This is a genomic window from Dolichospermum sp. UHCC 0259, assembly GCF_009711935.1.
Taxonomy (GTDB): domain Bacteria; phylum Cyanobacteriota; class Cyanobacteriia; order Cyanobacteriales; family Nostocaceae; genus Dolichospermum.
Map to the genome: position 1 here is coordinate 1 of NZ_VIKX01000181.1, position 47,626 is coordinate 47,626.

Annotated in this window: 41 protein-coding genes, 1 tRNA gene and 2 pseudogenes; 12 read left to right on the forward strand and 32 right to left on the reverse strand. The window is 38.3% G+C overall.

Annotated features, from left to right (window positions below; all coding sequences use genetic code 11):
• Positions 1-57: 57 nt before the first annotated feature.
• The 6 genes and pseudogenes from FJR05_RS27980 to ald form a co-directional block, all read right to left on the reverse strand.
• Positions 58-216, reverse strand: a pseudogene (locus tag FJR05_RS27980) (arsenical-resistance protein); the annotation flags it as partial.
• Between the two features lie 253 nt (positions 217-469).
• Positions 470-871, reverse strand: a complete 402-nt coding sequence (gene arsC / locus FJR05_RS13980; RefSeq protein ID WP_174783704.1) for an arsenate reductase, glutathione/glutaredoxin type — start codon at positions 869-871, stop codon at positions 470-472.
• Between the two features lie 62 nt (positions 872-933).
• Complete coding sequence (gene arsH / locus FJR05_RS13985) at positions 934-1,551, reverse strand: arsenical resistance protein ArsH (RefSeq protein WP_168644664.1); 618 nt, start codon at positions 1,549-1,551, stop codon at positions 934-936.
• A gap of 10 nt (positions 1,552-1,561) precedes the next feature.
• Positions 1,562-2,257, reverse strand: coding sequence for an MIP/aquaporin family protein (locus FJR05_RS13990; RefSeq protein WP_168644665.1), 696 nt, complete (start codon positions 2,255-2,257; stop codon positions 1,562-1,564).
• A 4-nt stretch (positions 2,258-2,261) separates the two neighbouring features.
• Positions 2,262-3,320 (reverse strand): PstS family phosphate ABC transporter substrate-binding protein, encoded by a 1,059-nt coding sequence (locus FJR05_RS13995; RefSeq protein WP_168644666.1) that lies wholly within the window; start codon positions 3,318-3,320, stop codon positions 2,262-2,264.
• 365 nt (positions 3,321-3,685) lie between these two features.
• On the reverse strand, positions 3,686-4,777 hold the full coding sequence (ald, locus tag FJR05_RS14000; RefSeq protein ID WP_168644667.1) for an alanine dehydrogenase: 1,092 nt from the start codon (positions 4,775-4,777) through the stop codon (positions 3,686-3,688).
• A gap of 250 nt (positions 4,778-5,027) precedes the next feature.
• Here ald and FJR05_RS14005 point away from each other — a divergent pair, with 250 nt between their 5' ends.
• Positions 5,028-5,198 (forward strand): chlorophyll a/b-binding protein, encoded by a 171-nt coding sequence (locus tag FJR05_RS14005; RefSeq protein ID WP_027402036.1) that lies wholly within the window; start codon positions 5,028-5,030, stop codon positions 5,196-5,198.
• 649 nt (positions 5,199-5,847) lie between these two features.
• Here FJR05_RS14005 and FJR05_RS14010 read toward each other — a convergent pair.
• The 16 genes and pseudogenes from FJR05_RS14010 to pstS all read right to left on the reverse strand — a co-directional run bounded on the left by FJR05_RS14010 (position 5,848) and on the right by pstS (position 20,948).
• On the reverse strand, positions 5,848-6,681 hold the full coding sequence (locus tag FJR05_RS14010) for a formylglycine-generating enzyme family protein (protein WP_168644668.1): 834 nt from the start codon (positions 6,679-6,681) through the stop codon (positions 5,848-5,850).
• A gap of 80 nt (positions 6,682-6,761) precedes the next feature.
• Complete coding sequence (locus FJR05_RS14015; protein WP_168644669.1) at positions 6,762-7,055, reverse strand: hypothetical protein; 294 nt, start codon at positions 7,053-7,055, stop codon at positions 6,762-6,764.
• Positions 7,045-7,335, reverse strand: a complete 291-nt coding sequence (locus FJR05_RS14020) for a BrnT family toxin (protein WP_168644670.1) — start codon at positions 7,333-7,335, stop codon at positions 7,045-7,047. The genes FJR05_RS14015 and FJR05_RS14020 overlap by 11 nt, the downstream gene beginning before the upstream one ends.
• 403 nt (positions 7,336-7,738) lie before the next feature.
• Positions 7,739-7,981: pseudogene (locus FJR05_RS27985) on the reverse strand (hypothetical protein); the annotation flags it as partial.
• Between the two features lie 21 nt (positions 7,982-8,002).
• Positions 8,003-9,079 carry an RNA-directed DNA polymerase gene (locus tag FJR05_RS14025; RefSeq protein WP_168644671.1) on the reverse strand — a complete coding sequence of 359 codons (1,077 nt, stop codon included), beginning with the start codon at positions 9,077-9,079 and terminating at the stop codon, positions 8,003-8,005.
• A 2-nt stretch (positions 9,080-9,081) separates the two neighbouring features.
• The gene (avd, locus tag FJR05_RS14030; RefSeq protein WP_168644672.1) at positions 9,082-9,426 is read right to left on the reverse strand and encodes a diversity-generating retroelement protein Avd; all 345 of its coding nucleotides are present in this window, start codon (positions 9,424-9,426) and stop codon (positions 9,082-9,084) included.
• Positions 9,427-9,609: 183 nt separating this feature from the next.
• Entirely contained in the window at positions 9,610-12,282 is a 2,673-nt protein-coding gene (locus FJR05_RS27335) for a formylglycine-generating enzyme family protein (RefSeq protein WP_168644673.1), read from the reverse strand.
• 343 nt (positions 12,283-12,625) lie between these two features.
• The gene (locus FJR05_RS14040) at positions 12,626-13,594 is read right to left on the reverse strand and encodes a MoxR family ATPase (RefSeq protein WP_168633796.1); all 969 of its coding nucleotides are present in this window, start codon (positions 13,592-13,594) and stop codon (positions 12,626-12,628) included.
• A gap of 8 nt (positions 13,595-13,602) precedes the next feature.
• The gene (locus FJR05_RS14045; protein ID WP_168633795.1) at positions 13,603-15,387 is read right to left on the reverse strand and encodes a trypsin-like peptidase domain-containing protein; all 1,785 of its coding nucleotides are present in this window, start codon (positions 15,385-15,387) and stop codon (positions 13,603-13,605) included.
• Positions 15,388-15,392: 5 nt separating this feature from the next.
• Complete coding sequence (locus tag FJR05_RS14050; RefSeq protein ID WP_168633794.1) at positions 15,393-15,758, reverse strand: CU044_2847 family protein; 366 nt, start codon at positions 15,756-15,758, stop codon at positions 15,393-15,395.
• Positions 15,759-16,035: 277 nt separating this feature from the next.
• Positions 16,036-16,107: transfer RNA gene (locus FJR05_RS14055), tRNA-Cys, on the reverse strand.
• A 121-nt stretch (positions 16,108-16,228) separates the two neighbouring features.
• Complete coding sequence (locus FJR05_RS14060; RefSeq protein ID WP_168644674.1) at positions 16,229-16,825, reverse strand: chromophore lyase CpcT/CpeT; 597 nt, start codon at positions 16,823-16,825, stop codon at positions 16,229-16,231.
• Positions 16,826-16,903: 78 nt separating this feature from the next.
• The gene (gene pstB / locus FJR05_RS14065; protein ID WP_168644675.1) at positions 16,904-17,683 is read right to left on the reverse strand and encodes a phosphate ABC transporter ATP-binding protein PstB; all 780 of its coding nucleotides are present in this window, start codon (positions 17,681-17,683) and stop codon (positions 16,904-16,906) included.
• Positions 17,684-17,721: 38 nt separating this feature from the next.
• Complete coding sequence (gene pstA, locus FJR05_RS14070) at positions 17,722-18,594, reverse strand: phosphate ABC transporter permease PstA (RefSeq protein ID WP_168644676.1); 873 nt, start codon at positions 18,592-18,594, stop codon at positions 17,722-17,724.
• Between the two features lie 162 nt (positions 18,595-18,756).
• Positions 18,757-19,746 carry a phosphate ABC transporter permease subunit PstC gene (gene pstC, locus FJR05_RS14075; protein WP_168644677.1) on the reverse strand — a complete coding sequence of 330 codons (990 nt, stop codon included), beginning with the start codon at positions 19,744-19,746 and terminating at the stop codon, positions 18,757-18,759.
• A gap of 161 nt (positions 19,747-19,907) precedes the next feature.
• Positions 19,908-20,948, reverse strand: a complete 1,041-nt coding sequence (pstS, locus tag FJR05_RS14080) for a phosphate ABC transporter substrate-binding protein PstS (RefSeq protein WP_168644678.1) — start codon at positions 20,946-20,948, stop codon at positions 19,908-19,910.
• 548 nt (positions 20,949-21,496) lie between these two features.
• On the opposite strand from pstS, the gene FJR05_RS14085 reads away from it, so the two are divergent.
• Together FJR05_RS14085 and FJR05_RS14090 are read left to right on the forward strand one after the other, a co-directional pair.
• Entirely contained in the window at positions 21,497-23,296 is a 1,800-nt protein-coding gene (locus tag FJR05_RS14085) for an aspartate kinase (protein WP_168644679.1), read from the forward strand.
• The gene (locus FJR05_RS14090; protein WP_371416892.1) at positions 23,293-23,622 is read left to right on the forward strand and encodes a YnfA family protein; all 330 of its coding nucleotides are present in this window, start codon (positions 23,293-23,295) and stop codon (positions 23,620-23,622) included. Before FJR05_RS14085 ends, FJR05_RS14090 begins: the two co-directional genes overlap by 4 nt.
• A gap of 86 nt (positions 23,623-23,708) precedes the next feature.
• On the opposite strand, the gene FJR05_RS14095 is transcribed toward FJR05_RS14090, so the two are convergent.
• Positions 23,709-24,107: a nuclear transport factor 2 family protein gene (locus FJR05_RS14095; RefSeq protein WP_168644680.1), complete on the reverse strand. Its 399-nt coding sequence runs from the start codon at positions 24,105-24,107 to the stop codon at positions 23,709-23,711.
• Between the two features lie 164 nt (positions 24,108-24,271).
• Here FJR05_RS14095 and FJR05_RS14100 point away from each other — a divergent pair, with 164 nt between their 5' ends.
• The gene (locus tag FJR05_RS14100; RefSeq protein ID WP_168644681.1) at positions 24,272-25,150 is read left to right on the forward strand and encodes an AAA family ATPase; all 879 of its coding nucleotides are present in this window, start codon (positions 24,272-24,274) and stop codon (positions 25,148-25,150) included.
• A 159-nt stretch (positions 25,151-25,309) separates the two neighbouring features.
• Here the strand turns inward: FJR05_RS14100 and hisS are convergent, their stop codons facing one another.
• The 3 genes from hisS to FJR05_RS14115 form a co-directional block, all read right to left on the reverse strand.
• Complete coding sequence (gene hisS / locus FJR05_RS14105) at positions 25,310-26,698, reverse strand: histidine--tRNA ligase (RefSeq protein ID WP_168644682.1); 1,389 nt, start codon at positions 26,696-26,698, stop codon at positions 25,310-25,312.
• A 39-nt stretch (positions 26,699-26,737) separates the two neighbouring features.
• The gene (locus tag FJR05_RS14110) at positions 26,738-27,184 is read right to left on the reverse strand and encodes a DUF3598 family protein (protein WP_168644683.1); all 447 of its coding nucleotides are present in this window, start codon (positions 27,182-27,184) and stop codon (positions 26,738-26,740) included.
• An 82-nt stretch (positions 27,185-27,266) separates the two neighbouring features.
• On the reverse strand, positions 27,267-28,688 hold the full coding sequence (locus FJR05_RS14115; RefSeq protein WP_168644684.1) for an aldehyde dehydrogenase family protein: 1,422 nt from the start codon (positions 28,686-28,688) through the stop codon (positions 27,267-27,269).
• Positions 28,689-28,856: 168 nt separating this feature from the next.
• On the opposite strand from FJR05_RS14115, the gene FJR05_RS14120 reads away from it, so the two are divergent.
• The 3 genes from FJR05_RS14120 (at position 28,857) to FJR05_RS14130 (ending at position 32,826) form a co-directional block, all read left to right on the forward strand.
• Positions 28,857-29,720, forward strand: a complete 864-nt coding sequence (locus tag FJR05_RS14120; RefSeq protein WP_168644685.1) for an oxaloacetate decarboxylase — start codon at positions 28,857-28,859, stop codon at positions 29,718-29,720.
• Between the two features lie 86 nt (positions 29,721-29,806).
• Positions 29,807-30,232 (forward strand): HEPN domain-containing protein, encoded by a 426-nt coding sequence (locus FJR05_RS14125; protein WP_168644686.1) that lies wholly within the window; start codon positions 29,807-29,809, stop codon positions 30,230-30,232.
• The gene (locus FJR05_RS14130) at positions 30,229-32,826 is read left to right on the forward strand and encodes a P-loop ATPase, Sll1717 family (protein WP_168644687.1); all 2,598 of its coding nucleotides are present in this window, start codon (positions 30,229-30,231) and stop codon (positions 32,824-32,826) included. The genes FJR05_RS14125 and FJR05_RS14130 overlap by 4 nt, the downstream gene beginning before the upstream one ends.
• 70 nt (positions 32,827-32,896) lie before the next feature.
• Here FJR05_RS14130 and FJR05_RS14135 read toward each other — a convergent pair whose 3' ends face one another.
• The 5 genes from FJR05_RS14135 to FJR05_RS14155 form a co-directional block, all read right to left on the reverse strand.
• The gene (locus FJR05_RS14135; protein WP_168644688.1) at positions 32,897-33,811 is read right to left on the reverse strand and encodes a methylenetetrahydrofolate reductase; all 915 of its coding nucleotides are present in this window, start codon (positions 33,809-33,811) and stop codon (positions 32,897-32,899) included.
• A gap of 60 nt (positions 33,812-33,871) precedes the next feature.
• A complete protein-coding gene (gene trpS / locus FJR05_RS14140) occupies positions 33,872-34,879 on the reverse strand; it encodes a tryptophan--tRNA ligase (RefSeq protein WP_168644689.1) in 1,008 nt (335 codons plus the stop codon).
• Positions 34,880-35,180: 301 nt separating this feature from the next.
• Complete coding sequence (locus FJR05_RS14145; RefSeq protein WP_168644690.1) at positions 35,181-35,654, reverse strand: plasmid segregation centromere-binding protein ParR; 474 nt, start codon at positions 35,652-35,654, stop codon at positions 35,181-35,183.
• 5 nt (positions 35,655-35,659) lie between these two features.
• The gene (locus tag FJR05_RS14150; protein WP_168644691.1) at positions 35,660-36,820 is read right to left on the reverse strand and encodes a ParM/StbA family protein; all 1,161 of its coding nucleotides are present in this window, start codon (positions 36,818-36,820) and stop codon (positions 35,660-35,662) included.
• Positions 36,821-37,109: 289 nt separating this feature from the next.
• Complete coding sequence (locus tag FJR05_RS14155; protein ID WP_096668248.1) at positions 37,110-38,192, reverse strand: Gfo/Idh/MocA family protein; 1,083 nt, start codon at positions 38,190-38,192, stop codon at positions 37,110-37,112.
• 668 nt (positions 38,193-38,860) lie between these two features.
• On the opposite strand from FJR05_RS14155, the gene queC reads away from it, so the two are divergent.
• The 3 genes from queC (at position 38,861) to patX (ending at position 41,836) form a co-directional block, all read left to right on the forward strand.
• Complete coding sequence (gene queC, locus FJR05_RS14160) at positions 38,861-39,556, forward strand: 7-cyano-7-deazaguanine synthase QueC (protein ID WP_168644692.1); 696 nt, start codon at positions 38,861-38,863, stop codon at positions 39,554-39,556.
• 148 nt (positions 39,557-39,704) lie between these two features.
• Complete coding sequence (locus FJR05_RS14165; protein WP_305791111.1) at positions 39,705-41,492, forward strand: FAD-dependent oxidoreductase; 1,788 nt, start codon at positions 39,705-39,707, stop codon at positions 41,490-41,492.
• Between the two features lie 107 nt (positions 41,493-41,599).
• A complete protein-coding gene (patX, locus tag FJR05_RS14170; protein WP_027401389.1) occupies positions 41,600-41,836 on the forward strand; it encodes a heterocyst-inhibiting protein PatX in 237 nt (78 codons plus the stop codon).
• Positions 41,837-42,352: 516 nt separating this feature from the next.
• On the opposite strand, the gene FJR05_RS14175 is transcribed toward patX, so the two are convergent.
• A complete protein-coding gene (locus FJR05_RS14175) occupies positions 42,353-43,414 on the reverse strand; it encodes a class I SAM-dependent methyltransferase (protein ID WP_168644693.1) in 1,062 nt (353 codons plus the stop codon).
• A 129-nt stretch (positions 43,415-43,543) separates the two neighbouring features.
• Between FJR05_RS14175 and FJR05_RS14180 the strand changes: the two genes are divergently transcribed.
• On the forward strand, positions 43,544-44,800 hold the full coding sequence (locus tag FJR05_RS14180) for an inorganic phosphate transporter (protein ID WP_168644694.1): 1,257 nt from the start codon (positions 43,544-43,546) through the stop codon (positions 44,798-44,800).
• A gap of 311 nt (positions 44,801-45,111) precedes the next feature.
• Positions 45,112-47,544 (forward strand): DMT family transporter, encoded by a 2,433-nt coding sequence (locus FJR05_RS14185; RefSeq protein WP_168644695.1) that lies wholly within the window; start codon positions 45,112-45,114, stop codon positions 47,542-47,544.
• Positions 47,545-47,626 lie beyond the last annotated feature (82 nt).

Genomic DNA, 47,626 nt, shown 5'->3' on the forward strand with positions numbered 1-47,626 from the left:
CTCCTATCCCTGTTACTTCCTAATTCCTTTTTAGTGGGGGAGTGTGAACAGTTACAATACATCTCCTAATTCTTCATATTTTACCTTTGCTAAAGCTGGGTACATCATCAGAATTAAACCAATAGCAATAGGGATGTTGGTAGTTCCTATTTGGAAATGATTAATAAAAACTTCTACTGTGGGGAAAAAATATCCTAAACCGACTCCGGTTGCCATTGCGATAAATATCCACAGTGTCAAAAAGCGATCAAGAAAAGAAAGGCGTTTGATAATCAGTTTTTGAGTTATAGATTTCACTTAATTCATCTCAATTTAGATCAGATCCCCGACTTCTTGAAGAAGTCGGGGATCTTGTGATTCATTTAAACTCAAATAGATGTTGGAGTCATCCCACTAAGGTAGGATACACCTGTTTATATAGCATCTCTTTAGGCAGAGGAATATTAATCTCTCCTTTTCCAAGCTATAGCTATGAAATGGTTAAATCTTCTATCAATTGAATCACTCTTTCCTTAACTTCATCACGAACACGGAGAAAAGTATCAATACCATGACCTTCAGGATCATCAAGTTGCCAATCTGCAAAGACTTCTCTTGATATCCATGCTTCTGGTAAATTGACTCCACAACCACACAGAGATATGACAGCATCAAAATCTTCAGGATTAAAATCACTTAAAGCTTTAGAAGTTTGATTACTAATATCAATGCCAATTTCCGCCATAACTTCAACAGTAATAGGATCGATATGACTTGATGCTAAACCAGAACTAGCTACGGCAATTTTACCTTCTCCTAAAGTTTTTGCAAAACCCTCTGCCATTTGAGAACGACGGGAATTTTTTTTGCAAACAAACATTACTTTTTTCATGATTTTTTTAGTTGTTAAATAAAGGTTTTTCAGATCCTCGACTTCTTAAAGAAGTCAAGGATCTAGTTTTTAGCAGCTTTTTCTTTACGCTCACTGTGGCGGTCTGTGAGATAATCAACCTGATCACGTAACAGCAACGTAAACTTATATAATTCCTCCATGACATCAATTACTCGGTCACGATAAGAGGAATCTTTCATTGTTCCATTTTCATGAAATTCTTGATAAGCTTTGGCTACAGATGATTGATTAGGAATGGTAAACATTCGCATCCAACGCCCTAAAATTCGCATGGTATTAACAGCGTTGAAAGATTGAGAACCGCCACTTACTTGCAGGACTGCTAAAGTCCTGCCTTGAGTTGGTCTAACTGCACCAATACTCAAAGGAATCCAATCAATTTGGTTTTTCAAAATTCCGGTAATGTTACCGTGCATTTCTGGAGAAGACCAAACTTGACCCTCTGACCAGGTACTCAATTCTCGCAGTTCTTGAACTTTGGGATGAGTATCACTAACACTACCATAAATTGGTAATTCACGAGGATCAAAAAACCGAACTTCTGCACCAAATTCTTGGATAATTCTTGCAGCTTCTTCTGCTAACAAACGACTGTAAGAACGTTCACGCAAAGAACCATATAAAAATAATATTCTGGGGGGATGATCGAAATTTGTCATTGTTATGCCTTTATTCATTAAAATCTCGAAAACCATGAGAAATCATGCCATAAACTATGACGGCAAACTGTGAACCTAAAATTGGTGCTACCCAATAAACCCAATGATGTTGCCAAATTCCTCCTACTAAAGCTGGCCCCAAAGAACGAGCAGGATTCATACTTGCACCAGTAATCGGACCCATAAAAGCTGCTTCTAATGCCACTGTTAAACCAATAGCTAAACCTGCAAAACCTATGTGGGCGCGACGATCTAAGCCAGATCCAAAAATCACAAACATTAAAATGAAAGTGAGAACTATTTCTAATATAAAAGATTGCCACCAATTGCCATTTAAAGGTAACGTTGCCCCTAAATTAGCCACATTTCCCAAACTAATTAATAGTAAACTAGAGGCTAATATAGATCCTAATAATTGGGCAAAAATATATGGCAATACTTGCTTTTTTGGAAAAAATCCGCTCGTCCAAAATGCTAGAGTTACGGCGGGGTTAAAATGTGCGCCACTAATATGTCCTAAACTATAAATTAATGCAGTGACTACAGCCCCAAATACAAAACTGATGCCGATATGGGTGATAGCACCTTGACTGATGTTATTAACCATTACAGCACCAGTACCAGCAAATACTAAGATAAAAGTCCCAATTGTTTCTGCTAAAACTTCTGTCCTGAATTGATAAATTTCTTGGAAAAATGACTTCATCAAATTAAAATTGCTTTTGTTTGCGTAATAATTGTCCAAGAGTTAGGTTAAACTCTGATTTACCACCAAATACTGTTCCGGCTTTGCCTTTATACAAGTGGACAGAATTAAGTTTGTAAGCTTCCTCTGATAAGGGAACATAGCCAACAGAACTGACTATTTTTGCCGCATTTTTAATGTAGAAATCCGCAAAGTTATACAGCAAAGTTCTGTTTTTACTAGACCGAAGATTGACATATATGAATAGAGGTCGAGAAAGTGGTTGATATTTGGCTTTTTCTACTGTTTCTGGTGATGGTAAAACAGCACCTTTACCACTATTAATTGCTACAAGTTTTAACTTATCTTTGTTTTTTTGGTAGTAAGCATAACCAAAGTAACCTAAAGCATCAGGATCTTTACTAATACCTGCAACTAAAACTTCATCATTTTCACTGGCTGTGTAATCTTTGCGGCTGGCTTTGGCTTTACCGACAATTGCTTCGGTAAAATAATCAAATGTTCCAGACTTACCACCAGCGCCGTATAATTTAATGGGGCGGTCTGGCCAAGAAGCGCGGACTTGATTCCATTTTGTAATTTTTTTTTCAGCCGCAGGTTCCCAGATTTTTTTCAATTCGGCTACTGTAATATCTTTTACCCAAGTGTTTTGAGGGTGAACAGCAATGGTTAGGGCATCAAAAGCTACGGGTAATTCCATATAACTTACGCCATTTTTTTTGCAAGCTACCATTTCTGACCGATTAATGGGCCGAGAAGCATTATTGATATCTATTTTACCAGTACAAAATTTTTCAAAGCCACCGCTAGTACCGGAAATATTTACTTGTACTCGACTATTATTTTTTAGGTTGGCTTGGTATGCTCTGGTTATAGCCTGGGTAATGGGATATACGGTACTAGAACCATCTACTTTGATAAGTGCGTCAGTGGCAGAGTTAGTAACTTTTGTCGCTTCATTTGGTTTTTGAATATTTTGGGCAAGACCAAGGGTATTTGTAAAACTGCTTGTCAATGCTAATATTCCGAAGGTTAAGACTATTTTGGTTGCTGTTTTATTCACTGATTTCACCTGTATAATTAGTGAGTAGACTTTTGATCCTATGTACTTATTATTTCAAAAAAAGTCTATATGTCAACATTTACTTTACCATTCAGATATAAAAACTAATCAAAAAAAATTGATGTATTGTTTATATAGTGCTTTTAGCTGCTTACTTTGCTCCAGCCTCAATCTGAGTAAGTAGTCAGACAAAATTAAATTTACTTGTTGAGAGAGGGAACAGGGAACAGAAAAATCAATTATGTAATTAATTTTGTCTCATTCCTTAGCAGGTTTTGGACTGAAGAAGTAGTTAGGAGGTAGGGGCGCAGGGTCTGCGCCCGGTAGTCATAAGGAAAAGGAATAAAAATTCCCTGTTTCATCAATTACCCAACTAAATCGGGAAACATTTCTTGCACAGCAGGATGTACAAGACGGTGATTTTGGACGTTTAAACCTTTTGCTAGGGCTGGGTTAATGTCTAAGGCTTTTAGTCCCAAATTTGCTAACTGGACAGTATAGGGTAAGGTGCAGTTGTTTAGGGCTTGTGTGGATGTCCAAGGAACTGCTCCTGGCATATTAGGAACGCCATAATGCACTACTCCTTCATCAATATACACTGGTTTGGTGTGAGATGTAGGGTATAATGTTTCAACGCAGCCACCTTGATCAACGGCGACATCTACAATCACTGAACCGGGTCGCATTTGTTTAACTAGTTCACGAGATACGAGAATGGGGGCTTTTTTGCCGGGAATTAAGACTGCACCAATGAGTAAATCGGCATCTTTGACGGCGGCTTCAATATGGGCGGAGTTGCTGTAAAGTAGTTCTACTCTCGAACCAAAGAGGGTTTCTAGGTAGGATAGACGTTCGACGTTAACATCTAAGATTTGCACCAATGCACCCATACCGACGGCGATTTTAGCGGCCTCTGTACCAACTACACCACCACCTAAAATTACGACTTTACCAGCTTTGACTCCGGGGATACCGCCTAAAAGTACGCCTCTGCCTCCTTGTTGACGTTCTAGGAATCTTGCGCCAAATTGGACGGCTAACCGACCAGCAACAATACTCATGGGGGTGAGTAAGGGGAGTTTATTTGCTCCTGGTTGTTCTACGGTTTCATAAGCGATCGCACAAGTGCCACAATCAATTAAATATTCTGTTAATTGGCGATTCGCCGCTAAATGTAAATAAGTAAATAACAATTGCTCCTTTTGCAAGAACTTATACTCGCTCACTAAAGGTTCTTTTACCTTAATAACTAACTCCCGATTCCAAGCAGCATCGGCAGTATTGACAATTTCTGCACCAGCAGTGCGGTAGTCTTCATCAGTAAATCCCGCGCCAGTACCAGCTTCACTTTCTACAAAAATATTATTACCGTTTTCTCGTAATACCCGAACACTGGAAGGACTTAAACCTACTCGAAATTCTTGATCTTTAGTTTCCTTGGGTACACCAATTTCCATTGATAGCCTCTTATATTTTATTGTTTCACTTTAGCGTGCCAGTACCTAGCTGATTATTTCCGTATTCAGTAATTCAAAATGCAAAATTTTTATTCTCCCTCACCCTACACCTTGACTAATCCGCCAGTCTTCTTACAATAGATAAAGAATAATTAAAAATTGTTAAGTACCGACGACCATCTTCAGCAATTTACTTGAAAAATCTCTGTAAATTTTTGTTTGCCAATTATCAAGAAAGGAATCACTGATTATGACACAACAACAACCAACCATTACCCCCAAATTAGAAGAACCTAAATTTGGTTTCAATGAATATGCTGAACGTTTAAATGGCAGAGCGGCAATGATTGGCTTTATTTTAATGGTGGTAATTGAATACGTTACCAATCAAGGCGTACTTGCGTGGCTTGGTTTAAAGTAGACTTCTAATTTGGCGTTACTGATAGCTGGCGTGCCATAGTCTAATAAAGTATGAATTGAGTGTAGAGGCGTTCTCTGGAATGTCTCTACATTTGTTTTTGGTGGATTTTTGTCCTCACAGTCTGTCTTCCCTAGTAGTCTGCCAATCCAAAAATGACGGGTAAAGGCAAGTAGGGGGAGAAGAGGGGGTAGGGGGAGTAGGGGAGGGAAAACAGAAGTTTTTTCCCATCATTACCCGTCAAAATAAATTTGACGAACTACTAGCTGCGAAATGTAGAACTAGCAGAGGATAAGCTACAATAAAAACACAGATAAACTGACATTTATTCCTATTTTATCACCTGCATTAAATAAGCATTCAAATTTTCAGAGTTTTCAGCATAGCCATTAAATTATCTGCTGTAATTTCGGGTGCATTTGGAAACTTATGGGAAGGCAAGAGGCAAAAGTGAAGAAGCTTTGGGCGATTTTACTTTTCTTTACACACTTTGGTTTTATTCTGTTCACCTACTTAATTTCTAAGAGGATATTTGAAAAGTTTGCGGCGAATGTAATTCCCTACTAAAAAATTTAAAGATCGCTCCGTTTCACTACGCTTACAAGGGTAAAGGAAAGAAGGAAAAAGGGCAAAAGAGCAAGAGTATAAAGGGCTACAGAGTCCACGCAGCACCACACACAACACGAAAACCGCTATTGTCGTCGTCGAAGCCCGCATCATCATAGTAACGATAAGCCGAACGGCAATCCTCAGGATCGTAGATCCAAGAACCGCCGCGCAGCACCTTGTCACTTTTAGCTTTATTAACTATCCATGCGTTTCCATCTATAGGCGCATCTTCATAACTATTATGCCAATCGTCTTGACACCACTCCCGCACATTGCCGTGCATATCATATAATCCAAATTCATTCGCTATTTTCAAACTTCCTACTTCTGTTGTTTCTCTTCTATAAACTCCTTTAACTCCATCACCATAAGTATAGTTACCATTATAATTAGCTAAATCTGTGGTAATTGTCTCCCCAAAATGAAATGGTGTAGTAGTCCCGGCACGACAGGCATATTCCCATTCCGCTTCACTGGGCAACCTATAGGGTCTTTGACTATGATTTGATAATCTGGCACAAAACTCCACCGCATCATGCCAAGAAACCGATTCTACAGGACGATGGTTGGTGAGCGAAGTCGAACCATCACCTTTAAACTCAGATGGGTCTAATTTTAGTTCTTTGTTGACTTGAGGTAAAGCCGCTACTGCTTGCCATTGTGCTTGGGTAACAGAATATTTACCAAAGCAAAAAGGTTTAATGGTAACTTCATGTTGAGGTCTTTCATTACTTCTACTTTTTAGTTCCTCCTCTGGTGAACCCATGATAAAACTGCCACCAGGAATTAATACCATTTCTAATTCAATGCCATTTCCCAAATCTTCGGTAAAATATTGAGCCGTTTTTTTATAACGTTTAATAATAGTTTTGGGCATGATTTTTTGTCTGAATCAGGATCTACGATTACTGAGCGAAGTCGAAGTACAGGATTAAAGGATTAACAGGGTAATTTACTTTATTTAATCGTTTCCGCTTTAATTTCTTGCATAATTTGAGAAACAGCTTCTTCTGATTGCAAATGACGTGATAAAACCTGTGCAGTTGTATTTAATAATCTTTCATTAAATAACTTGGCTATGTCTTCTCGTAAACCTTGCCCAATATAAAATTTTAACAAGGCTTCTATAGACATATCTTTATCAGCAGCTACTTCTTCCAAAGAAGCTAAGGTATCCGTAGGTATTTTGATAGACACCACTTCTGTAGCACGGGGACGCAGTTGTAATTTCAGTTCTTCATTATTGTTCATATAATCTCCTTTCGCTTTTTGTTGCTAAACGAGCAGAAATGATTCTGTTTCTACTTTGTCGTTCTACATAAACAACTAATAATAAACGTTGTGATAATGAATAACCCAAAATAAAATCTCTTTCTTCATTATTGTCACTGGCATCTCCCTTTTGATAAAAAGGATCAAGAAACACTTCTACTGCTTCTTCAAATCTAACACCATGTTTAATAAAATTGCTCTCAGCTTTATTGATATCCCATTCAAACTCAATTCCCTGAGTTTGGTAAACAAAATTCATTATTTACTTAATTTCCTTTATTCATTAACTAACTACTCATCAAAAAATATGTTTACCACCCCTGCCATTTACCCTCCTCAAGCTAAAATATCTACGGTTATATATTAGTACCATCTGTATTTGTTACTTGTGTCTGAATCAGGATCTACGATTACTGAGCGAAGTCGAAGTACAGGATTAAAGGATTAACAGGATATTTTATTTTATATTTTTAGTCATAGCTCAATAAAACAATCAATAACAATCAGTATCAGAAAACCTATAACCAAAACGGACAAACCATCCTGTAAATCCCCAAATCCTGTACTTCGACTTCGCTCAGTAATCGTAGATCCTGATTCAGACAATCACAAAGATTAACTTTTTTGTATCGGTGAAGCAACCTTTCCGCAAGCTTACTAAGCTACCTCACCGAGTTTGATTTTTGGATGCCGTTACCGACATCACTGGAACAGGTCTGGACTCTTTTTATACGCGCCCGACGAATTCCCATCCGCCAGTTCTGGAACAAAAGAGCGCACGCAGCACCACACACAACACGAAAACCGTTATTGTTGTTGTCGAAGCCCGCATCATTATAGTTACGATAAGCCGAACGGCAATTTTCAGGATTGTTGATCCAAGAACCGCCGCGCAGCATTCGGGGTTGCCTGTCCCATCTACAATGCTAACAGAATTGATGATAAACACTCTCTGGTAAAACCAAACTAGCTAATATCTGTTGTCGTAACTGCCAAGTATCACCATGTTCTAAATGAGCAAACCAACTTTGAATTGATTGTATTATTTCCTTGTCTCCTATTTTACCTTGAGTATAATCTTGCTGCATTTGTCGAAGTCGTCTTTTAGCACGTCTTAAATTTTCTGTGCGGACTCGAATCCTGTCAGGTAAAACCCGAAACCCTAAAAAATTCGCTCCCTTGCAAGTTGCAAATAATTGACTTTTAACAGGATGAATTTTTAATCTTAATTTAGATAAATAATTTTCTATTGCTTCTCTTGCATCAGCTAAAAATTCTTTATCATCCGCAAATAAAGCAAAATCATCTACATAGCGAACATATTTTTTAGCTTGTAAATCTTCTTTAATAAAATGATCAAAACCATTCAAATAAATATTAGCAAAGAATTGGCTGGTAAGATTACCAATTGGTAAACCCTGTCTTCTTTGTAATGGGGTAAATAAATCATCACCAGGAAAATGATTTAAAATAGCTTCTTGTGCATTGCTATTATCAATAATCATATCAGCTAACCATAAAGTTTCTTGACATTTCAATTTTCGACGCAACAGAGATTTCAGAATTTCGTGATCAATGCTGGGAAAATATTTACAAATATCACATTGTAGAACATAACGACTAGACCGAGCAAATTTTGTAAATCTGCGTAAGGCGCGATGAGTACCAAAACCTACCCGATTAGCATAGGAATCATAAATAAATGTTTTTTCAAAAATTGGAGTTATAATATTACATAAAGCATGATGAACCACTCTATCTCGATAAGGTGCAGCAGAAATCATCCGTTTTTTGGGTTCTACAATATGAAAGGTGTGATAATCGCCTGGTTGATAAGTTTTAGTTTCTAATTCATATTTAATTTGTGTTAATTCTGATTCTAAGTGATAATTAAACTCTAAAACATTCTCTCGAAATCGCTTGCCTTTTTGAGCTTGTCTGGCTGCTATTAATAAATTCTCAAATTCAGTTATCTGTAACCAGAGATTACCATATCGTTTCATGACTATGTTTGCCGTTTACGTTGTTGTTTAATCCATGCTCCTAAATCTGTGCCAATATCATTGATTAATTGTGTCACATATTCATATCGTTGTACTTTTATCAGTTCAAAGTCTAATAACAAACGGGTTTGATGACGTAAAATATCAATTTTACTATTTAAAGATTGTAATTGCTCTAGTTTATCAGCAGCATATTTAGCCACAATTAAGGCATCTAATAAATCGTAAAGTCCAGTAATTATCCTGTTACCTAACATAAATTTATGATTCTGTGGCAAACGGTTAAGAATTGGCACATACCACTTAATTAAATCATAAGTTTTTTGAATTATTGGTAATTCGTTCATTTATAAAAGCCTATACTCCCAACTACTAAATCATCCTGTAAATCCTTAAATCCTGTACTTCGACTTCGCTCAGTAATCGTAGATCCTGGTTCAGACAAAAAATTTTAAGATCGCTCCGTTTCACTACGCTTGTAAGGGTAAAGGAAAGAAGGGAAAAGGGCAAAAGAGCAAGAGTAAAAAGGGCTACAGAGTCCACGCAGCACCACACACAACACGAAAACCGTAAAGGTTGTTGACGAAGCCCGCATCATCATAGAGACGAAAAGCCGAACGGCAAACTTCAGGATAGAAGATCCAAGAACCGCCGCGCAGCATTCTGTCATTACTCGTTTCATCGCTTATCCACGCGCTACTATCTGTAGGCGCATCTTTATAATTATTATGCCAATCGTCTTGACACCATTCCCAGACATTTCCGTGCATATCATATAATCCAAATTCATTAGCTATTTTAAAACTACCTACCTCTGTTGTTTCTTCTCGATAAACTCCTTTGGGTCCATCACCATAAGAACCCGACCATTTATATTCTTTATCATCTGTACCTCTATAATTAGCTAAATCTGTGGTAATGGTCTTGCCAAAATGAAACGGTGTGGTTGTTCCCGCTCGACAAGCATATTCCCATTCCGCTTCACTAGGCAGTCTATAGGGTCTTTGACTATGATTTGATAATCTAGCACAAAACTCCACTGCATCATGCCAAGAAACCGATTCTACAGGGCGATTTGCTCCTTTAAAATATGATGGGTCTAATTTTAGTTCTTGGTTGACTTGAGGTAAAGCCGCTACTGCTTGCCATTGTGCTTGGGTAATAGGATATTTACCCAATAAAAACGGTGACACTGTAACTTGATGCTGGGGACTTTCCGATTCGATGCGTTTTGGTTCATTTTTTGGTGAACCCATCATAAAAATTCCACCAGGAATGGCTACCATTTCTAATTGAATGCCATTACCTAAGTCTTCTATAAATTGGTGTACTTGTTTTTGTTGCTTGTTAATACTCAGTTTTTTTGTTTGTCTCAAAAAGCCTGATTTTTTAAACTTAATCTTGGCAAATGTAAAATCAAAAGGTACTAAGTTAATAGATGTATCATCTTCTGTGATAATAGCAAATTCAAATTCAAAGGTTTTTATTTCTGGTAAACCTGTAATTTCAACAAATGTAGGAGATTCAGGAACCGGAACTACATTTTTTTCAGATTCTTGTAATAACTGTTCTGCTAACCTAGCATAATCTCCCCCTAACTGACGCAATACTTTTTGATTAATCTCAGCAAAGGGGAAAATTTCTGCCTTTGTTTTTTCATCCAAACCAGAATTAGGAAATAGCAATGCAGGAAAACTTCTAATTGATATACCAGCTTTCTGACATATATATTCAGAAACAGCTTTGAACATGGCTTCAATTTCTGTTAATCTTACAGAACGCCATAAAACTTCTCGCACTCCCTCAACAAAATCATATTGCCACTTTTCTGGTTGATTGTCTGTACTAATTAACTTAGGTTCTAACAAACCACTCATAAAAATTTCCGCCAAAATAATTGGCTTTCTTGGTGGTGGCAACATTTTTTCTTGAATCAGATGAATTACAGGTATACTTACAGGTGCAGAAGACATCAAATTTGCTAATCTTCTCGCTAAAGGTGAAGCACTATGATAAAATTTATTAACTAATGATTCTGGATCTTTTGTTGTTTGTGAACTGGATAATTTATCTGTGGGTTTTAAATCTTGCCAATTAGGCATAAATAAAATACCCACTGTGTCAATATTACCTGTACCTGCAATCACTTTTGCCCAATATTCTAAAGATTCAGGTTCTAAAATCACAATAGGTAACTTTAACGCTTGATTGGGTTTTTCTTCTAACCAGAAAGGGAAATCATGAATAGTCAATTGAGAATTGAGTAAACCTGGTTCAATCGCACTTAAAGAAACGGAAATACCCAAATCTAAAACAGTGCGTTCCCATAATTGTTCCGGTAATAATTGCAGAATTGTTACCGAGACTTGTTTAGACCATAATTCTAATAAATTATGTATTTCTCCTTCCCACCATAAAGAGGAAATACAATCACTAATTAATAATATTAAACGTCTACCATTAGGTTCTAATAGTTCTTTGGGACTGCGGGAACGTTGTTTTTTTGTGGCTTTTCTCTGCTGGTGAAAAAATTGCGGTTTACCATCATTTGTGCATAAATTCCAAGTATAAACATTTCTAAAAGCTCCATGTCTTTCCATTAATTTGCGAAACTCATTGATAGTTTCTTCCCAAACTACAGTCGCGCGATTTTCTTCAACAACTATCACCAAATCTAACCAACGTTCTCGCGCAGGTTTTAAAACTGGTATCCAAACATCATTTTCCGCTATTTGTTGGGCTGTATTTTCTTCATCTAAAACAAATTTTATCCGAGATGGAACTTTCCGCATCAATGGACGGAGTGACCTACCAATTTCTAAAGCATTAGGTAAAGCAGCAACAGCAGGAGATTTAAAAGGTACTCCTGATGATGCAGGTTTTGATTTTTCAGAGGTTGATTTTTCAGTATAATTAGATTGAGAAATAGAATCTACACCATTTTTTGTATAAGCTTTAGCTGTAGTTTCTTGAGTGTTTTCTACTGTAGAATCATCCGAAGCATCTAAATTTTGATAACTTTCTCGTTGAGGTAATTTAGAAATCTCAGTTTGAGAAATTTGATTTGGTTGAGTAACTTCATCAACAGATGTAATTGCTAATGGTAATTTGATCTGGTTTGCTAACCAAATAGCATCAGCAATTTCTTCTGCACTCATGTCCAGTTCTAGGTGTTGTAGAAGTTTAATCAACCTGTTCATCATGAATCCTCGGAACTATCTAAATACTTTAATATTTTCTCAATCAAATCATCTGTAGGTTGGGTTGTTCGCGTCAGCGTTGCGAAGCAATGGAACGAAACCCAACACCAAACTTCACTATCTCCCCTTAGAGGATGTTTTAAAAGTTTTTAATGTGTAAACAGACCCCTCTCCAAACCTCTCCCCTGCAAGGGGAGAGGCTTTAAAACCCCCATTCCCTTGCAGGGAAGGGGGGTAGGGGGGTTAGGTTTTTGGAGATTATGGGTTTCATATAATACTTTTCAAACAACCTCTTAATGTTGGGTTTCACTTCGTTTAACCCAACCTACAATTATTTACTTCTTAATCATGAATCCTCGGAACTATCTAAATACTTTAATATTTTCTCAATCAAATCATCTTTAGTTGTCCCTGTTGGTGAATTTTCTCTAGTAACTAAGTAAACAGCGTTAAGAAGTTGATCTGTTGCTAATTCCCCATTTTGACGTTTTTTGAGAAATTGCTCAATTAAATTATCCGCTTTTTCAGATAGTTCATCATCTAACTGTAGATGTGCTTTAACTATTCGTTCTAATTCTGTTTTATCTGGTTCTTGAATATTTAATCTGATACAACGTCTTAAAAAGGGAGGAGGAAAATCTCGTTCACCATTACTGGTTAAAATCACAAAAGGAAAGGATGTACAGCGAATTCTACCTTTTTCAATAGTGGCTTTTTGATCTTTATATGCTGTCTGTACTTCTACCCGATCTAGTTTATCAGCTATGCGCCTTAGTTCTGGTATTTCAAATTCTCCCTCTTCAAAAATATGTAGTAAATCATTAGGTAAATCAATGTCACTTTTATCAATTTCATCAATTAATAAAACTCTGGGTTTGTCAGATGGTAGTAAAGCTGTTCCCAGTGAACTTAAATTAATATATTTACCAATTTCTGCTAAGTTGTCTTTGTCTTTATCTTTATCTTTAGCATCTTGTAAACGTCCTATGGCATCATAATTATAAAGTCCATCTTTTAGCGTGGTGCGGGTGGTAATTGGCCAATGTAATACTTCTCCTAATCCTAGTTCATAAGCTACAGCATAGGCTAAAGAAGTTTTACCTGTTCCTGGTTTACCTGTTACTAATAAAGGTCGTCGTAAATATAAAGCCGCATTTACTAAGTCTATTTCTTCTGAACGTGCTTGAAATGTTTCTGCGCGTCTTTTTTTGGGGTCGCTTTCACTATTATTAAAATCTCGCCAACTGGGAGGTTCTGGAAGAGTCCAGTTTGTATCTTGTGTATTGTTACCTTTAAATATTTTCCAGTCTGTCATAAGAATACCTAGTTAATAATGATTGCTTCAGCTTTAAATGGTAAAATGTGAGGGTTTTCGTAAATGATAAAAACATTATTTACGAATAGATATTGATTGTCGTTGTCATTAAGCAAGAATTTTTCATATTGTTCCAGAACATGATTAGGTAATGTATGAATATAGCAATTTAACTCATTATTTGCTCTGATTTCATATTCTTGTTGCTCTAAAGTAATTTTATCTCTGTGACAGATAGCGATAGGAACAACATTACTCTTCAATGAACTAAAAATCTTAATAATTTTATCAGCATCATTTTTTTTATTCTCATCAAAAATATTTAGTATAACACCAATTGCTTGCTTCATTAATACAGAAAATCTTGTTTCATTATATTCATGTAGCTTTTGAAAATCATTGCAGGTAATATTTTCTAATTGCTGCCATTTATCAATCCAATTGCTTTGTTTAACATTTAGATAGTTTGTGTTTAAGCGTGTAACGTCACGAACCATCACCGGATATCTCTGACGTACAGGAATTCTATCTCCAAAATCATCAATTTCCCATGTTTCAACAGGATGATTAAGGTATTGTGGGGGTAGAAAAAATACAAATTTTTTATCCTTTTCTAACTTACAAGGAATTTTTTGGAATAATGAAAGAAAAAGGTTTTTTTCAATTTCTTTGAGTGTAAAGCTATCATCAGGAGAATCAGAAAATTTAATTGACTCAAACCCTGTTTGGTGTTTTATATAATTTTGAATATTAGGAATAACACCACCACTAATTTTAAATTTTGGGATTTTTGATCTTGATTTTGTTGTCAATGGTTCTATTTTAATTAATATGTATGATTCCTGTTTAGTATCAGTATTTTGATATTGTTGGTTAACATTTTTAATCAGGTTATCAAAATTGTCTATATTATCACTTCCCCATTTTTTTAAATCTTCTAACTTTGTTTGACGAATCTGAGAATTAGTAATTAAATATTTGATAAATTGTGCTGTATTGTCGTTATGATTAAATTGTTTTATTTTACCATCTAAATTTTTATCCAGATCATACAAATTTTTAACAATATCTGCTACTGTGATTGGTAGATTTCCCCATGAATAACAGGCTTTATAAGCTGTTTGAATAGTAGCTGTATCCAGATTAGCATTTAAAATATTAATCAGATTTAAAAAACTCCAAGATTCAAGCAGCAGAGTTGTAGGAGTCATAAATACTGCTTTAGCATCTTCTCTATTATCTTTACTGACTACCATTCCGACTACTGCTTGTAAGGATGTATCCCACACCCCAGAACCACTATATCCTGGTTGAACTAAAAAACCATTTTGCGTGTGCATTTGTACTAAGCCAAGAGTATTTTCTTTGGTTATCTGACCAAATGACCAACGACCATCTTTTTCGTAATCATCAGGAAAGCCAAAAATTTCAAAATTATGGTTTTGCAAATCTAATGTAGAAATTAGTTGAACGGGATTTGCGGAATTTGGTGGAGTATCTTGTAATTCAAGTCCAGCAATATCTTCTCCTTTTTTACCTGTTAAACCACGCCAAAATACAACCTTAGCTTTTATTATTGTTCCAGGAGCAATAAAAGGAAAGTCAAGTTCGATAACTTCATTTAGTAATTCTTTTTCTTCCTTAATACCTAAAGCATCCATAACTACATGAGCGCAGGTCAGAAGATGCTGCTGAGTTACCAAAAAACCAGCACCAATAACTTGTTCGGTATCTTTATAGTAAATGCGAGCGATCGCACTTTCAAACCTCTTATCTTGACTTTCCTGTAACATAGAACCTATGAACTCTGTTGTTTTGAACTCTGTTCCTTACTCCACTTCACAGTAATTTCAAAGTTTACTTCTCCACCTACAGAAGTTAAAATCACTCCTGCTTGAGTAGACAATTTCACACCAAACTTTACTTCCATTTCTTTAGTATCCAAATCTTTGAATTGATCTGCAATAGTCGTAACTACTGGTTTAATCTGCTGGATAGCTTCTGCAAAAGTTTGTTTTGCTTCTGTAACTTTGTCAGAAACGATTTCAGAATGATTCTTTGAAACCCTCTCTCGTCCTCCTTCTTTTGGTTTTTCTGGTGCTTCAACTTCCACTAAAATAGTTCCACCATCTAAGGTGAAGGGAACTAATACTTTTTCTGCCATATTATTGAAATTAGTGTTAATTAGGCTATGCAATATCAAATATACGACATTACCAGCATATTTGAAAAGTAAAGAACTGCACTAGCAATAGTTTGTAAATTAGTGTATTGTAAGTTACATATCAGTTTTTTTAGGGATAACTCCAGGATAATTACACTTTGCAGTTATCCCAAACTAGCCGAATTTACCCCAAAAGTATCCCAAAAAAATTAGGGACGAGTATTAAACCCGTCCCTTATCTGACTATCTAAAATATTAGTTTTAGCTGTTTTCTCAAAGGCGACACCCGGATTTGAACCGGGGGATGGAGGTTTTGCAGACCTCTGCCTTACCACTTGGCTATGTCGCCGCGCCCACAATTACTAATAGTAGCACCATTTTTCCCAATTTGCACCATCTAGGAGAAATTTTTTTGAAGATTCATGTTTTTACTTAACTGGACAGACAAAAAGCCTGTCCTCCAATGGATCTTAGGGATTTAACTTCACTTCTTCAGCAAAATTCGCCCAGCGCGCAAAGTAAAATGGACCAGCAACAGACCCCCAGATATGCTCATCGGTGTCAGGATTTCGCCCTCTGTCGCGGCTGATGAACTGTTGACCATCAAGTTCAAAATCACTATCTAAATAGGTTCTTTGCCCGTCACGGATGACAATGCAGCCTTTTCCTGGTTCGACTGTGCCTTGGAATTTGTTCCCAGTCCACTCTACAATCATGTTACAACCACAGAGTCTTTCCAAGCGATCGCTCGTTAAAGTCTGCAATCGAACTAAATCACGGGAAGCACCGTAAAAATCTTTTTCATCTTTGACAGTATAGTTTTCAATATGGATTCTATCCCCCACCGTCGTCAGATGTAATACCCGGACGCGATAGGGTTTATTCAGCATATAGTCATAAGCTTGTTCCACAAACAAACTTACCCCTGACAACACCCCCCAATGGAGGGGACGCATACATACACGAATATGGGCAAAAAAAGCCGGATTCTCAAAAACCTGGGCTTGATTGCTAAAATCAGCCGCCATCCAACGAGCTAAGGTGGCAATATCTGTAGAATGAGTCATACTAATTCGGATTTGGGAATAGGAATGCTATTAATTTTAAATCCTGATGACTCTCAAACTACGCGTTAGGTGTTGTGGTTAACCAAATCGTCCAGATACATAGTCATGGGTGCGAGTATCTAAAGGATTCCGAAAGATTTGACCTGTTTCCCCAAATTCCACCATTTGACCAATGCGGCTTTCGTCGGTGCTAAAAAAGGCAGTAAAATCAGAAACACGAGTTGCCTGCTGCATATTATGGGTAACAATCACAATTGTAAATTCTTTTCGCAATTGGTGAATTAATTCTTCGACTTTCATTGTCGCAAGTGGATCAAGGGCTGAACAGGGTTCATCCATTAGTAGTACCTTGGGTTTAACAGCTAAAGCCCTAGCAATACAGAGACGTTGTTGTTGTCCACCGGAAAGACCTATAGCAGACCGATGAAGTTTATCTTTGACTTCATCCCACAAAGCTGCACCTTTAAGTGCAGATTCGACAATTTCATCTAATACTACTTTTGGAGATTTACCAGCAATTCTCACACCATAAGCCACATTTTCATAAATGCTCATGGGGAAAGGATTGGGTTTTTGGAATACCATGCCAATTTCTCGACGCAGACGATTAATATTAATCTTTGGATCGTAGATATTTTGACCAAAAAACTCTATCCGACCTTCAACTTTGACTTTTCCTTCCAATTCACTAATCCGATTAATGGTTTTAATGAATGTAGATTTACCGCAACCGCTAGGGCCAATTAATGCAGTAACTTGATTTTTATAGATATCTAATGATATTCCTTCAATAGCTTTATAGTTTCCGTAGTAAAAGCTAAGATTCTTGACTTGGATGGCAGTAGTTAAGTTACTCATGATTGACTAAAGTAGGAAAGAAAATTTTTTAGTTGACCTTATCTTTTCTTAGCAATTACGCGAGACAGCAAGCTGAAAAACAAAACTAAAGTCAGGAGAATGATGGCCGTTGTCCATACTAATTGATTTACGGCTGGATCAGGATTGTTATAAAGGTTAAAAATCAATACTGATAAGGAAGCAGTAGGACTTAATAAACCATCAGACCAATTTTGACTAAATAAGGCGGTAAAAAGTAGTGGTGCTGTTTCGCCAGAAGCTCGAGCTATAGCTAGGGAAATCCCCGTAGTAATTCCTGGGATGGCCGAACTAACAATAACACGAAAGGTGGTTTGAAAACGAGTTCCTCCCAAAGCTGCGGATGCAAGACGTTGGGGAACGGGAATTAACTTTAAAGCCTCTTCTGTTGTCAAGACTATCATGGGTAGCATGATTACAGATAAGGCAAAACCACCAGCAATGGCACTAAATCCCTTAGTTAATAAAACAATTACACCATAGGCGAACATCCCAACAATAATGGAGGGAACACCTGTCAGAATGCTAGTAATAAACCGCACATACTGAGTAAATGGGTTGGTTTGACTAAATTCTGCTAAGAAAATTCCTGTAATTACACCCACAGGAATACTGAGTAATGCACCGATACATACCATAAGTATAGTACCAAGAATAGCATTAGCAAACCCATTTTCAATTAATGGTTGGAATAACATCTCTAGTTTGAAGCCAGAAGCCCCCCGTGACATAATTTCCCACAATATGGATAATAATGGCAACAGTGCTAAAATACTCATACTGAAGGCAAGCCCGTTCATTGAGTATGTGAATAATTGTCTACTCGTAGATAAGGGCTGAGATAATGAAGCCGCTGCGGCTTGATCTGTTTCTAAATTTGGATAAGCACTCATGTTAATTTTAGATTTTAGATTTTAGATTTTGAATTGGCTGTCAAGTTATACACGGGAATGAGGAATAAAATTTACCAAGAAAGTCTTACAACAGTAAGAAACTTTTACTCCTTCTTTCTTCTTCCTGACTCCTGACTCCTGACTCCTGACTCCTGACTCCTGTTATCTATTCTTTTTGCCAACCCATTCCACTATTAATACAGCCGCAATATTTATAGCTAGTGTTAATGCAAACAGAATCAGACCTAAGTAGCTTAATGCGCCAATATGTAATCCCGCTTCAGCTTCGGCAAATTCATTGGCTAAGACTGCGGGGATGTTATATGCTGGATCTAAAAGGGATATACTAATTTGGGCGGAGTTACCGATAAGCATTGTGACAGCCATTGTTTCTCCTAAAGCCCTACCAAGAGATAGCATTGTTGCACTAATGATCCCAGAAAATGCGGCTGGCAATAAAACTCGAAAAACTGTTTCCCAACGAGTTCCTCCTAAAGCCATAGATGAGCTACGTAACTCTTTAGGAATAACCATTAAAACGTCACGAGAAATGGCTGCCATTGCGGGTAAGGTCATAATGGCGAGAACAATCCCGGCTGTTAACATATTGTTGCCGGCGGGGTCTTGTGTGTTAAATAGGGGGATAAACCCTAATGTGCTACCTAACCATTTTTCTATGGGTGTAATGAAGGGAATAAACATGAAAATTCCCCATAAACCAACAATTACGCTGGGGATAGCGGCGATTAATTCGATGACAAAGGCTATGGTGCTTTTGACTGAATTTGGTAAAAAGTCTTCACTGGTAACTAGGGCTATGGATATGCCTATGGGTATAGTTAATACAAGAGCGATCGCACTACTGACTAAAGTTCCATAAATATAAGGTAATGCCCCAAAAATCTGATTCCCTGTATCCCAGTCTTGACCCCACACAAAGCCCAGTCCAAATTTATCAATAGCTGGTTCTGCTTGCTTGAAAATCACCCATGTCATGACAAAGAGGATGGCTACAGTAATCCCAGAGAAAAGATACACTAACCATGTAAATCCTTTATCCAACCAGAAATTAAAGCCACCTGTGGATGTTAAATCAATATTGCCATCACTTAAACTTAGTGAATTATTCTGAGATTCAGATGAATTAGCCATGATCAATAAAAAGTTTATGAAATCGGGTACATTAGATATAAGCGTTCAACCATCATGAACCAGCTACAAATAGAAATGGTCAAGTAAATAAAAGCAAGTTTTAATTACCTACATTTCAATATTGAAACCTGATAAATGACGGCTGACTGCTGGCGTGAAAATTACTTAACGGTGCTATTTACTGTTTGTAAAACACGTTTCACAACATCACCAGGAATTTTGGTGTAGTTGAGGTCATCATTATACTGTTGACCATCTGTGAGTACCCAGTTAATCCACTTCTTCACAGCTTCAGCTTTAGCAGGAGTGGAATACTGTTTGTAAACCATCATCCATGTTAAACCAACAATGGGATAACCTTGTCCTGGATCTCCAACAAATACACGGTAGTTATCAGGGAATCTCACTGCTGATAAAGCTAAGTTAGCAGTTGCTAAAGAAGGAGCAACAAATTCTCCTTTCTTATTTTGTAGTTCCGCTGATTTAAGGTTGTTTTTAGTAGCGTAGTCATATTCAACATAACCAATAGCTCCAGGGGTGCTTCTCACTAAAGCTGCTACGCCAGGATTACCTTTACCTCTGAGAACGTTTGGTAAAGTCCATTTGGGAGCGGTGTTAGCTCCAATTCTGCCTTTGAAATAACCACTAATAGAACTTAAATGGTTGGTAAAAATGAATGTTGTGCCACTACCATCAGCGCGAACTGCAAATCTAATTGGGTTGCTTGGTAGGTTTACACCGGGGTTATCTGCTTTAATTTTCGCATCATTCCAGTTTTTAATTTGTCCAGAGAAAATGGCTGGTAATGTGGCGCGAGATAATCTCAGTTTGTTGACACCAGGTAAATTATAAACAACGGAAACGGCACCACCAGCAGTGGGTACTAAGATCACACCATTCTTAACTTTAGCGATTTCATCATCTTTCATCGCTGCGTCACTAGCACCAAAGTCAACTGTTCCCGCAATGGTTTGACGAATACCACCACCACTACCAATGGATTGGTAGTTAACTTTCATTTCGGGGTGCTTCTTTCTAATTTCACGAGCATAACGTTCGTATAGAGGAGCAGGAAAGGTTGCTCCAGCCCCGTTTAAAGTTTGAGCTTGGGCGATCGCACTCAACATTGGACTCAATGCAACAGCCCCGGTTATGACTGAAGTGGCAACAACGCGATTCAAAATGGTGGATAAAAAAGTCATACTGCCTCTTAAGTTTTTAGAAATACTTACTTAGGGAATTACATCCTGGTATGAATTTGATATTAAATAGTTAAGAAGAGATTAAGAATACAGCAAAAGCTGTTTAAATTAAATTTAAACCTTTAATTTTAAGTATCATTTTTTGAATAAGAACTCAACTCCCACAGAATTTATCCTTCATCCTGACTCCTGACTCCTGACTCCTGACTCCTGACTCCTGACTCCTGACTCCTCTCCTATAAAATATCCTAGCAGTGTCATGTAAATAAACAGTCTGCTAGGAATAAGTGGTATTATTTTGCCATGTTTGAGCGGATTAGTATTTATTTATTTGCATAAAAATACTTTTTTATCCTTAACTACAATAAACAAAAAAGGTGTATAAATTGGTTAAGATAATTCATGTTAATGGTTAATTTGTGATTAAAATCAAAGTCTGATATTGCTAACGGATGTATTTTTTTTGGTAATCTAAACTGGCACTTTTAGGGTTTTTCATAGTCATGACGACCCTGACTGTGGCAAAACAAGTGATTAAAGAGAATTTTATGGCGCTTATAGTTCAAAAATACGGTGGTACATCTGTAGGTTCAGTCGAACGGATTCAAGCTGTGGCAACGCGGGTTGAAAAAACTGTCAAAGCTGGAAACTCTGTTGTAGTAGTGGTTTCCGCAATGGGTAAAACTACTGATGGGTTAGTTAAACTAGCTAATGATATCTCTAAAACTCCTAGTCGTCGGGAAATGGATATGCTGCTTTCTACGGGAGAGCAAGTTACCATTGCTTTACTGAGTATGGCATTGCAGGAAATTGGTCAACCAGCAATTTCCATGACTGGCGCTCAGGTAGGCATTGTTACCGAAGCAGAACACAGCCGCGCTCGGATTTTACATATTGAAACTGAACGCTTAATGCGGCAAATCAATGGCGGTAAAGTGGTTGTGGTTGCTGGTTTTCAAGGAATTAGCAGTACAGAAGAATTAGAAATTACTACTTTGGGACGTGGTGGTTCTGATACTTCCGCAGTCGCCATAGCCGCCGCTATCGGTGCGGATTTTTGTGAAATTTATACAGATGTCCCAGGAATTTTAACTACAGATCCGCGTCTTGTTCCTGAAGCCCAATTATTGACCGAAATCACCAGTGATGAAATGCTGGAATTGGCTAGTTTAGGGGCGAAGGTATTACATCCCAGGGCTGTGGAAATTGCCCGCAATTATGGCGTTCCCCTCGTGGTGCGGTCAAGTTGGACGGATCAGCCCGGAACTTGGGTAACAACGCCTTCCAGGCAAGATCGAGCGTTAGTAAATTTAGAATTGGCACGGCCTGTGGATGCTGTAGAGTTTGATATTCAACAAGCTAAGGTGGCTTTATTGCGTGTTCCTGATAGACCAGGGGTAGCAGCCCAGTTATTTGGGCAAATTTCCCAGGAAAATGTTGATGTGGATTTAATTATTCAGTCTATTCATGAGGGTAATACTAACGACATTGCTTTTACAGTAAATACTTCAATATTAAAACGGGCGGAAGCAGTATCATTGGCTATAGCACCGATATTTAAAAGTCAGCACACTTCTGATGAAGCGGAAGTGATGGTAGAAAAAGATACTGCGAAAGTGAGTATTGTGGGGGCGGGAATGATTGGTCGTCCGGGGGTAGCAGCGCAGATGTTTACAACTTTGGCTGAAGCTGGTGTGAATATTCAGATGATTTCTACTAGTGAAGTTAAGGTGAGTTGTGTTGTGGATATTGCGGATTGCGATCGCGCGATCGCTGCTTTGTGTCATACTTTTGAAATCAACTTTTCTTCTACTTCCCTCACCCCTGCTCCGACTAAAGCCCCTGCTGTGCGTGGTGTTGCTTTAGATATGAATCAAGCCCGAATTGCGATTCGGCAAGTACCAAATCGTGCGGGCATGGCTGCTAAATTGTTTGGATTTTTGGCAGAATATAACATCAGTGTAGATATGATTATTCAATCCCAACGCTGTCGCATAATAGATGGTGTTCCTAGTCGAGATATTGCTTTTACTGTAGCGAGAATGGATGCAGAAAACGCCCAACAAAAATTAAAAGAAGTTGCCAAAGAATTTGGTTGGGGTGAGGTAGTATTGGATCAGGCGATCGCTAAAGTTAGTATCGTTGGTTCTGGAATGGTAGGACAACCGGGCATAGCCGCTAAAATGTTCACAGCTTTAGCTAAAAATCACATCAATATTCAAATGATAGCCACTTCAGAAATTAAAATTAGTTGTGTTGTCGGACAGGATGAAGGTGTCAAAGCATTACAAGTTATTCACTCAGCTTTTGATTTAGCTGGAAGTGAAAAATTTGTAGTTCCAGCGTGAACATATCCAGTTTGATTTTTCTCCTAATTGCAGCATTTGCAGAAATCTCCGGTTGCTACAGTTTTTGGGCATGGTTAAGAGTAGGAAAAAGCATCTTTTGGGTAATTCCGGGAATTTTTGCTTTGATCATCTTTGCTGTGTCCCTAACTAAAGTTGATGCCGATAATGCTGGCAGGGTTTATGCTGCCTATGGCGGAATTTATATCCTTTCATCTTTGCTGTGGTTATGGCTATTTGAAGGAGTAAAACCGAATAAATGGGATTTATCAGGTGTGATAATTTCCCTTTTGGGAACAGTGATTATTTTATTCGGTTCACATAGATAAATAAAGAAAATAATTAAACGCAGATGAACGCAGATAAACGCGGATGAATTAATGAATTTTATGATGCTGTGCTGTTTTATCTCTTATTAATAGGATTTACCATCACTACCAAAGTATTCTCGATAGGCACAAACTTGATCATCTCGAATATCAAAAGCAACTGCAACTCGATTTTTATAAGGATTACCAAATAAGTTACCTTCATCCCGAAATTCAAAAATCACTGTTTTTTCATTGCTAGTAATACTGTCTAAAGAGGTAATCTTAATTCCTGATTGAAAGGATTCAGAAACATATTCAAAAAACTCCTTCGCTCGTTCTTTACCTACATTTAAACCGTGAAATTTTCCCATAGGAAACCAAAAGGTAAAATCATCTGTCAGCATATCTAAAAATGCTTGCCAATTACCAGTTTCTAAACCTTGTACAAAATACCCAAATGCCTGATTAGCGACATTTAAAGTGCGTTCTGATTGTGTCGTCATCTCTTAATTATCCTGATTCAGAGTAAATTTAAAATTTGCTGCCATTTAGATTTACAATATTTTAGATCAATTAAGTCACCGAAAAATAATTAAGACTTACGCAATTGTCACACTAAAAATCTCTTGTAGATTTTGCCCGCAATTACGTTGATAATTTAACAGTTTTGGTTTGTTCTATTCAATCAGAACCTATTCCTGGAGATTTGCGCTACCGCTGGATGAGGGAAATGTTTCCTGATGTTAATGTTGTTCATGTCACTGATGAAAATCCCCAAGAACCAAAGGATCATCCTGATTTTTGGCAGATTTGGTATGACAGTATTCGTCGGGTATTACCTAATGGTCCAGATTATGTTTTTGCTTCGGAAAATTATGGTTGGCAGTTGGCAGAAATTTTGGGAGCAAGTTATATTCCTGTAGATCAGGCTAGGAGTTTAGTGCCTATTTCCGGTACTCAGATGCGGCAAAATCCCCTTGAGAATTGGCATTATCTCCCAGATTGTGTCCGCCCTTATTTTGCCCGTCGTGTTTGCATTTTTGGACCGGAATCTACTGGTAAATCAACACTGACGCAAAATTTAGCTAATTATTACAATACTGTTTATGTGAGCGAATATGCGCGAGGATTGTTAGATTTTAAAGGTGGTCACTGTGATTTTACAGATATTCCTTTGATTGCTAGGGGACAAATGGCTGCTGAAGATGCTTTGGTGCGACAGGCAAATAAGGTAATATTTTGTGATACAGACTTGATTACAACGACGATTTGGAGTCATGTCCTGTTTGGTAAATGTCCTCAGTGGATTGAAGATGAAGGTAATCGCCGAAAGTATGATTTATATCTACTGCTAGATGTAGATGTGCCTTGGGTAGATGATACACAGCGTTGTTTGCCTAACTATCGAGAAGAATTCCGCGATCGCTGCATTCAAGCCTTAGAATCACATCATAGACCCTATATTATCATTAATGGCGACTGGGAACAACGTTGGAAAAAAGCTTGTATGGCAGTAGATGAATTATTAGCAACTGCTAAGTTCTGAAGCTATATTTCCCAGTTTTTGATAATTTACCACGCCAATATAGCGGTATGCACTTGAGTGAGATACAATCAGCAAATCGTAAAACCTGTAGGGGCGGGGTTTCCCCGCCCTCAATTGTATTACGTCCGAACGATAACCACTATAGCGTGGTAATTAAAATTATCCCAGTCTGCGTTTAACTTCCGCTGGTAAATCTGCTAAAGCTACTTCTATTTGTTCACCACTTTGTAAATCCTTTAATGATGATTTTTGCGCTAGTGCTTCATCAGCACCAATAATTACACAAAATCTAATTCCCTGTTTATCTGCGGCTTGAAATTGTTTACCTAAAGGGCGTTTTTCAAAGTTAGTTACAACATTAATTCCCGCTTGCCGCAACTGTTGAGATACTTGTAAATAAACAGACATTAAATCCTCTTGCATATTCACTACTACAACTTGGGTAGGTGTGGCAGATAAAGTATTCAAAATACCCGCTTTTAACAACCGACTAATTAACCGAGTTAAACCAATAGAAATACCCACACCGGGCATTTTTTCCCCGATAAACATTCCCACTAATTCTTCGTATCTACCACCAGAACAAATACTCCCCAAAGCTGAATGACCTAATAAAGTAGTTTCATAAACTGTTCCAGTATAATAATTTAAACCACGAGCAATAGATAAATCAATACAGAAACGTCTATTAGCAACTCCTAAATCTCGCACTCCTTTAATTACAGTTTCTAATTCTGTAACGCCTAAATTAAATTGTTCGGCTTCCGGCAAATTCTCAGCCAGATTTTTGAGTTTATTCAAAATATGATTAGTGCTACCGTCAATTTTAATAAACTCAATAATTTTCTCTGTTTGTTCTGAAGAAATGCCAGCTTTTTCTAACTCTTGTTTAACTTTGGCTTTACCAATTTTGTCCAAATTATCAATAATACTAATACAGGTTTTAATTTGGTTTTCAGCAACTCCTACTGATTGGAAAAAACCTGTGAGTATTTTTCTGTTATTAATGCGAATGACAAAATCACCAATATTAATCTTTTCAAATATTTCCGTGATAATTGCCGGCATTTGGGCATCATAAAGTAAACTCAATTTACCACGAGCAACTACATCAATATCACATTGTCGAAACTGCCGAAACCGTCCATCTTTTGCCCGTTCACCCCGAAATACCATATCCATTTGATAACGAGCAAAAGGAAAAGTTAATTCATTTAAGTGACGGGCAATATAAGCAGCAAAAGGAACAGTTTGATCAAATTTCAAAGCTCTTGCTTCTGAACCAGTTTCTCCAGATTTATCCTTTTCGGCTTGGCGATTTGGTGGTAAAATTGGCTCAATACCATAAATAATATTGTCACCTTGATTACCTTTAGCTTGTAGAACTTCTAACCTTTCCACCGCTGGAGTTTCAATGGGTGTAAAACCATAACTTTCAAAAACTTTGCGAATAATATCTAGTAAATACACTTCAAGACGCTTTTCGCTAGGAAGAAATTCGGGAAAACCGCTAGGAGTAGAAAAGTTAATTTTGTCACTTTTAGTCATGTTTTTACCTTAATAAATGGGAAATTAACCACAGATTTACTATTTTACCCTTTCTTCTTGAATTAAAGTGCGTTGGTAAATTTGATGATTTTTAAACCAATGCCAAGTTCGAGCGCGATGATTATTGTCAGGACTAATCTGAATCATTTCATACAAATATAAATCTGGAAATTGTTTATAACCAAACCATAAAATAACGCTGAAATCATCAACTTCCCAAGCTTTGCCTTGAATACGTTCTGTATCAAACCAAAGTTTTTTATCTTGATATATCCCTGGAAATTGATGTTCTTCTTCTTTACCATTAGACCAAGTATAACGATTAATTTGATGATAAGAAAAGGGACTATTTTCGGGAAATTGACAACTCAGATAAGAATTATGTTGATCAATAATTTTACCTGTAATATCAACTACTGTATAATTCCCCGACCACTCACCCTCATGACGAGCTAAAACAGGCATTTCTAAACGAATATTAGACATAAGATATTTTAGTAATTGGTAATTGGTAATTGGTAATTGGTAATTGGTAATTGGGAAAAACTTTTACCCACTTTCCAAATCCCTACTCTTCATTATTAAACCACCAAGGGTCTTTATCCGTGTTAGTTTTAATCAAAAAAGCTTTTTTTCGCATAAAGCGTTTAAAGGCAGCTTTACCCATGCGTGAACCTCCCAAACCAGAAAATTTAAAGGAGTTTTTCTCTCCTTCGTGCATCATAGCTGTTAAACCTGCATCATTAATACTAATCGCACCTACATCTATTTGCATACCAATTTCTAACGCTAACTCTTCTGATTCAGAAAATATAGCAGCACTTAATCCATAAATAGAATCATTAGCTAAATTTATCGCTTCCTCTATATTAGCAAAAGGCATAATCGGCATAATTGGACCAAATGTTTCTTCAGTCATTACTTTCATAGAATGGTTAACTTCAGTCATAACCGTAGGACGACACCACCAACCTCCACCTAATTCTTCTACTTTACCACCACAGTGAATTACTGCCCCTTTAGAAACTGCATCTAGCAGATGATCATTAATAATAGCTGCTTGTTTTTCACAAATAATTGGCTCAATTTCACCACTTTCAATAGTTGGATATGCTAATTTCAATTCATGAGCTTTAGTGACTAATTGATGATAAAATTCTTCAAATATAGATTCAGCAACATAAATTCTTTCAATTGATGAGCAGGACTGTCCAGAATTCACAACAGAACTCCATAAAATTGCTGAGGTTGCTAAATCTAAATCTGCCGATTCTAAAACAATAGCTGGATCTTTTCCACCTAATTCTAAGAAAGCAGGAATGAATTTTTGGGCTGCTGCTTCTGCCACTAAACGCCCAGTTTCTAGACTACCTGTAAAACAAATTAAATCTACATCTTCTATTAAATCTGCTCCTGTTTGTCCTGCTCCTTCAACAAAGTTTAAGACATCACGTAATTGAGGAATCGTATTTATTGTAGTCATCAAGGGTGCAACAAAACGGGGAGTGATTTCACTGGGTTTAACTATTACGGCACAACCCGCTAATAAAGCTGGAATTGTATCAATTGTAGATAACAATAGGGGAAAATTCCAAGGACTAATTACGCCCACTAAAGGATAAGGAACAGCCATTTGTTGTAAAGCAATAAAAGGAATAGATGTATTTTTTGCTGTTCCTTGTATTAATTGTGGAGCTAAATTACACCATTTATCAATACTAGAAATAAAAGAATCTACTTCTGTCACTGATGTTGATAATCTTCCAGTATCACTAACTAAAGCTTCTGTTAGTTGTGTTCGGTCTGATAATATAGCTTTTTTCCATGCTTTTAAGGCAGCAATTCTGCCTTCAATTCCTAATTTTTGCCATATAATTTGTCCTCTTCGCAACCGGTGACATTGTTGGGAAAGTAATTTTGGTGGTGGTGGAACAATGACATAATCAAATTTACCTGTGCGGGGGTTGCGGACTTCTATTGGTTTACTCATTTGTGATTAATTTAAATGTGAACTTAAAAATATTTAATTTTATTTCGCGCAAAGGTACAAAGGAGCAAAGACGCAAAGGAAGAAGTACAGAGAAATTTCTGTAAGTTTCCGAAAACGTTTTTACAGTATTTATTGTATTCTCAAAATAGTCCATTTAGAGTTATTTGTATGTCTGCTGCTCAAAAACTGCGCGAATTACTGGCACGTCCTGAAATTATTGTGATTCCTGGTGTTTATGATTGTTTGAGTGCAAAATTGGTAGAAAAGGCGGGTTTTGATGTTGCTGCTACCAGTGGTTTTGGGATTGCTGCTTCTACTTTGGGTTTACCTGATTATGGTTTTCTCACTGCTACGGAAAATTTATCCACTGTCGGTCGAATAGCTCAGTCAATTAATATACCCTTAATTGCTGATTGTGATACAGGTTACGGTAATGCTTTAAATGTGATGCGGACTGTGAAAGATGCGGTGCAGTTGGGGTTAGCTGGGATAATTTTAGAAGACCAAGAATGGCCGAAGAAATGCGGACATTTTGCCGGTAAACGGGTAATTTCGATGACTGAACACGCGGGAAAAATCCGGGCTGCGGTGGAAGCAAGGGGTGATAGTGGTTTGGTCATTATAGCCCGAACTGATGCCCGTGCGCCTTTGGGGTTGGAGGAAGCTATTAGTCGTGGTCAATCATACATCAATGCTGGTGCAGATGTCTTATTTGTGGAAGCGCCTCAATCTGTGACAGAGTTGGAAATTATAGCTGCTGCTTTTCCTAATGTGCCATTGGTAGCAAATATTGTTGAAGGTGGGAAAACTCCGGCTATTTCTCCTATTGAATTACAGAATTTAGGTTTTAAAATTGTCTTTTTTCCTCTAACTGCACTTATGGCTGTAACTGAGGTAATGAGTGTTTGTTTTCGTCATTTGAAGAAACAAGGAAGGACTGATAATTTATCTGGTTTGATGAATTTTCAGGATTTTCAAGAATTGATGAATGTGCCGCAATATTTAGCTGTGGAGAAGGAGTATAAGGAATGAATATTAGCAAGCGATCGCTTCCGTGTATACTTTATCTGGATAATGGTATTGCCTGTAATTTTGCATATAAACTGTATAAAAATTAAATGAGTCCCACAGATGCCCAAAGCTGGATTGCTGTTGCTAACGAACGAGGAGCCGATGCACAAGCTATATATAAAGAAAGACCAAATTCAGTGGGCTGTGTTTATATGGCAGGATATGCCATAGAATGCAGTCTAAAGGCACTGTTGCAAAAAAAAGGGATAGAACTTCCCACGTATGGTAAAGAAGGACATAACCTAGCGGGATTATGGAAACAATCTGGCTTTCAATTTTCTGATCTTAAAGATTCTCAAGGGATGCAAACATTTTTCCTCGAACAAGAAAAATGGAATACGGGTTTAAGATATGAAACCTCTCTTCCAAATAATTTAGGCTTAGAAACAAAAGACCTGATAGAAGGAGCAAAATTATTAACGGGATGGATACAAACACAAGTACGTCGTAGTAAGCCAAGGAAGAAAAAATGAATCATTCAGAAATCAAAGAACGGATACAAAATAACCTAGCTAATGCCAACTTAGAAATCGAGGATCTGCGTGTTCGACCTGATTTTACAGGCTGGATTATAGTAGTTGTTTCTTCAGGATTTGAGGGTAAATCCCCCGAACAAAGAAAAAATATAGTTCTTGTAGGACTGGAAGATATAAGCATTGAATGGATAGAATTATTAACTCCTGCTGAAAAAGAATGGGCAGGTAGTCTACCAATTGATTCTACACTAGAGGATATACAAAATTTACCCCTATGGCCAGAAGCATTAGCACGCAGTAAAAATCCTCAAAACGTTCTTTTTCCCTCCGATTTAGAAGAAGACCTAGAACCCCCCATTATTGCTACATTTTACTCTTTAAGAGGGGGTGTTGGTCGCTCTACAGCACTAGCATATACAGCCCGTATTCTTGCCAGTCGTGGACGTACTGTATTATGTGTAGATATGGATTTGGAAGCGCCTGGTTTAGCTGCACTTTTTGGTAAAGAGGCAGAGATTATGCCAGGACAAGGGTTATTATCTATTCTGGTAGCACTTGATCAAGGTGAACGTCCTGATATCCGCAACCATATTTTACGTATTTCAGAAACGGATGAACTTTACTGTTTACCAGCAGGTATCCCAGATGCTAATTATGCTCGTCTTTTAAATCTGCTAGATCCTGCGGCCTGGTATCGAGAAGAAAGAAATCCGTTAAGAGAATTAATACAGTTACTTAGTAATAATCTGTCTTTTAAACCAGATGTGATATTGCTTGATGCTCGCACAGGTATCACACCATTAAATGCACCTTTATTATTTGATTTGGCAGATTTAGCATTTATTGTCTTCTTTCCTCACGCACAAACAAAGACTGGAACTGAAGCATTAGTTCGCGCACTTTTAGCTGCACATACAAAACGGGGAAGAAATCTGACTCCTGAACCAAGATTTATTGTTTCACCTATTCCTAATAGTAAAATTCCTGAAATTGTTCAACGTTATCAACATACATCTCTAGAATGGATTAGTGATTGGCTTTCAGGTATTGAGTTTGTTGAGTCTGAAATCACTCACTTTGTCCCTTACCAAGAAGCTGTTGCTACTTCTGACGGAATTTTGCTTGACCGGGAAATATGGCAGAAATATGAACCTATAGCAGAATGGTTAGAAGGTTTTTTACCCAGACCAAGTGAACAACGTCAATCTGCTAGTTTATCAGATTCTAAAGAAACAATTTTAGATGAATTAGAGTTCTCTGCTGGAACAGCCGAGTATCAAGAAAACTTTTCAGAAACCTTTGTTAAAACAGATTTAGTTAATAAAGCTATTAACCCTAATATACCCTTAGTGCTTGGTCGGAAAGGAACTGGGAAAACAGCTATCTTTCGCCGTCTGATGGAAGACTCTCAACAACAATCAGTAGTTGTGTTATCTCCTGGTCCACTAAGAAGAAATCGTAAATGGTTAATTGGTGTTGATGATTTTAAGGAAATTGAAAAAACTTTGAATTCAACAGGAACTAGCTGGCGAGAATTTTGGACTATTCAAACTTGTCTAGCCTGTCATTTATCTTGGCCAACACAACCACCACAACCTGATTTTAGGTTAGCAGATGTTTTGAGTCAAAACTTGGATACTGAACTCGCAATCATTGATTATATTAATATCTTATTAGGTAGACCCCAAATAGGAATTTTATCTAAAGATTGGTTAAACCGTTTTGATAAATCTGCTACTAATAATATAATGCTACTTTTTGATGGATTAGATACTGGTTTTGGCTATGAAGACCCTGATCGATTGAGACGTACTAACGCTATTCAAGGATTATTATCTTTGATTACAGATATTAGCGATAATCTGGAAAAATTAAGATTTAAAATTGTTCTGCGAGAAGACATTTGGCGACAATTACGTTTTGAGAATAAAAGTCATTTCTTCGGACGTTCTATTACTTTGAATTGGGGTAAAAAACCAGATTTCTTAAAAGTTGTCATCAAACAAGCACTTTTATCATCTGCTTTCAAAGATATTGTAGCTTTAACAAATTACGGTAAATTATTACTGTCATCAAATAATGAGGATGATTGGACAGAAACGCAAGTATTTGAAGTCTGGAATTTGTTAGTGGGAGAAAGGATGCAAGGAGGTGCTAAATCTGCTTTTACTCGTAATTGGGTATGGAATAGATTAGCTGATGGAACTGATAATCGTAATCCGAGATCACTTTTACAATTGTTTAAAACAGCTACATTAATTGAAAAGCAAGAACAACAAATAAATCCTTATGAGAAAACAATTATTCGTCCTCGCTCTCTCAGATCATCTCTTGATGAAGTTTCTACAGAAGCACTCGGCGCTCTTAACGAAGAGTTTCCTGAATTACTAGAATTGATTAATAAGTTAAGAAACCTGGGTAGTTCACCAGTTCATGCTCGTGACATACAAGAATTTGATCAGCAGTTAAGTTTAGCAAAAGAGGTTGGTTTATTAGCCATATATGAAGGTACTGAGGAAGATGTTCAAAAATATAAAATCCCGGATCTTTACTTAAAAGGTATTGGGATGACTCGCCAAGGACAAGGATAATTTTGGTTGAAAATGGGATCAAATGCAAAGCAGCTATTATTACTAAACTAGCTGCTTTACCAAAGACTAATTAACTAACCTTCCCCACCCCCGCTAAATCCAAAATCGGGGCAATCAAATCTTCCCGCTTCACCGCCATGATATGCACACCCTGACACAATCCCCGCGCAATTTGCACCTGTTCGGCAGCAATTTTCATGCCTTCTTCGAGGGGATGTTTCGCTTTTGCTAATCTCTCAATAATGTGTTCAGGAATATTCACACCAGGAACAGCTTTATTAATAAACTGGGCATTTTTTGCCGATTTCAACAGAAAAATTCCTGCTAAAATTGGTTTGTTGTAACCACAGGCAATTTTATCCATGAACTTTTCTAATATTTCAAAATCAGTAATTAATTGACTTTGAAAAAATTGCGCCCCGGCTGCTATTTTCTTTTCAAACCGACTTTGTAAACCTGACCAACTTTTAGATTGAGGATCTACTGCTGCACCTGCAAATAAATCTAATGCACCATCAGTGAGGGGTTTCTCATTAAAATCAAAACCCTGATTCATGTTTTTAATTAACTGCAACAGCCGCACAGCTTCCAAATCGAAAACGGCTTTTGCTTGAGGATTATCACCAACTTTTACAGGGTCGCCAGTTAAAGCTAAAATGTTGCGGATACCCAAAGCATGAGCGCCCATTAAATCTGCTTGTAATCCAATTCTATTGCGATCGCGGCAAGCAAACTGACAAATCGGTTCAATCCCATTTTGCAATAAAATCACCGAGGCTACTAACGAAGACATCCGCATCACGGCACGGCTACCATCAGTAATATTGACAGCATGAACCCTTCCCTTAAGAGTCGCTGCCATTTCGATGGTATGAGTGGGATCTCCGCCCTTGGGAGGTGCAACTTCGGCGGTAATTAAAAAGTCACCCTTTTGAGCGGCTTTACGGAAGTTGTTAAAAGCACTAAAACTATGGGTATCCAGCATAATGTAATTCAGTTCGGTTTTCTAATAGGGTAAAACAAATTACACCTAAAAGCCTAAACCTTAAAGAGGAACAGTGAAACCCAAAGCAGCTTTCACATCTGCTAGAGTAGAGTTAGCGATCGCTCTAGCTTTCTCACCACCATCCCGCAACACTGATTCTAAATAACCCTTATCTGCCATTACCTCCTGATATTTATCTTGAATCGGCTTTAAAGCATGAATTGCCGTTTCTGCCAACAAAGGTTTAAATTGTCCCCAACCCATATCTGCACATTCAACCGCTACCTCTTCCTTCGTTTTTCCAGCCAGCAGCGTATACAACGTCAATAAATTATGGCATTCTGGGCGTTCTGAATCATCAAAGGTTAAACCCCTCACCAAATCAGTTTTACAGCGTTTAATCTTCTTAGTAATCTCCTCTGGAGAGTCTAAAATATTAATCCGACTTAATTCTGAAGGATCTGATTTTGACATTTTCCTAGTACCATCGGTCAAACTCATCACCCTTGCACCTTCCTTTCTAATTAAAGGATCTGGTAACTTTAATACAGGTGCTTTTTTCGCAAATTGGTGATTAAACCTATTGACAATATCCCTTGTTAGTTCTAAATGTTGCTTTTGGTCTTCACCCACAGGCACTTTATCAGCTTGATAAAGCAGAATATCCGCCGCCATGAGTACAGGATAATCTAACAAACCAACACCGACATTTTCCCCTTGTTTAACAGCTTTTTCCTTAAACTGGATCATATCTTGTAACCAGTTCAGGGGGGTAATGCAATTTAGCAACCAAGTTAGTTCACTGTGTGCGGAAACGTGGGACTGGACAAAGATATGAGAATGTTGTAAATCAATACCACAAGCTAAATATAAAGCAGCAATCTTGTAAGTATCAGCCGCTAAAGTTGCGGGATTATGCGGTACGGTGATAGCGTGTAAATCTACCACACAAAAGAAATTTTCATACTGGTCTTGAATTTCTACCCAGTTACGAATCGCACCTAAATAGTTACCTAAGTGTAAATTACCAGTTGGTTGAACTCCCGACAAAACGCGCTGCTTACCCATAATTATCAATGTAACGAGAACTTGCTCAATTTTATCTGACGAGATGACAAAAAGAGTTAAAATGCAGACAGAACAAGCCTCATAGCTTCAACCATGCCATAGGTCTTAATCAAGCTCAAAAAGAGACAATTATCGCTGGAAATTAGAAAAATCTTCTTCCAATCTTGTTACTGCGGAATGCTTTTAATTTTTACACAAAATATCCCACCTATAAGCCATTTCAGCATTATTTGGTGGGACTTGGGGTAGTTTGGTTCAGAGTTTTGCTCAAATTCAAAACAAAGAAAAACCTAGTTCTTGCTTAGAAATCATCAAGAAACTGACCAATACGATTAATTACGGGGTCTACTTCTTGAGGTTCATATTCAGGTATGGCTTGCGCCACGCTAACGCTATCAGGAGGAATATAAGTAGGTGGTTGTTGATTCAGGATAATTGCCAAATTTGCCACTTGTTGAGTAAGTTGCAACATTTGACTTTCTATCGCCTCCAAACGATGAGACTCCCTCGCCAAAAAACGTTCCTCAAAACCAGCTATTTGATTTTGCATCTCACCGATTTTTTGTTCAACCGTAGTTATATTTGTGGTCTTAGCAACTGGTTGTACAGTTTCTGGGACACACAAAAATTTCCAGAGAGCTTCCTTACACAGGTCACTGAAAGTTTTATCTGGCTGTGTCTCTAAGGAGTTTTCCACCTGCGCTAACAAACTCTCATCAGCAATTTCTGGATTAAACGTAACGGATTTAACTACCTTTTTTGACCATTGGAACATCAGTTTTATGACCTAGCGCGAACAGCAGCAGATAATTGCGCTTCTCCATAAATATACTGCCCCAAAGCATTAGCTTGCCGAGAAGGTGCAGCTAAGTAAGCGTTGATTTTAGCTTCTTTGAGGAGACGTTGGACATCTTCCCAGAAAAACTCTCCACCACCACCTGTAATAATCACATCAGTTACCCGCTCTGGCAACCACGCTAACACACGAGAGCAAATTTCCCGTGAAAACTGCTCTGTTAAGTTAGGGAGAAAATCATCTAAATTTGTAGGCTTACTAGCACCTTTGGGACGATAAAAGCGATCGCCTTTAGGCTTATTAACCGCAGAAATCAGTGCCAATGATTGACTATCCGCACCATCTATTTCCTTAGCCACCAGTTCATAAAACTTACTCATCCCAAACTCTTCACTCTTAGAAGCAGCTCTGGCAAAGCGGAAATTATCCACCATGATCATATCAATGGTTTGATGACCAATATCAACAATCCCCACAGATATTTTCGTAAAATCGGGAACTGCTGTTGCTTTATTCGGTTGAGTTTCTGACCACAGCAAACTACCATATCCTTCAGGCATTACCCAGACTTTGGCAATATTCAAAGTGATGGATTCACCTCGGAAATTAACTACATGAGGTCCGGTTACTAAGCTAGTTAACTGTGCCTTTTCTTTTTCAAATTGCTCCAAAGACAAGAAAGGCAGACCGAGAACAACATAAATTTCATCTCTGAGCTTAAAGTAACCAGCAGATGATAAAACTTTGACCAGAGCATCTTCTACCTTAGATTGGCCAACGCCAAGATTAGCCCCGAAATCGGCAGCTAATTGCCCTACAGCATAGCCACTACCTTGATACTCCAACCACAAATCCATAAGTGGGTCAGTAGCCTTAGCTTCAAATACACCACCGCGAATTTGCTCAATTGATGTTTGCTTCACATTAGAAGGAATGAAAGCTACATTAGCGGGTTCACGGCTTACACAGGTCTTTGTGGAAGTTCTACCTAAATCTACACTCAGAATAGTTTTACCCGTAGTATTGGTTGGCAGCTTGCCAGAATTTCCAGAATTCATCGGTGTGGCTGCTGATGCTGCTGGAGTGCGGTTCATAGGAATAGCAGCAGCATTCATGGGATTAGCTACGGGCGGTTGATCTGTCATGAAATCTCCTCTGTAAAAAGTTATCATGCTCATCTTACAAAAAGGTGAGCTACAAAAAATTTTAGGTTGGGTTAAGTGTAACTAGAAATACGTCAAAATTCAGAACAGGCGATCGTTAATTTTTTATGATTTAGTATTTCTGATGTCAGTTTTGGGAAATATCAAGCTTTTCTTTTTTCGTCCTCCTCTTGACATCCAACCACAGGAGGTTGCCCCTACTCCTAACCCCTCACATTGGTGGGAGAAAAATCATTAATTTTCCCCCACTACCAGTTTTAGCTAAATTTTGCTAAATGGTTGATGTTAAAGATTGGACTCTTGATTCCGAAGACCACTCTAATGGATTCCAAACTCTCTCTTCTAAAGCCATTTGCTCAATTAAACTAGCCAAGCGTAAAGCTTTGAGAGCTTGTTCACCACCCACAGAGGGCTGATTGCCACCGCGAACACAGTTGACAAAATGCTCTAACTCTGCACTGAGAGGTTGAACATTGGTGGTATAAACCTTTTCAATTAAACCATCTTGTCTATATAAGACTTTCTGATGGTCAATCAGAGGATTGACAGGGGTTTGCCGATGTACCAAAATCTCATTATTGAGAAAATCTGCTTCTGTAAATGAATTTTTACAATGGGCAACTAAGCGACGAATTTTCCGGTGAGTAACTTTGCTGGCTGTCAGAGTGGCAACAATACCATTGGCAAAGCCCAGGGTCGCAGTTACATAATCTAAATAACCTGAGTCTAAAGAACGAGTCCCACTAGCAGTCAGTTTCACCACTGGTGAGGCGGCTAATTCTAGCAGTAAATCAATGTCATGGATCATTAAATCCAGCACTACGGAAACATCATTCGCCCGCGCTGAATAAGGACTCATGCGGTGAGATTCCAAAGCCAAAACTTCCTCGGTTTTGAGGACTTGACTAAGTTCCCTAAAGGCGGGATTAAATCGTTCTATGTGACCAACTTGCAAAATACACTGGGATTCGGCGGCAGCATTAACTAGAGATTCTGCCTCGGAAATACTAGCTGCTATCGGTTTTTCAATTAAAACATGGATTCCTGCCAACAAACAGTTTATACCCACTGCATAATGTAATCGTGTCGGTACAGCAACACAGATGGCATCCACATGGGGTAGTAAGTCGCAGTAATCTTCAAAAAACCGGACTTTGTATTTACTGGCAGTTTCTAGACCACGTTCGACATTAATATCGGAAACGCCGACTAATTCCACATCTTTCATGGAACTCAGCACGCGGGTATGATGTTGTCCCATGTTACCAACCCCAATTACGCCTATGCGAATATGGTGCGGCTGGCTGCGCTGTGAATAAAGATTTGGCTCTGACACTGATATGCTATCTTGCACTATTGTTCTCTCCTCAACCACCAAATTTAGAGACGCTACGGTCGTTGGCCTTTATACTTAAACGCCAGGTTTGATTTGTCTTAAACCATCCAGATGGTAACATAGTGATTATCTTTATGAAGAATTTCAAAGTTTGGGTTCAGTTCCCGCCATCTGGTGATCTTTTCCGTTAACAGTTGTTAATTATCCTGTTTTTATTCATCTATACTATTAGAAAAATTACAGCAAGTTGCGTAGTTAGGAGGTACAAAATCTAAATTGAAACCTATACACAAAGCCATTTTTACTCCTGACTCCTGACTCTTACTGTATGTGTTTTTTCTTTAACTCTGTAATTTTTTGTAACCCTTGACAGGAATTGTCAGGTATGTATTTAGGAAATTAACTAAATTCAATACATACTGGGTTTTTATAGCGGTAAATTAATCACCCTTTCTATAAGTAAAATTACAAGTCATTACATAGTTAATACTCAGAGTATAATGTTTTAGGCGATTTATACAATTAATGTTCTCATTTCTGAGAGTCTTTTTGTACATATTTAATTTTTGTTGGTTGTATTTTGTTGATTTTCCCATCTTTTGGATGCAATTTATGAAGGAATTGGTAATTGCGAAAATTTCCCTCTCCTCCTGCTATTTTTTCATCTCCCATTTCCTATTCTGAATATGAAAGCTGTAATTTTGTTGTCTGGTGGTTTAGATTCTTCTACTGTTCTTTACCAAGCCAAGGCTGATGGCTGTGAATGTTACGCTATTTCTTTTAATTATCAACAGCGTCATAGTAAAGAGTTGCATTCTGCTTTTATGGTTGCTAAGGCGGCTAGAGTAATTCAACATCAGGTGGTCAATTTTGATTTACGACAATGGGGTGGTTCGGCATTAACGGACAATAAGATTGATTTACCGGCAGGGCGATTCCTACGGAGCGCTTCGCTATCGCTCGACGAAATGGCAGATAATATTCCTGTAACCTATGTTCCTGCCCGTAATACCATCTTTTTAAGTTTTGCTTTGGGCTATGCCGAAGCGATCGCCGCCCAAAGAGTATATATTGGCGTTAATGCCTTAGATTATTCCGGCTACCCGGATTGTCGTCCTGACTATATCGAAGCTATGCAGCAAGTTTTCCAGTTAGGAACAAAACAAGGACGGGAAGGACAACCTATTGAAATTATCGCCCCATTAATTCATTTAAAAAAGACAGAAATTATCCAACTAGGTAATCAATTAGCAGTACCTTGGGAAATCACCTGGTCATGCTATGCCGGTGGTGATTCAGCTTGCGGTGTCTGTGATTCCTGTCAATTGCGGTTAGCAGCCTTTGCCGAATTGGGTTTAGAAGATCCCATTGATTATGTTTAAGCTGTTACGCATTTGAGAATAGGGAACAGGGAACAGGGAACAGGTGAAAAACTATTTTTCTTTCTTCTTCCTCCTGAACTCCTGAACTCCTGAACTCCTGACTCCTGACTCCTGACTCCTGACTCCTAGCCCTCACAAAAAGACTTTTATGGCTTACGCCACGCTTCGCTATCAGCAAACCCTACTTAATCCTATGAATCAAATCTATACAACCGATGTCCTCGTTGTTGGCGGAGGCACCGGCGGAACTGCTGCGGCTATCCAAGCAGCGCGACGAGGTGTAAACACAATCCTTGTGAGTGAATTTCCCTGGTTAGGAGGAATGCTCACCTGTGCCGGTGTCTCAGCACCAGACGGCAACGAACTACAAGCATGGCAAACAGGATTATGGGGGGCGTTCTTACAAGAATTACAACGCAGACAACCGGGTGGATTAGATAATAGTTGGGTCAGCTTTTTTACTTATAACCCAAGTGTTGGTGCAGAAATATTTGCCGACTGGGTACGAGAACTACCTAACCTGCAATGGATTTCTGGACAAGTTCCCTTAGAAGTATTGCGAACCCAAGACTGTATCACAGGTATACGCTTTGCAGATTTTACCATCAACGCCAAAATCATTCTCGACGGCACAGAATTAGGAGACCTATTAGCTTTAGGCGAAATCCCTCATCGTTGGGGTTGGGAACTACAATCAGAATGGCAAGAACCCAGCGCACCAACAAATTTTAACTCCCTCACCCAAACCTATCCAGTCCAAGCACCAACCTGGGTAGTAGTCATGCAAGACTTTGGCGAAAATACCGCCCCAGAAATCCTCCCCGCCCCCAACTATGATCCATCCCAGTTTACAGGAGCTTGGGACAACTATGGCGCAGAAACATTTTTGAACTATGGACGCTTACCAGCGAATCAATTTATGATTAACTGGCCTATTGCGGGCAACGATTACTGCCAAAATGCCAATCGGTTGCTAGATATAGGGGAGAAAAAGCGCGAATTTATGCAAGAATGTTATTGGCATAGTCAGAATTTCGCCCATCACATTCAAAGTCAGTTTGGTAGGCGTTACGGATTAGCAGAAAACCTGTTTCCCCATGCTAACTCCGCCTTTGCTCTCCATCCCTATTATCGGGAAAGTCGCCGCCTAGTAGGCTTGACAACTGTTTCTGAACGGGATATGCTGCCTTTAGCCAACGGCAAAACCGCATTACCATTTCATGATGCGATCGCCGTCGGTAACTATGCCAATGATCATCATTATCCTGGTGTAGAGTTCCCACTGCAACCTAAATCTATTCGTTGGGGTGGAAGATGGACAGGAACACCCTTCACAATTCCCTATCGCGCTCTAATCCCTGCCACCACAGATGGTTTGCTAGTTTGTGAAAAAAACATTTCCGTTTCTCACATTGCCAACGGCGCTACCAGACTTCAACCAGTAGTCATGGGAATTGGACAAGCGGCAGGTATGGCAGCTTCTCTTTGTATTGTGCTAGAATGTCAGCCCAGGGATTTACCAGTGAAGAGTTTGCAGGCTGCATTATTGACAGACGACGATGCACCTAGCGTAATTGTTCCCTTGTTTAACTTATTAACTAATCATCCCGATTGGTTGTACTGGCAAACTTATTATTTAGACCATCCAGAAGCTTATCCTGCTGATGGTAACTGTCCTTGTATTGTGGTGAGACCAGATAATACATTAAACCTCAACTGCTTTACAGGCAAATTCCAACGACTAGGTGAGCAAAATTACCAATTTAATATTACAAATGAAACCAATTTAACTACAACAAATTGGCAGCTTGTGACGTTGATACCTGATATAGATCAGCAACTACAAGCTTTTCCCCCAGAAAAAATACTCAAGATTTGGGGGCGGCCAAATTTGTCTGGGAACTGGTTACTTGTTGAATATATTGAAGAAGTATAAAATGAACATTTATTCAGTAAAATACAATACTTTTTCGCAAATTTTCCGGATAGACATATAAAAGTTAAGTATTAGTGAAGTAGAGAGTTCTAAAATAGACATCTACTATGCGTGCTGCCATTTCACTTTTAGTATCGAGTCTGGTATTTGGCTCCTTAGCTTTTAACTGCGAAGCAGTACAGACTCGTTTTTCCGCTCTGTCAATGGCTAAGTCCGATTACCAGCTTTCGCCTTTGGTGTTAAACCAGAGTTTCAACCTGGCTGATAACTCCAAACCTAGCCCCAATCAACCCGAAAAGCCCAATCCTCATCGAGGTAGTGGTCGTAGAGGATTAGATGGATAAGTTGGCAATTTCAGTTCTGTTATTTAATCGTTGGAGCGCAATACCTGCCAACCCAGAAATGATGTTACCGGATTATTGGATCTTTTAAATCCTAGATACCACTTCTTGAATCGAAACGATATAGACAGTTACAGCACTACACTTGTTTGATTCTATCGTTTGTAAATTTCCCTTTCACTGACACCAGATATAGATAGTTACAAGCCCTATATCTTTGATCAGTTGCATGGCTTCTGCGTCATCACGCAAGCTATCAGTATTGCAATTTCTCTGCTAAAAACATAGACAGTTACAGCACTTCATCTCTCGAAAATTGTTCAATATTTCATCAAAACATCCGGTAATTGCTCAAACCCTGGCGTGTATTGGTGACTAAGTCACTAATACACCCACCAATCTCACCTGTGGTAATCGCGTCCGGTACACATTGGGCGTTAGTAGGTGGGAATAATTACCCAAAGTGAGGAACAAGAAAACTTTTCTTAGTTATCAACCGTCATTGTGAATGCTGAATCTCTAGTGACTTGGTTTGTGAGCAATCCAATATTTACTGACGAAGTGAACTTGGGTTTCTATTTGCTCAAATCCCGCTTTTTCTAACCGCTCTACCAGTTTATCTGTAACGTAATGATTGTAATAAGGTTCATGAAAAGTCTCTGAGAAGTTTTTGACAACTAATTCCATCTCCGGTAGATCATTTTCTTGAATGGAATCACAGATGATAAAAACGCCTCCTGGTTTTGTGACCCGAAAACATTCTTCAATTACAGTTTGACGAACTGCCGCTGGTAACTCATGAAACAGAAAAACACAAGTCGTACCATGAAAATAATTATCTCGATAAGGCAACTCTTCGACATTTCCTTGCACGAGTTGCGGTAATTCTCCAGGAATTTGGGATAATAGCTCATTAGCTTTCCGCAAATAAGCTGAGGATAAATCTATACCAAATAAAGATACGTCGGGTAAAGCTGCTCTGATTAACTTCAGTGTTCGTCCAGTACCACAAGCAATATCTATGACTCGGAGTTGTTCTTGGGGAATATGGTCAAATGCTATCAGTTGAGATTTGAGAGGACAGAGGATGCGTCTTCTCATGGCATCAGTTGAGCCACCAAACAGAATTTCTACCTGTAAGTCATATAAATTGGCTGACAGTTCACTCAAATAGCCATCTGTTTGGTAATGGAAGTTCTGTACATAGTAGCTGGGATAGTTATCTGTGGCTATTTCCTGGGAAAATTCTTGATATCTCCGGTTTTTAATGCGTTCCCAGATATTTGGTAGGTCTAAGCATATTAATGGATAGTAACGGAAGAAGTCTTCCCAAGAATTATCAAATAATAAATTTTGTGGATACACACCTGCTTGACTATCTTCCCAGTCTGTTGCCAATAACTGGTTCATGTTGTCTTGGAGTTGTGTGAGCAATTTCTGGGATAAAGGACTGATATTCGGCTGAAGTGATGGATAAATTAGGTTTTTGATCTCTGAACTTACGGTTTTGTGAGCAAAAGCAAAGTAATTCTTCCCTGATTGCAGGGCTTGATAGCTTAATTTTGTGAAAATATCAAACATAGATAAAATTAAGTTTTGTTGAATGTATCGAGTTTTATAGCTCGTCCAGATTTTTATAGCCAAAAAAATGGAAAATGTAAATCATTCATAACAATTTTTACCTGTTAACAGGTGTGAATGGTTTATTTTATGGAACTACAAACTGCGATAGTCGCTCTTTTAGTCTTCTATGTCGCCTGGAATTTGGGTGCAAATGATGTTGCTAATGCGATGGGAACTTCTGTGGGTTCTGGGGCTATTACCTTGAAACAGGCAATTATTATTGCTGGGGTGTTAGAGTTTCTTGGTGCTGTTTTGTTTGGACAAGAGGTAACGTCTACCCTGGGTACGAAAATTGCGAATCCGGTTTTGTTTGCGACGATACCAGAAACTTTAGTGATGGGGATGATTTCGGTACTGCTCACGGCTGGGATTTGGCTACAAATTGCCACAGCTAGGGGTTTACCGGTTTCTTCGTCTCATGCAATTGTGGGGGCGATCGCTGGCTTTAGTTGGGTAGCATTGGGAGTAGAAGCAATAGATTGGTCATCCATTGGTTTAATTACCGTTGGCTGGATTTTAACGCCGATAATTAGTGGTGCGATCGCCGCTAGTTTGTATAGTCTGATTCAACAATGGATTTTTAACCAACCTCAACCCCTCTCTCAGTTACAAGAATGGATTCCCTGGTTAAGTACATTGCTATTGAGTGTATTTGGCATTATCGTTCTGCCGACAATCACTCAACCCTTGAGCCAGTTCTTACTTACAGAGGGAAAAATTAATATTCCTGCTCACGACATTACCCTATTCATCGGTGGTATCGCTGTATTATCCCTGACCTTGATCAGTTGGCGACAATTGGTAAATAGTCAAATTGAAAACAAAATTCAAGGATTATTTGCCAAATTTCAAGTTTTAAGTGCTTGCTTTGTGGCATTTGCTCACGGTTCTAATGATGTTGGGAATGCGATCGCACCTCTAGCAGTAATTTCCTACATTAACCACCAAGGTAAAGTCCCCAGTGATCAACTCCCCATTCCCCTGTGGATTCTAGTTTTCGGTGCGATCGGCATTGTGGCAGGATTAGCAGTTTGGGGTAAAAAAGTTATTGCCACCATTGGCGAAAATATTATTTCCTTAGAACCTAGTAGCGGATTTTGCGCCGAACTAGCCACAGCTATCACCATCTTATTAGCTTCCCGCTTAGGTTTACCCGTTTCCACCTCCCATGCCCTTGTCGGTGGAGTTGTGGGCATTGGACTGGTACAAAATATTAAATCAATAAAATTTGCCACTATCCAAAATATCGCCGCCGCTTGGTTAATTACCATTCCCATCAGCGTCGCCCTGAGTGCTACTATTTTTACCATGATGGTAATTTTCAAAGCACTAAACTGGCACTAGATAGGTGGACATGAAAAAACAAAATATGTTATGTAACAAACAGCAGAATCTCCCAAAACCTAATTCCCTGTTCCCTTCTATAAATTAATAGTCTCCCATCATGATGGCAACTATCAAGCAATAGGTATTCCGCACGGATTTGATGCTAGTAGTTAGGTATTCATTTGTAAGGCTTTTATAAGTTAATTAAATTTATAAGTTCAGTAAAATTGTTCAGTTTCCTGTCTTTTCTCAAGGAAACTTAATACAGGTGTTGTTCGCGCAAAAGTGCTGAGTAACTTAATCATCAAGGTGTTAGAGGCTAGAAACCGATGGGGCGATTTGAGAAGCGACCAGAAAACCCACGCATTAGAGGTGAGCTATCCAGAGCCGCAGAAAATGCTCTATGGGATGTAGTTGAAGATTTAGAAAATCTTCAACAAAATCTGCTGAGGTCGTTGCAGGAAGACGTAAAACGGCTAGAAACTGAAAAAAATCGCTTATCTGGCGATATTCAAAAGTTAATTGAGGAAAAAGAAAATCTCCAACAATCCCGGCAAATCACTGAACAACAAGTATTAATCCGTCAATTAGCAGAAGTTTTAGCCAAACATATATCTTCCCAATTACAATCCTCATTGAAAACTTTAGCTACTCAAGCCGTAGAGCATGACTCCTTGGATTCATCTGCGCTGCAAAATGCTCAACTAAACAATAATGCTATTAATGAAATCGGACAGAATGTCACTAATATGCTAGACAGTCTGGATGATACGGTAACTATTGCTTTTAATTCACTATTACAAGAACTCAAAAATTATCAAGGTGATCTTTCCCAACAGTTGTCACGGATGTATAGTCAACAACAGCAAGGGGAAGCGATACTAGGAGAATTTGTTAATCGTCTGCGAAGTGAAGTAGAAAAAAATCGAGATACTAACTCTGTCAAAACAACAACGGGCGGCGCACCTACCGTTTTACAACTATCTGATAATCTGCGTGGCGAAACTATAACTCATCAAAATGGTTCTTCGGAAAAATCCCCACAAAGAATCATTGTTGAACCAGTTGCTTTGATTCCTCACGAATCAGCACACAGTGATTCTACATCAGCAGCCAATGCGGTTATATTATCTTCACCAATAGATAACACTTCTAAACCCAATTCTTTCGTAAATCCAGATTTACCAACAGCAATACCGGACAATAAAACACCTGAACCCACTTCTTTTGTAAATCCAAATTTACCAACAGTAATACCGGACAATAAAACACCTGAACCCACTTCTTTTGTAAATCCAGATTTACCAACAGTCATACCAGATAATAAAACCCCTGAATCCAGTGCTTTTGTAAGTCTAGATACATCATCAGAAGATCCAAATTCTGAACCCAGTTCTTTCGTAAATCCAGATTTACCAACAGTCATACCAGATAATAAAACACTTGAATCCAGTTCTTTCGTAAATCCAGATAGATCATCAGAAGATCCAAATTCTGAACTTGGTGCTATTTTGACTTCTAAGGTATTAACAGCACCTTCTCTGGGAGATGCAAAATCTGAACCGCTTTCTGTTTTAACTCCTAATTTACCCACAGGAAGACCGCCAACACCAAAATTAAGACGGGAAACAACTCCTAGACAACCAACAACACCTCAACAACCGAAAACACCTCAACAACCGAAAACACCTCAACAACAAATAACTCCCAGACAACAAAGATCCCGGACATCTCCCAATTGGTCACAGTTACAGATAGGTTTCCTATTTATTGCTTTATCTACAGTGGTTTCGTCTCTTTACAACGTAGCAATTAAAGCGATTTTCTTTACAGCTTCTAACCCTTTGGGTGGATTGCCAACACAACAGTTAATCTTTCCGACATTGGGGAATATTTTCTTGATTTTGATGCTACGTTTATTAGTGGTTGTGCCATTAATGTTACTTTTATCGCCTATATTACATCCTCCTATTTGGCAAGAATTAGAAAATTTATTTGCCTCATTAAAAGCAAAGGCAACGCCTACTCAGAACAAAACTAAACAGGCTCTATTTTTGTCAGTAGTTAGCGGTTGTTTATTATTTTTATCCCAGGTATTTATTTACATTGCTATTGGTGAAGTCAGAACAGGAATGGCGATCGCTCTCTTCTTTATCTATCCAGTTATGAGCGTGTTTTTGTCCTGGGTTATGTTTCAGGAACGTCCTAATTTACTAGCTACTGGAGCAATGGCAGCAATTTTTTGTGGTGAATTATTAGTTTTAGGTAGTCAGTCTACAGGGGTGAATAACACCTCACTAGGCAGCACCACAGCCATTCTATCTGGGCTATCATTTGCGATTTACGTCATTCTCACGAGAATATGTGCCACTAAACTCAAGTTACATCCCGTATCTTTGACTTTAATTAACTTCACCACCATGTTGTTATTAAGTTTTATCTGCTTAATAATTCCATTACCCGGTAATTTAGGTTTAGCAATTAGCTCATCTAATATCCTTGAACTGGTATTAAGTGCATTTATATTAGGTGTTTTAACTTTGTGCGGTTACTTATTCAATAATTTTGGCATTCGTAAACTAGGTTCGCCGTTCTCCTCTTTAATTGGAGCTACAGTCCCGATTTTAACCGTAATTTTCGCCGGGATCATGCTGCAAGAATCTCTAGATATAGTCCAAGTCATCGGAGTTATCTTAGTGACCCTTGGTGCAGCGAGTATTAGCTGGAAAAAAACACCTAACCAGCTACAACCGACTAAATGAGTGGGGGAGGTTGGGGGAGTAGGTTACTAATATTCCTGCTCACGACATTACCCTATTCATCGGTGGTATCGCTGTATTATCC

Coding starts and splice junctions, on each gene's coding strand:
- arsC (WP_174783704.1), bottom strand. CDS start 871: ATGAAAAAAGTAATGTTTGTTTGCAAAAAAAATTCCCGTCGTTCTCAA.
- arsH (WP_168644664.1), bottom strand. CDS start 1,551: ATGACAAATTTCGATCATCCCCCCAGAATATTATTTTTATATGGTTCT.
- FJR05_RS13990 (WP_168644665.1), bottom strand. CDS start 2,257: ATGAAGTCATTTTTCCAAGAAATTTATCAATTCAGGACAGAAGTTTTA.
- ald (WP_168644667.1), bottom strand. CDS start 4,777: ATGGAAATTGGTGTACCCAAGGAAACTAAAGATCAAGAATTTCGAGTA.
- FJR05_RS14005 (WP_027402036.1), top strand. CDS start 5,028: ATGACACAACAACAACCAACCATTACCCCCAAATTAGAAGAACCTAAA.
- FJR05_RS14010 (WP_168644668.1), bottom strand. CDS start 6,681: ATGCCCAAAACTATTATTAAACGTTATAAAAAAACGGCTCAATATTTT.
- FJR05_RS14015 (WP_168644669.1), bottom strand. CDS start 7,055: ATGAACAATAATGAAGAACTGAAATTACAACTGCGTCCCCGTGCTACA.
- FJR05_RS14020 (WP_168644670.1), bottom strand. CDS start 7,335: ATGAATTTTGTTTACCAAACTCAGGGAATTGAGTTTGAATGGGATATC.
- FJR05_RS14025 (WP_168644671.1), bottom strand. CDS start 9,079: ATGAAACGATATGGTAATCTCTGGTTACAGATAACTGAATTTGAGAAT.
- avd (WP_168644672.1), bottom strand. CDS start 9,426: ATGAACGAATTACCAATAATTCAAAAAACTTATGATTTAATTAAGTGG.
- FJR05_RS27335 (WP_168644673.1), bottom strand. CDS start 12,282: ATGATGAACAGGTTGATTAAACTTCTACAACACCTAGAACTGGACATG.
- FJR05_RS14040 (WP_168633796.1), bottom strand. CDS start 13,594: ATGACAGACTGGAAAATATTTAAAGGTAACAATACACAAGATACAAAC.
- FJR05_RS14045 (WP_168633795.1), bottom strand. CDS start 15,387: ATGTTACAGGAAAGTCAAGATAAGAGGTTTGAAAGTGCGATCGCTCGC.
- FJR05_RS14050 (WP_168633794.1), bottom strand. CDS start 15,758: ATGGCAGAAAAAGTATTAGTTCCCTTCACCTTAGATGGTGGAACTATT.
- FJR05_RS14060 (WP_168644674.1), bottom strand. CDS start 16,825: ATGACTCATTCTACAGATATTGCCACCTTAGCTCGTTGGATGGCGGCT.
- pstB (WP_168644675.1), bottom strand. CDS start 17,683: ATGAGTAACTTAACTACTGCCATCCAAGTCAAGAATCTTAGCTTTTAC.
- pstA (WP_168644676.1), bottom strand. CDS start 18,594: ATGAGTGCTTATCCAAATTTAGAAACAGATCAAGCCGCAGCGGCTTCA.
- pstC (WP_168644677.1), bottom strand. CDS start 19,746: ATGGCTAATTCATCTGAATCTCAGAATAATTCACTAAGTTTAAGTGAT.
- pstS (WP_168644678.1), bottom strand. CDS start 20,948: ATGACTTTTTTATCCACCATTTTGAATCGCGTTGTTGCCACTTCAGTC.
- FJR05_RS14085 (WP_168644679.1), top strand. CDS start 21,497: ATGGCGCTTATAGTTCAAAAATACGGTGGTACATCTGTAGGTTCAGTC.
- FJR05_RS14095 (WP_168644680.1), bottom strand. CDS start 24,107: ATGACGACACAATCAGAACGCACTTTAAATGTCGCTAATCAGGCATTT.
- hisS (WP_168644682.1), bottom strand. CDS start 26,698: ATGACTAAAAGTGACAAAATTAACTTTTCTACTCCTAGCGGTTTTCCC.
- FJR05_RS14110 (WP_168644683.1), bottom strand. CDS start 27,184: ATGTCTAATATTCGTTTAGAAATGCCTGTTTTAGCTCGTCATGAGGGT.
- FJR05_RS14115 (WP_168644684.1), bottom strand. CDS start 28,688: ATGAGTAAACCAATAGAAGTCCGCAACCCCCGCACAGGTAAATTTGAT.
- FJR05_RS14120 (WP_168644685.1), top strand. CDS start 28,857: ATGTCTGCTGCTCAAAAACTGCGCGAATTACTGGCACGTCCTGAAATT.
- FJR05_RS14125 (WP_168644686.1), top strand. CDS start 29,807: ATGAGTCCCACAGATGCCCAAAGCTGGATTGCTGTTGCTAACGAACGA.
- FJR05_RS14130 (WP_168644687.1), top strand. CDS start 30,229: ATGAATCATTCAGAAATCAAAGAACGGATACAAAATAACCTAGCTAAT.
- FJR05_RS14135 (WP_168644688.1), bottom strand. CDS start 33,811: ATGCTGGATACCCATAGTTTTAGTGCTTTTAACAACTTCCGTAAAGCC.
- trpS (WP_168644689.1), bottom strand. CDS start 34,879: ATGGGTAAGCAGCGCGTTTTGTCGGGAGTTCAACCAACTGGTAATTTA.
- FJR05_RS14145 (WP_168644690.1), bottom strand. CDS start 35,654: ATGTTCCAATGGTCAAAAAAGGTAGTTAAATCCGTTACGTTTAATCCA.
- FJR05_RS14150 (WP_168644691.1), bottom strand. CDS start 36,820: ATGACAGATCAACCGCCCGTAGCTAATCCCATGAATGCTGCTGCTATT.
- queC (WP_168644692.1), top strand. CDS start 38,861: ATGAAAGCTGTAATTTTGTTGTCTGGTGGTTTAGATTCTTCTACTGTT.
- FJR05_RS14165 (WP_305791111.1), top strand. CDS start 39,705: ATGGCTTACGCCACGCTTCGCTATCAGCAAACCCTACTTAATCCTATG.
- patX (WP_027401389.1), top strand. CDS start 41,600: ATGCGTGCTGCCATTTCACTTTTAGTATCGAGTCTGGTATTTGGCTCC.
- FJR05_RS14175 (WP_168644693.1), bottom strand. CDS start 43,414: ATGTTTGATATTTTCACAAAATTAAGCTATCAAGCCCTGCAATCAGGG.
- FJR05_RS14180 (WP_168644694.1), top strand. CDS start 43,544: ATGGAACTACAAACTGCGATAGTCGCTCTTTTAGTCTTCTATGTCGCC.
- FJR05_RS14185 (WP_168644695.1), top strand. CDS start 45,112: ATGGGGCGATTTGAGAAGCGACCAGAAAACCCACGCATTAGAGGTGAG.